Origin of the sequence: Micromonospora sp. DT43, assembly GCF_049841645.1 — a bacterium.
Taxonomy (GTDB): domain Bacteria; phylum Actinomycetota; class Actinomycetes; order Mycobacteriales; family Micromonosporaceae; genus Micromonospora.
On record NZ_JBNCKR010000009.1, the window covers coordinates 114197 to 170817 of the forward strand.

Sequence of the window (56621 nt, forward strand, 5' to 3'; positions counted from 1 at the left end):
GCAACCTCGGCCTCATCCGCGCGGTGGAGAAGTTCGACTACACCAAGGGCTACAAGTTCTCCACGTACGCCACCTGGTGGATCCGACAGGCCATCACCCGGGCCATGGCCGACCAGGCCCGCACCATCCGCATCCCCGTGCACATGGTCGAGGTCATCAACAAACTCGGCCGCATACAGCGCGAGCTGCTCCAGGACCTGGGCCGTGAGCCCACGCCGGAGGAGCTGGCCAAGGAGATGGACATCACACCGGAGAAGGTGCTGGAGATCCAGCAGTACGCCCGGGAGCCCATCTCGCTGGACCAGACCATCGGCGACGAGGGCGACAGCCAGCTCGGTGACTTCATCGAGGATTCCGAAGCCGTGGTGGCCGTCGACGCGGTCTCGTTCTCGCTCCTGCAGGACCAGCTCCAGCAGGTGCTGCAGACGCTCTCCGAGCGTGAGGCGGGTGTGGTACGTCTGCGTTTCGGCCTGACCGACGGTCAGCCGCGGACGCTTGACGAGATCGGTCAGGTCTACGGGGTGACCCGGGAGCGGATCCGGCAGATCGAGTCCAAGACGATGTCCAAGCTGCGTCACCCGTCCCGGTCGCAGGTTCTCCGGGATTACCTGGACTGAGCCGGTTTCGTCAACCGAACGTGTCGTTTTGGCCACCTGGTGTGCAACACCAGATGGAGATCGTCCGGATGCACGAATGTGATCGTTGACGTGGCACCCTTGGTGCACGGCACACTGTCCCTGCCAGGTGTGACCTCGGTCCCCCGCGGGCACACAGGGAAGGCAGCGCCTAGCAAGGGTGTTGCACGATAGGTGAGCAACGACCGAAGAGATTGTTCATCGGTGACGACCAGAGGAGGAAGGCGATGAACTCGACCCTCACGCCGCCGCCCGAAACGGTGGCACCCCCAGCCGCCGATGAACGGTGCGACCGCTGCAATGCTGCCGGTAAGCTCCGGATCACTCTGGTGGGTGGGAGCGAGCTGGTGTTCTGCGGGCACCACGCGAACAAGTACGCGGAGGATCTCGTGAAGATCACCGAGCGGTTCGCAACGGAGCCCGATTTCAGCTGGCGTGGCGCCGACCTGATGGCGAACTGAGTCCGTAGACCGACATAGCCGACCGGAGGCACCCCGAGGGTGCCTCCGGTCGGCTTTTTCCTGCCCAAGCGCCCAACCGCCCCGCGCCTCGGCACCGCCCGGCCCCCCGTGATCCACTCAGTTTCAGGGAAGTCGCGCTTTCCACCTCGGTCGAACACCGCGATTTCAAGGAAGTCGAGGGGGCAGCAGCCGGGCTTAGAGGGTCTGCACCGTCGCGATGCGTTCCTCGAGCTGCTCGATGGTGGCCTGGGCGCTCGGCGGGCCGCCGCAGAGCCGGCGCAGCTCGGCGTGGATCTTGCCATGGGGTTGGCCCGTGCGATGGTGCCGGGCGGCCACCAGAGCGTTCAGTTGCCGTCGGAGCGCCACGCGACGCTGGGCGGCACTCATGGGTGCCGGAGGCGCCGCCGTGGGCGCAGCGGCCGGCTGAGCGGCCCCGTCGGCCGTACGACGGCGCTGGGCGGCGAGCTGCGCCGCCTGGCGCTTGGTCAGCAGCAGCGAGACCTGGTCGGCGGTGAGCAGGCCGGGCAGGCCGAGGTACTCCTCCTCCTCCGGGGTGCCGGCCTGGGCGGCGGTCCCGAACGACGCGCCGTCGAAGATCACCTGGTCCAGTTCGGCGGTGGCCGAGAGCGCCGCGAAGCGCTTCTCCAGCTCCCCGCTGGCCTGGTCGTCGCGCTGCGCCCGTTCCAGCAGGTCGTCGTCGAGGCCGTCGGAGTCCTTGGGTTTGCCGAGGACGTGGTCCCGCTCGTTCTCCATCTCGCTGGCCAGCCCGAGCAGGTGCGGCACGCTGGGCAGGAAGACCGACGCCGTTTCGCCGGAGCGGCGGGCCCGCACGAACCGACCGATGGCCTGGGCGAAGTAGAGGGGGGTGCTGGCGCTTGTGGCGTAGACGCCGACGGCGAGCCGGGGGATGTCCACCCCCTCGGACACCATCCGCACCGCGACCAGCCACCGCTGGTCGGACGCCGCGAACGTCGCGATCCGCGCGGAAGCGCCCTGGTCGTCGGAGAGCACCACGGCGGCCTTCTCGCCTGTCACCTGCTCGATGAGCTTGGCGTACGAGCGGGCGGTCTGCTGGTCGGTGGCGATGATCAGACCACCGGCGTCGGGCATGCCGGCGTTGCGCAGCACGGTGAGGCGGGCGTCGGCGGCGCGCAGCACCTGCGGCATCCAGTCCCCCGCCGGGTCCAGGGCGGTACGCCACGCCTGCGCCACCAGGTCCTGGGTCATCGGCTCGCCGAGGCGGGCCGCCAACTCGTCCCCCGCGTTGGTGCGCCAGCGGGTCTCCCCGGAGTACGCCAGGAAGAGCACCGGCCGGACCACGCCGTCGCGCAGCGCGTCGGCGTAGCCGTACACCGAGTCGGCGTGGGAGCGCAGCAGCCCGTCACCGCCCCGCTCGTAGGTGACGAACGGGATGGGGTTGTCGTCGGAGCGGAACGGCGTACCGGTGAGCATCAGCCGGCGTACGGCGGGTTCGAAGGCGTTCTTCACGCCGTCGCCCCAGGAACGGGAGTCGCCGGCGTGGTGGATCTCATCGAGGATGACCAGGGTGCGACGGGTCATGGTGCGCCGCCGGTGCACCTGCGGGGCCATCCCCACCTGGGCGTAGGTGACCACCGCGCCGTGGAAGTCGGCAGCCGAGTGCACGTCGGCGTTGCGGAACGCGGCGTCGAGCTGGATGCCCACCCGCGCCGCGGCCTCGGCCCACTGGTTCTTCAGGTGCTCGGTGGGCGCGACCACGGTGACCGCCTCGACGGTGCCGTCGCCGAGCAGCTCGGCAGCGATCCGCAGGGCGAAGGTGGTCTTGCCGGCGCCCGGCGTCGCGACGGCTGTGAAGTCCTCGGTACGCCGACGCAGGTACTCCACCAGGGCCTTGCGCTGCCAGGCACGTAGTGCCGGGAACGTCTCGAGCACCGGCGTCCGGGCTGCCACGCGAAAGCTCCTCTCCGACCGCACGAGGGCGGACACCGGGCGAGGGCCACGAGTACCGCCGCCCATGAAAACGCCTCCGCGCAGAAGCTGCCGCGAAGGCCGACTCAGCATAACCAGCGCGGGCCCGTCGGCCCAGGCGACACCACGCCTGTCACATTCACCACCCGCGCAGGACGAGCCTCACCACTCCGGGTCGCCGGTCGGCGGTGGCCGCAGCGTGGCCACCGGCGCGGACCAGCGGCGGCGCAGCGCGATCAGGCGCAGCCCGAAGACCCCGACCGCGGCGGCGGTGAGCGGCGCCGGCCCGGTCTGCCCGGTGACGTACAGCAACGCCACCGCGACCGATCCGGCCAGGGCTGCCACCGCGTAGATCTCCCGGCGCAGCACCACCGGGATCTCGGCGGTCAACAGGTCCCGGCCGAGCCCGCCGCCGATCGCCGTGAGCATGCCGATCAGACAGGCGCCGACCGCCGGCACCCGGGCGTCGAACGCCTTGAGCGTGCCGGTGACGGTGAACAGACCGAGGCCCGCGGCGTCGAGCACCAGCACCGTGGTGCGCAGTCGGGCGAGCTGCGGGTGCAGCCAGAAGACGGCGAGCGCGGTGATCGCCGCGGTGGTGGCGTACCGCCAGTCGGCGAAGGCGAGCGGCGGTACCTCGTCGATGACCAGGTCACGGAAGATCCCGCCGCCGAGCGCGGCCACGAAGCCGACGAACGCGACGCCGAACAGGTCGAGTCGTTTGGCCACCGCCGCCGAGGCGCCGGAGGCGGCGAAGACCGCCACCCCGGTCAGGTCGGCGAGGAGCAGGGCGGTGGAGGTGGTCACCGCCGCAGGCTACGTCGCCGGCCGGAGCGCCGGCCGGGGTTCACTCGCGGTACGAGTCGTAGATCTCCTTGCACTTGGGGCAGACCGGCGAGCCCGGCTTGGCCGCCTTGGTGACCGGGAAGGTCTCCCCGCAGAGCGCGACGACGAAGGTGCCCATGACGGCACTCTCGGCGATCTTCTCCTTGCGGACGTAGTGGAACATCTCGGGACCGGTGTCGGCGTCCTTCAGTTCCGGACGCTCGAGAACCTCTGTGCTCACGTCTGCACCTCCAACCGCCAAGTTTGGCAGGTCATCACGGCCGGGTCCACTTGAGCCCGGTCCGGTTCCGACCCGTACCGTGCCGGTGTGACTGACTTTCGCATCAGCTTCGGCACCGAGGTGGCCGAAGCCCTGCGCGACGGCCGGCCCGTCGTCGCGCTGGAGAGCACCATCGTCTCGCACGGCCTGCCCCGTCCGCAGAACCTGCGGGTGGCCCGCGAGATCGAGCAGGCGGTCCGGGACGCCGGGGCGGTGCCGGCGACCATCGGGATGATCGGCGGCGAGCTGGTGGTCGGCCTGGACGACGCGCAGCTGACCCGGCTGGCCACCGTCGACGGCGTGACGAAGCTCTCGGTCCGCGACCTGGCCGTGGCGGCCGCGACCGGCGCCGACGGCGCCACCACCGTGGCGGCGACAAGCGCGGTGGCCGCCGCCGCCGGGATCGGAGTGTTCGCGACCGGCGGCCTGGGCGGCGTGCACCGGGAGGCGGCGCACACCTTCGACGAGTCGGCCGACCTGGTCACCCTGGCCCAGACTCCGATCACTGTGGTCTGCGCGGGGGTCAAGTCGATCCTCGACGTGGGCGCGACGCTGGAGCGCCTGGAGACCCTCGGGGTCGCCGTCATCGGCTACCGCACCCGCCGGTTCCCCGGCTTCTACCTCACCGACGCGGGCTTCGACCTGGACTGGTCGGTGGACTCCCCGGAGCAGGTCGCCGCCGTGCTGGCCGCCCGCGACGAGCACGCCGTGCACACCGGCGGCCTGCTCGTCGCCAACCCGTTGCCTGTCGACGAGCAGCTCGACCCGGAGCTGCACGACCGGACCCTCGCCGAAGGGCTGGCCCGGCTGGAGCGGGACGGGGTGACCGGCAAGGCCGTGACGCCGTACCTCCTGGCGCACTTCCACTCGGCCACCGAGGGCGCCAGCCTGGCGGTGAACGTCCGGATCATCCTGCGCAACGCCGACCTGGCCGCGCGCATCGCGGTCGCCGCGGTCGCCCGCGCCTCCGCCGTCCCGGCATGACCCCTGGGGCCCGCGTGGTCGTCGTCGGGGACGTGATCACCGACGTGGTCGCGGTGCTGTCCGGGCCGCTCGCGGCCGGGTCGGACACCGGCGCCGAGATCAGTCTCGGCGGGGGTGGGCAGGCGGCCAACACCGCCGCCTGGATCGCCGCGCAGGGAATGGCCGTCACACTCGTCGGCGCGGTCGGCGACGACGACGCCGGGCGCGACCGGGTGGCCGAGCTGGACCGCGCGGGCGTGGATTGCACCCTCGAGCGGGTGGTGGGCGCCCGGACCGGCACGGTGATCGTGCTGGCGGCCGACGGCGAGCGGACCATGGTCACGTCGCGGGGCGCGAACCTCGCGTTGCGCGCCGAGCACGTGGAGAAGGCCCTCACGGCGGTGCCCGACGCGGGGCATCTGCACCTGTCCGCGTACACCCTGTTGGACGCCGGGTCGCGCGGCGCGGGGTTGCGGGCGCTGGCCGCCGCCCGCGAGCGCGGGCTCACCACGAGCGTCGACGCGGCGTCCGCGGCGCCGCTGCGGCGGGTCGGCGCGCGGACCTTTCTCGGTTGGGTACGCGATGTCGACCTGCTGCTGGTCAACGCGGACGAGGCCACGGTGCTGGCCGGCGGTCTGGACCCGGCGGCGCAGGGGCGGGCGCTGTCGGCGACGGCTCGGCGGGTCGTGGTGAAACGCGGCGCGGCGGGAGCGGTCTGGGTGGACCGCACCTCGCCGGTCTGCGTGGCTCCGGCCCGGCGGGTGGCGGTGGTGGACGTCACGGGTGCGGGCGACGCCTTCGCGGCCGGTCTGCTCACCGCGTGGCTCGCCGGTGCCACCCCGACCGCGGCACTGAACCGCGCCACCGACCTGGGCGCGCTGGCCGTCTCCACAGCAGGCGCGCGGCCGCAGCCGTAACTGTCGACGGCGGGCGTAACGGCCGGCCGACGGTCACCGCACGGCCGATCGAGCCCTGACCCACGCGACGCGGGTCAGGGCTCGACGTCGATGACCTTGTGCGGGCGCTCCTCGGCGGTGAGGCTCATCGGCGGGGTCTCGTCCTGTCGCCGGGGGTGGAACCGATTGGCCAGCCGGTGCTCCTCCTTGGGCGGCCGGTCGTTCGCTAGCAGCACGGCCAGCCACGGAATGAGCACCATGCCGAGGGCACACAGCGGCAGCCAGACCCAGAGCAGTGGGGCGTTCGCGCCGACCAGGATCGCGCCGACGATGATGCAGGCCACCCGGATGCCCATCATGAGGACATAGCGGCGCTGACGGCTGGTGAGCTGATCATTCTGGCTGCGCGAGGCATCGGTGATCAGAATCGGCTGGTACGCCTGACGCTTCACCATGGACCTCCTCGAGGGGATTACGCCCCATCCTGTCACCACGGAGGCGTGATCAGCGAAAATTGACCTGGCCCGGTACGTGTTACGTGCGTGGTACGCTGCGCGACGTGGGCAGCAGGTTCAGCTTCACCGACGAGGCGTTGGCCAACCTGAGGGTCTACGACGTCACGCCCGGGGAAGTCTGGGAGGCGCTGCACAGCGCCCGACGGGTCATCCGCCACCTGGGTGACGACGTGATGGTGGTCTACGCCGCCGGCCGACGCGGCCGCCGCCTGGCGGTGCTGCTCGCCGAGGCCGATGGCACCGACAACGACTGGGACATCCTCTCCGCCCGCGAGCTGAGCGACGTCGAGTCGAAGCGCTACGACGAGGCCGTGCGGAGAGATCGCCGATGAGGAGGCCGTGACGATGCACCGTAACGACGCGACCAAGCAGTTCCACAGCGGCGACGACCGGCTCGCCGACCTGATCGACGACAGCCCTTCGGTCGATCTGCCCACCCCCGACACCGACGTGCCGATGGTGAGCCGATCGGTGCGGCTGCCACTGGAGACGTACGAGCGGGTGCGCGCCGCCGCCGACGCCCGGGGCATCGGGGTCACCACGCTGATGCGGCAGTGGATCGAGGCCGGCCTCGCCGACCTGGACGACTCCGCGACCGTCTCCCTCGCCGACGTCCGGCGGGCGCTCGCCTCGCTGGCCCACCCGACCGCCGCCTGAGCGCGCGGGTCAGCCGCCGGCTGTCTTCGCCTTGGCTGCCGCCTTCATCTGCTGCTTGTACTCCCGCACCCGGCGCAGCGAGTCGGCGTCGGTGACGTCCGCCACCGACCGGTAGGCGCCGGGGTCGCCGTACCCGCCGGCCGCCGTCCGCCAGTCCTGCGGGGTCACCCCGAACCGCTTGCCGAGCAGGGCCACGAAGATCTGCGCCTTCTGCTTGCCGAAGCCGGGCAGCCCTGCGACCCGCCGCAGCAGCTCCGGCCCGTCGGCGACGTCGGCCCAGAGCAGCGCGGCGTCCCCGTCATAGCGCTCCACGAGCACCTGACAGACCTCCTGCACCCGGGCCGCCATCGCCTTCGGGAACCGGTGCAACGCGGGCGGCTGGGCGAAGAGCGCGACAAGCGCCTCCGGGTCGTGGCCGGCCAGCTCCGCCGCGTCCAGGTCGTGGCCGAGCCGCTGGGTGAGCACGTACGGCGAGGAGAACGCCTTCTCCATCGGCACCTGCTGGTCCAGGGTCATGCCGAGAAGCAGGGCCAGTGGGCTGCGCTCCAGCAGCCGGTTGGCCTCCGGATCGATGGGCAGCACGAGCGTCATACCCGCCATCTTGCCTGGCCCGCGGATCCGGGCCGGCACCGACGCTCCGGCGGTCGTCCGGCGGGTGCTGCCGACGCGGGACGACACGAAAGGCAGGATGAGGGCGTGGACGAACACGACATGCTGCTCTCCCCCGCCGGCGTCGACGCGCTGCGCGCCGCGCTGGCCCGGACCGGGTTCACCAGCCACGGCATCGCCGAGCGGCTGGGCGCGCAGGCCACCGCCGCGGTCGCCCGCAACGACTACCGGGCCGCACTGCGCGCGACCGAGGACGGCGACCCGCTCGGCACCCTGATCCGGGTGTTCATCTGCGACCAGACCGAGCCGGAGGCCGCGGTGGCCGCCGCGCTGGCGCCCCTCCCGCTGGAGGAGGCCCTGGCCGGCGGGCTGGTCGAGCGGTACGGCGACGGCCTGCGCGCCGGCGTCGACCTGGAGCCGTACGGCGACGACTGGTGGGTGCTCGCCGACGTGCCGGCCAGCGCCCGGCCGGGTCGCCCGCTGCACGCCGAGCACGTGCTGGGCATCGGCGGCGCCACCCAGACCCTGATCGGCGCGACGGTGCGCCGGCCGGTGGGCAGCGCTCTGGATCTGGGCACCGGCTCCGGCGTCCAGGCCCTGCACCTGGCCACCCACGCGGACACGGTGACCGCCACCGACCTCTCCGAGCGGGCCCTGCGCTTCGCCGCGACCACCGCCGCCCTCAACGGCCAGGACTGGGAGCTGCTGCGCGGCGACCTGGTCGCCCCGGTGGCCGGGCGCCGCTTCGACCTGGTGGTGAGCAACCCGCCGTTCGTGGTCGGCCCGGGTACCACCACGCACGTCTACCGCGACTCGGGGCGGGTGGGTGACGCGATCGCCGCCGAACTGGCCGCCGCCGCTCCCGGCCTGCTCACCGAGGGCGGCACCATGCAGTACCTGGCGAACTGGGTGCACGTCGCCGGCGAGGAGTGGGACGAGCGGGTGGCCGGCTGGTTCGCCGGGACCGGCCTGGACGCCTGGGTGATCCAACGCGAGGTGGCCGACCCGATGGCGTACGTCGACCTGTGGCTCAACGACGTCGGCGAGGGCGCCGACCCGCAGCGGGCCGCCGTCTGGCTGGACTGGTTCGACGCGCACAAGATCGAGGGAGTCGGCTTCGGCATCGTGTCGCTGCGCCGAGGTGGGCACGCCGATCCGGTGGTCCGCGTCGAGGACCTGCGTCAGCAGGTCCAGCCGCCACTGGGCGACCACATCGGCGCCTGGTTCGACCGCCAGGACTTCCTGCGGGTACGCGACACCGAAGGGCTGCTCGCCGAGCGCTACCGGGCCGCCGACGGCCTCCAGCTGCGCCAGGAGGCCACCATGGGCGACGAGGGCTGGGCGGTGGACCGGCAGGTGCTCGCGATGCCGCACGGCCTGCGCTGGACCGAGGAGATCGACCCGCTGGTGCTGGCGCTTGTCGGTGGTGCCGATGGCCGGCTGCCGCTGCGCGACCAGCTCGCCCTGCTCGCGGCGGCCCACGACGTCGCACCCGTGGAGATGGCCGAGGCCGCCGGCCCCATCGTCGCGCACCTGGTGGAGCGCGGCTTCATCGAGCCGGTGACCGCGTGATGCGAGCAGACGTGCGGCGCGGCACCGCGGCGAGCGGCCTCACGGCGAGCGGCCTCACGGCGGGCTGCTGATGCGGGCCGTGGTGCAGACCGTCGGGCGGGCCAGCGTGACCGTGGATGGTGAGGTGGTCGGCGCGATCGGAAACGGCCTGCTGGTGCTGCTCGGGGTGACCCACACCGACACCGCGGAGACCGCTCGGACGATGGCCCGCAAGGTGCACGAGCTGCGCATCCTGGAAGGCGAGCGCTCCGCGGCCGACACCGGCGCACCGATCCTGGTGGTCAGCCAGTTCACCCTGTACGGCGACGCCCGCAAGGGTCGCCGCCCGAGCTGGACCGCAGCCGCCCCCGCCGAGGCAGCCGAACCCCTGGTGACAGCGGTGGTCGACGCCCTCCGCGAACGAGGCGCCAAGGTCGAGACCGGCCGCTTCCGAGCCCACATGCTGGTGGAGAGCACCAACATAGGCCCCCAAACCCTCCTCCTGGACCTCTAACCCCACCCCACCCCCACCCCGAACAGCTCTCCCGCGTTGATCATGAGGTTGGCGGGCATTCTGAAGATCGAAGGGCCGGTCAACCTCATGATCGACGGGTAGGGGCCTGGGGCGCAGGGCCGGGTGGGGCACCCGGGGGTCAGGAGAAGAGGCCTCGGCGGGACAGGGAGCCGCGGAGCCAGGTGTCCAGTTCGGCGGGCCAGTCGGTGTGGTCGGCGGTGGCGTACTCGACAGTGAACCGGCCGAAGGCGTCCCGGCCCTCGGTGAAGACGCCGCCGCGCTTGTCGACCTCCAGCACCACCTGCATCTGTCGCGCGTCGGCGATGAAGGTGACCTCCAACTGGTTGATCGACCGGGCGTACTGCGGTGCCGGGCTGAACTCGATCTCCTGATAGAACGGCAACGTCTGCCGTACGCCGTAGAGGTGCCCACGCTCCACGTCGGCGCGCGCGAAGCGGAAGCCCAGTCGCAGCAGCGCCTCCAGCAGCCGCTCCTGCGCGGGCAGCGGGTGCACTGTCACGGCGTCCAGGTCGCTGGTGTCGACGGCGCGGGCGACCTCCAACTCGGTCCGCAGGCCCATCGTCATTCCGTGCAGGTGCTGTCCGTACAGCTCGGTGACGGGTGTCTCCCAGGGCACGTCGAAGCGGAACGGGAGGTCGTGGCGCTGCCCCGGCTCCAACCGGAACGCGCCGGTGATCCGCTGGCGGTGGAACTCCTGCGTGGTGTCGTAGTCGCTGTCGCCGCTCTCCACCTCGACCCGGGTGACCAGGCCGAGCGTGACGTGCTCGATGTCGACCTGGTGGTCGCCGCCGAGCACCTGGATGCGGCCCTCCAACTGCCCGCCGGGGCGGCAGTTCGGGTTGGCGAGCACCGTCTCGACCGACGGGCCACCGACCCCCATCGCCTTCATGAGCCGCTTGAAGACCACACCGTCCTCCATCGTCGGACCACGCCGACCCGGGGCGGCCGACCTGCCCGCAACGTAGCCGGGCGGCGCACGCAACCGCCCGGACGACACACCGCGGCAACGATCCGGCCGGATTCCTGTCGGGTGCCCGATCGCCTCACTCCCGTTTCACGCCCTGCCCGCCAAGCTGTGTTTCACACCGGCACCACTGGGCCGGAGACACGGCACAGACGTGGACACGGGGAGAGACAGAGATGGTCCTGCAGATGACGGAACACCGGACGCGCCCGGCCACCAGCACCGAGAGCAACGGGCCCGCAGAGGCCCTCACCGACCTGGACGCCACCGACGAGCGCGGCATCTCCACCGACCTGGTCCGGGCGTACCTGAACGGGATCGGCCGGACGAAGCTGCTCACCGCGGCGCAGGAGGTCGACCTGGCCCGCCGGATCGAGGCCGGCCTGTTCGCCGACGAGAAGCTCGCCACCTGCACCCCGGTCTCCGAGGAACTGCGGGCCGACCTGGAGCTGATCGTCGCCGAGGGCCGCGCCGCCAAGGACCACCTGCTGGAGGCGAACCTGCGGCTGGTGGTCAGCATCGCCAAGCGCTACACCGGACGCGGGATGGCCTTCCTCGACCTGATCCAGGAGGGCAACCTCGGCCTCATCCGGGCGGTGGAGAAGTTCGACTACGCCAAGGGTTACAAGTTCTCCACGTACGCCACCTGGTGGATTCGGCAGGCCATCACCCGGGCCATGGCCGACCAGGCCCGCACCATCCGCATCCCCGTGCACATGGTCGAGCAGGTCAACCGGATGGTCCGGGCCCGCCGCGAACTGGCCGTGACGCTGGGTCGCGAGCCCACGGTCGCCGAGGTCGCCCGCGCCCTGGACATTCCCGAGTTCCAGGTCATCGAGCTGATCTCGTACGACCGCGAGCCGGTCAGCCTGGACCAGGCCGTCGGCGACGACGGCGAGAGCGCGCTCGGTGACTTCGTGGCCTCGGTGGACCCGCGCACCGACCCGGGCGAGGGCGCCGCGCAGGGCGAACTGCGCAACGAGGTGAGCATCGTGCTGGCCACGCTGTCGCAGCGGGAGCAGGCGGTCATCCGGCTCCGGTTCGGGCTGGACGACGGCCGGCAGCGCACCCTGGACGAGGTCGGCCGGGAGTTCGGCCTGTCGCGTGAGCGCATCCGGCAGATCGAGAAGGTGACGCTGCTGAAGCTGCGCGCTCCGGAGCGGGCGCAGCGCCTGGAGGCGTACGCCTGCTGACGCACCCGCTCCGACAGGAAGGCCCCGGCGGTTCGCCGGGGCCTTCCCCACTGTCGGGGTGTTTGACTGTGGCACCGATCCATAGCCGCGAGGAGAGCTACCGTGAACTGGACGTTGGAAGTGGTGATCGTGCCGGTCTCCGATGTGGAACGGGCGAAGACGTTCTACGCCGACCAGCTCGGCTTCGTCGTCGACCACGACACGGTGATCAGTGACGAGGCGCGCATCGTCCAGCTGACGCCGCCCGGCTCCGGCTGCTCGATCGTCATCGGCACGGGTGTGGTCCCGGAGATGCCGCCCGGCTCGCTCCGGGGCCTCCAGCTGGTGGTGCCCGACCTGAAACGGGCCCACGCCGAGCTTGTCGAACGTGGCGTGCAGGTAGGCGACATCCAGGTGGTGGGCCAGAACCCGCGCCCGGTGCCGGACCCGCTGGACAATGTCGGCTTCGTCTTCTTCGCCGACCCGGACGGCAACACCTGGGGTGTCCAGCAGATCTCCAGCCGCACCTGACCGGCCGCGTTCAGAGGCGCCGGGGGCCGGTGTCCGGGCGGGCGGCCACGCCGCCCACCCGCACCTCGGCGTGCAGGACCGAGATGCCGTCCGGACGGGCGAGCACCGGGTTGAGGGTCAACGAGCGCACCCGGGGCTGGTCGTCGGCGAGCTGACCGATCCGCAGCAGCAGGTCGGCCAGGGCCGCCCGGTCCACCGGTGCGGCACCCCGGTGCCCCCGCAACAGCGGTGCCGCCCGGGGTTCGTCGACCAGCTCGGCGGCGTCGGTGTGGGTCAGCGGCACCGCCCGCCAGGCCCGGTCGCCCAGCAGCTCGGTGGCGACCCCGCCGAGGCCGAAGCCGACCACCGGCCCGAACGCCGGATCCTCCACCAGCTCCACCACGCAGGCCACGCCGGGCGGGACCATCGGCTGCACCAGCACGTCCGCGCCGAAGCCGGCGGCCATCTCGGCGTACGCGCGGCGGACGCTCGCCTCGTCGGGCAGGTCGAGGCGGACCGCGCCCAGGTCGAGCCGGTGTCGCAGCCCCGCGGCGGCGGCCTTGAGGGCCACCGGGAAACCCACCCGGGCCGCCGCGTCGACAGCCGCGTCGACCGAATCCACGGGCACCGACGCGACGGTCTCGATGCCGTACGCGGCCAGCAGCGCCTGCGCGTCGGTGCTGTCGGCGCGCAGCGCGGCCGCCGCGGCGTCCCGGTCGATCCCGGGCAGTTCGGGCGCGACTCCGGGAGGACGGCGCAGCCACTCGGCGTACCGGTGTGCCCGGGCGAGGGCCCGGACGGCCTCCTCCACGCCGCCGTACGCGGGCACCCCGGCCGGCAACCGCCCGACCAGGAACGTCGCAACGGTGGGCTTGCCCAGGGCGAGGGCGGCCGGTAGTGCGGCGGTGACGTCGGCGTCCACCTCGGTGCGTTGGCCGGGCAGCGGTGGGGCGAAGACCACGACGAGGGCGTCCACCCGGTCGTCGCCGGCCGTCTCGGCGAGGGCGGCGGCGAACTCGTCGGCGCCGGCGCTCGGCGCGACATCGCGCGGATAGCCCTCGGCGACGGTCAGGCCCTGCCCGACACAGGCAGTGGCGGCCAGGCCGGTCAGCGCCGAGGAGTTGCCGACTACGCCGACCCGGCCGCCGGTCGGCAGCGGCTGGTTGGCCAGCAACACCCCCACGTCGAGCAGCTCGGGCACGGTGTCCACCCGGATCACCCCGGACTGGGCGAAGAGCGCGGCCACCGCCACCTCGTCCGGCCCGGCGGTGTCACCGACCCCCACCGGGCGGGCCTGCGAGGCGAGCGCCACTACCGGTTTCGCGCGGCCGATCCGCCGGGCCAGCCGGGCGAACTTGCGCGGATTGCCGAACGTCTCCAGATACAACATGATCACGTCGGTGCCGGGATCGTCCTGCCAGTACTGCAGCAGGTCGTTGCCGGAGACGTCGGCCCGGTTGCCTGCCGACACGAAGCTGGAAAGCCCGAGGCCGCGCCGATCCGCCTCGGCCAGTAGCGCCACCCCGAACGCGCCGGACTGGCTGAAGATGCCGACCCGACCGGCCGGCGGCAGCGCCGGGGCGAGGGTGGCGTTGAGGCGTACCGTCGGGTCGGTGTTGGCCACGCCCAGGCAGTTCGGGCCGACCACGCGCATCCCGGCGGCGTGCGCCGCACGGACCAGCGCACGTTGCGTGGCCGCGCCCTCCGGCCCGGCCTCGGCGAAGCCGGCCGAGATCACGACCAGGCCGTGCACCCCGGCGGCGGCCGCGTCGGCGACCACACCGATCGCCGCCTCCGGCGCGACCGCCACCACCGCCAGGTCCACCGCCACCCCGGCGTCGAGAGCGCTGGGGTACGCGGGCAGCCCCGCCACCGTCGACGCGCTCGGATGCACAGGCACCACAGCGCCCGTGAACCCGCCGTCGCGCAGGTGACCGAGGACCGCCGCGCCGACGCCCTGGCCGGTGGCGCTCGCGCCGTAGACGGCGATGCCGCGCGGGGCGAGCAGCCGGGCGATCGAGCGGGCCTCGGTGCGGTGCTCCCGGCCGCGCTGCACCTCGAGGGTCGTCTCCGTCGCGGCGATCGGGAAGCTCAGGTGCACCACACCGTCGGCGTACGCGCGCTGCACCTGGTAGCCGAAGTCGGAGAAGACCCGCAACATCGTCCCATTGGCCGGCAGCACCTCGGCGACGAAGCTCATGATGCCGTTGCGCCGCGCGGCGTCGGCCAGGTGCTCCATCAGCACCGAGCCGATGCCCCGGCCCTGGAAGGCGTCCTCGACCACGAAGGCGACCTCCGCCTCCGGCGCCTGCGGGCCGAGCCGCTCGTACCTGCCGACCGCGACGAGCAGGTCACCGGCCAGCACCACGAACGCCTCCCGGTCGTGGTGGTCGACAGTGACGAACCGGATCAGATCCCGTTCCGGGATGCGCGGGTACGGCGAGAAGTAGCGCAGGTAGCGGGTGCGCTCGGAGAACCGGCTGTGCATCGCCACGATCGCCGGCGCGTCGGCCGGGTCGATCGGTCGCAACTGGACGGTGCTGCCGTCGCTGAGCAGCACGTCCACCGGGTGGTCCACTGTCGTCACCGGAAACGGCCCGGCTCAGTCCCGGGGATCGTGCGGGTCGAGCCCGAGCAGCGGGAAGACCGCCTTGCGGGTCGCCGCGATCGCCCGGTCCACCGCGTTCGGCTCGCCCGTCGGCTGCCACGGCTCGAACGACGGGTCCGCGTCGTCGGTCATCCGCAGCGGAATCTCCCGGCCCGGCCGACGGGTCGCGGCCAGCTCCCGCCAGGCAGACGGGGTGAGCGTCGCCGGATCGATCGGGTCGCCGGTCGCCACGGCCAGCAGGTGGCTCCAGGCTCGGGGCACCACCTCGACAAGCGCGTACCCGCCGCCGCCGGTGGCGACCCAGCGGCCCTCGCACAGCTCGTCGGCGAGCGCCCGCAACGCCAGGTAGGTGGCGCGCTGCCCGTCCACAGTCAGGTTCAGGTCGGCGAGCGGATCCAGCCGGTGGCCGTCCGCGCCGCACTGGCTCACCAGCACCTGCGGCCGGAACGCGCGCAGCACCGACGGCACGATCGCGTGGAACGCCCGCTGCCAGCCGGTGTCGTCGACACCCGGTGGCAGCGGCATGTTGACCGCGCTGCCCTGCGCGCCTGGCCCACCCGTCTCGTCCGGGAAGCCGGTGCCGGGAAAGAGCGCGAGAGGCGTCTCGTGCAGGCTTACCGTGAGCACCCGCGGGTCGTCCCAGAAGATGTCCTGCACGCCGTCGCCGTGGTGCACGTCCACGTCGACGTACGCGATCCGCTCCGCGCCCAGGTCGAGCAGGCGTGCGATGGCCACCGCGGGGTCGTTGTAGACACAGAAGCCGGAGGCGCGGGCGGGCATCGCGTGGTGCAGGCCGCCGGCCACGTTCACCGCTCGCCGGGCGTCACCACGCCACACCGCCTCCGCGGCAGCCACCGTCGCTCCGGCGATCAGGGCGCTGGACTCGTGCATCCCCTCGAAGATCGGGTTGTCGGAGGTGCCCAACCCGTACCCGGCGAAGAGCGGGTCACGGGGGGCGGCCCGCACCGCGGCCAGGTAGGCCGGGTGGTGCACGCGGGTCAGCAGGGCGTCGTCGGCGGGCTCCGGCTTGACCACGCGGACCCCGGGACGGTCCAGGATGCCCAGCTCCCGGGCGAGCGCGACGGTCAGCTCCACCCGGACCGGGTCCAGCGGATGGTCACCCATGTTGTAGGCGAGCAGCGAGGGGTCCCACACCACCACCGTGTCGTCGGACATGAGCTCATCGTCGCACGAGGACCGTCGTCAACCCACCGCACGCGCTGGTCAGCGGCCGGGTGTCGGCCCGGAGGCGACCGGCCGGGCCGGGTCGGCGACCCAGTTGCTCCACGAACCCACGTAGAGCGCGGCGTCCGTGCGGCCGGCCAGGTGCAGCGCGAGGACGGCCTGCGCGGCGGTCACCCCGGAGCCGCAGTACGCCCCGACCGCCCGCGCCCCGGTGACACCGACGGCGGCGAACCGCTCGCGCAGCACGTCGGCGGCCGGAAAGCGCCCGTCCGGGCCCACGTACTCACCTGCGGGCAGGTTCGCCGCGCCGGGCACGTGACCGGCGACCGGGTCGATCGGCTCGACCTCACCGGCGTAGCGGAGCGCCGCCCGCACGTCGAGCAGCACGGCATCGTCGGCGCTCGCCAGCGCGGCGGCCTGCCCGGCGTCCAGCACCGGAAGATCACCGGGGCGTACCTCGACGTCGCCGTCGGCCGGAGCGGACGCGGTGGTGGAGACCTGTCGTCCGGCGGCGACCCAGGCCGGGAAGCCGCCGTGCAGCAGGCGCACCGGCCGGTGCCCGGCCCAGCGCAACGTCCACCAGGCGCGCGCGGCGGCCAGGCCGTCACCGCCGTCGTACACCACAACTGGGTGACCGGCGCGGACGCCTGCCGCCCGCAGCGCGGCCCGCAGCGCGTCCGGGTCGGGCAGCGGGTGCCGGCCGCCGGCCCCGGGCGGCCCGCACAGCGCGGTGTCCAGGTCGACGAAGACCGCGCCGGGCAGGTGACCGGCCAGGTAGTCGTCATGGCCGGGCGGGCCGGTGAGCCGCCAGCGGACGTCGAGCAGGGTGGGGGGATCGGCGTGGTCGAGTTCGACGGCGAGCCCGTCGACCTCGACGAGCAGCTCCTCGGTACCGGACATGGCGACCATCCAACACCATCCGGGACGGCAGCACGCGGTTCGGCGGCGGTCGTCGGCCACGCCGCGGGGTAGCATCGTGCACCGGAGGGCCGCTGACGTTATGAAGTCTCACGACCTGGTCGACACGACCGAGATGTACCTGCGCACCATCCTCGAGTTGGAGGAGGAGGGGGTGCCGCCGCTGCGTGCCCGGATCGCCGAACGGCTGCAGCAGAGCGGCCCCACAGTGAGCCAGACCGTCGCCCGGATGGAGCGCGACGGCCTGCTCACCGTCGAGGGCGACAGGCACCTGACGCTCACCGCGCTCGGCCGCGGCAGCGCCGTCTCGGTGATGCGCAAGCACCGCCTCGCCGAGCTGCTGCTCGTCAACGTCATCGGGATGCCCTACGAGGAGGCCCACGAGGAGGCCTGCCGCTGGGAGCACGTGATGAGCGACGCCGTGGAGAAGCGGGTGTACGACCTGCTCAACCGGCCGACCCGTTCCCCGTACGGCAATCCGATCCCGGGGCTTCAGGAGCTGGGCTCGCCCGAGGCGGAGACCACCGAGGCCGCCGAGGGCGAGCGCAACCTGGCCTTCCCCGGCCTCTCCGGGTCGGTCGTGGTGCGGCGGATCTGCGAGAGCGTGCAGAAGGACGCCGACGTGCTGCGTCAGCTGCACGCCGCCGGTGTCGACCCGGGCGCCACCGTGACAGTGGCCCAGGAGCGCGACGGGGTGTCGATCGACCGTTCCGGCGACCGGGTGCGGCTGCCCCGCGAGGTCGCCTCCCGGGTCTTCGTCGCCGCCAACTGACGCACCGCGCACCCGGGCGTCACAGCGCCCGGGTGTCCACCTTCCGGGCCAGCGCGACCAGGTCCGTGGCCATCTTCTCGGCGGCCGCGCGCTCGGCGTCGCGGGCACCGGTCCAGGCCAGCGTGGCGAGGCGTCCGTCGGTGGCCAGCCAGCCGACCTCGGCGACCGGCCCGTGCCCGCCGGTCGCGGCGACGGTACGCCGGTACGCCTGCTGACCCAGCCCGGTGACCTTCGCCGCCTTGCCGGGCACCACGTCCGCGCCGAAGGTGGCCTTGTCGATAGTGGTCTCGGACACGCTGAGCATCAGCTCCGGCAGCGCCGCGCTCTCGGCCCGGATGACACACGTGTGTGTGTCGCCCCGCTCGCTGGCCGCCGCCACGTCGAAGCGCACCTTGACGAGCTGCTCGATCACCGCGAAGTCCAGCAGCCGGCAGGCGCCCCCGGAGGAGGCCGCCGACACGTCCAGGGCGACCGGCGCCGGCGGCGGCACCGCCACCGGCTCGGCCTCGGCGGCACAACCGCTCACCAGCAGGCCCGCCAGCCCGGCGACCACGATCCGCCCGCGCACGCTCCACCCTCTCGCCGACCGACGGCGGAAGGCGCCCGCCGGATGTCCGTCGGAAACCGTACGGGGTGTCCGGGTCGGGCGGAAGTCCTCGTTTACACCTTTCCCGTCGGTGGATCGTCCACGTACGGGCAGTGGCGGCAGCCGCGTCCACAGCACGTGCCACGGCGGGCCAGGAAACCGGCGCTGAGCACGAACAGCCCCGTCGCCGGGTCGAGGTAGCCGGCCTCCCCTGCGGCCAGCGCGGCGGCGTGCGCGGCGAGGATCCGGGTCCGCTCGGGGTGGTCCGGCGGCAGCCGGGACGGGTGCGGCTCGGTGAGCGGCCGATCCGCCAGGGGTCGTCGCTCTCCACTCACCCGCAGAAGTCTAGGGAGGACCCCTGCCGACGGAAATGCGGTGCCGGCCGGAGTGACGCCCCGATAGAGTCCGCGGGCCGCCGGCCGGTGGCACTTACCCGCACGGACAGGCGGCGACAGTGAGTCAGCAGGTGGAGCAGTCTCCGGCGGTCGCGACGGGGACGACCCCGTCGCTGTGGCGCAGCCGGAACTTCCTCCTGCTCTGGGGTGGTCAGACCGTCAGCGAGCTGGGCACCCGGATCGCGAACGTGGCGGTGCCGCTACTCGCCGCCGACACCCTGCACGCCAGCGTGTTCCAGATCTCCCTGCTGACCGTCCTGGCCTGGCTGCCGTACCTGCTGTTCTCCCTGCCGGCGGGCATCGTCGCCGACCGGCTCGACAAGCGGCGGCTGATGATCGCGTGCGACCTGGGTCGGGCCGCGCTCCTGCTGTCGGTGCCGGTGGCCGCCCTTGTCGGCCACCTCGCCCTTCCCTTCCTGTACGCGGTGGTCGGGCTCGGCGGCGTGCTCACCGTGCTGTTCACCGTGGCGTACAAGACCCTGCTGCCCCGACTGGTGCCGGCGGACCTGCTGGTGGACGGCAACGCCAAGCTGACCATCAGCCAGGACGCCGCCGAACTGGTCGGCCCGACGGTGAGCGGCGCCTTGATCGGGCTGGTCGGCGCCGCCCGCACCTTCCTGGCCAACGGATTCGCCTTCCTGGTCAGCGCGCTGACGCTGATCCTGATCCGGCAGCCACCGGTACGCCGCGAGCCCGCTCCCCGCGTACCCCTGCGGGTGGAGCTGACCGACGGGCTCGGCTTCATCCGGCGACAGCCGATCCTGGTCAGCATCCTGGCCTGCACGACGTGGTCGAACTTCTGGGTGATGGCGTCCGCCTCGATCGAGGTGACCTTCCTGGTGCGGGAGCTGCACGCCGCGCCGGTGCAGGTGGGTCTGGTCTTCTCGGTCAGCGCCGTCGGTGGGCTGGTGGTGGGGGTGCTGGCCGCCCGCCTGTCGGCCTGGCTCGGCTCGGCCCGGGTGATCTGGGTGGCGATGACCGCGCCGGGCCCGTTCTATCTGCTGATGCCGTTGGCCCGACCCGGCTGGGGACTGCTGCTCTACGGGTTCGGGCTGGCCGCGTTCTCGGCCAACGTGGTGCTGTTCAACGTGGCGGCGATGTCGTACCGGCAGCGGATCACCCCGTCGGCGATCCTCGGCCGGGTCAACGCCGCGTTCCTCTGGATCTGTTTCGGGGTGGTCCCGCTCGGCGCGCTGACCGGCGGCGCGCTCGGCACGGCGCTGGGGCTGCGCGGGGCGCTCTGGGTGTGCGTGCTGGGCACCTGGGCGGCGTGCCTGTTCGTGGTCTGCTCGCCGCTGCGCCGAATGCGGGACATGCCGCCGCCGGTTTCGTCGTAGGGTCCGACGATGGCCACCTTTGCCGCGCCGGACGGGACGGCGCTCGCATACCGGACCCTCGGGGGCGGAGACCCGCTGGTCTGCCTGCCGGGCGGCCCGATGCGCGACTCCGCGTACCTCGGTGATCTCGGTGGCCTGGGCGCGCTGCGGACGCTTGTCGTTCTCGATCAGCGGGGCACCGGCCGGTCGGCGGCGCCGGCGAACGTCGCCACCTATCGCTGCGACCGACTGGTCGACGACGTGGAGGCACTGCGCCGGCACCTGGGCCTCGACCGGCTGGACCTGCTCGGGCACTCCGCCGGCGCCAACGTGGCGGTACAGTACGCGGCCCGGCACCCCGACCGGGTGGGCCGGCTCGCGCTTGTCACCCCGAGCACCCGAGCGGTCGGGTTGCCGGCGACGGCCGCGCTGCGTCAGGAGGTCACCCGCGCCCGCGTGGCCGAGCAGTGGTTTCCGGCGGCGGCGGAGGCCCTGGACTCCATGGTGGCCGGGTGGGCCAGCCCGGAAGCCTGGCAGGCGATCGCGCCGTTCTTCTACGGCCGGTGGGACGAGGCGGCCCAGGCGCACCAGGCTGCCGAGCCCGGCCAGCGCAACGAGGAGGCGGCGCGGATCTTCGGCAGCGAGGACGCCTTCGACCCGCCGGCCACCCGTGCCGCGCTCGCTGCGCACCGAGGCGCGGTGCTGCTGCTCGCCGGTGAGGTCGACCTCGGCGCGCCGCCCGGCCTCGTGGCCCAGTTCGGCGAGTTGATTCCCGGCGCCGAGGTGGTCGTGCAGGCGGGCGCGGGCCACTACCCGTGGCTCGACGACGCCGAGGCGTTCCGCACAACGCTCGCGGCGTTCCTCGCCGGCCCGGCCGGTGCTTGAGTCTCCACCGGGGGGAGACAGCAGGGTGGGGGCATGGACGGGGAAACGCGGTACACGATCGGCGACCTGGCCCGGCGGAGCGGCCTGAGCGTCAAGACCATCAGGTACTACGCCGACAGTGGGCTCGTGCCGCCCACCGATCGGAGCCCGGCCGGCTACCGGCGGTACGGCCCGGACGCCGTCGCCCGACTGGAACTGGTCCGGACGCTGCGCGACCTGGGCGTGGACCTGGCGTCCATCCGGCGGGTGGTGGACCAGGAGGTGCCCCTGCACGAGGTGGCCGCGGCGCACGCCGAGGCGCTGGCCGTGCAGATTCGGGTGCTGCGGCTGCGCCGGGCGGTGCTCACGGTGGCGGCGCGACGCGGGTCGGGCCCGGCGGAGGTGGACGACCTGCACCGACTGGCCCAACTCAGCGCCCGGGAACGGAAGCAACTGGTGGACGACTTCCTGGACAGCGTCTTCACGGGCGACCCGCCGACGTACCCGGGGGTGATCGTCTCGATGACGCCGGAGCTGCCCGACGACCCGACCACCGAGCAGGTGCAGGCGTGGCTGGAGCTGGCCGAGCTGTGCCGGGACGCCACCTTCCGGGCGAGCATGCGGCGGCTGGCGCGGCAGCACGCCGCCGACCACGACGTACCCGGGCCGCCCCGCCCGGACGCCGTCGCGATCGTCCGGGACGGGGTGGTCGACGCCCTGGCCGCCGGTCTGGATCCGACCGGCCCGGAGGCCGAGCCGGTGGTCGCGGCCGTCACCAGCCGGTACGCGCGACTGCACAACCTCCCCGACGACGCCGACCTGCGCCGTCGGCTGCTGGACCGGCTGACCCTGGCGAACGACAGCCGCCGGGACCGCTACCTCGACCTGCTGTCGGTGCTCAACGGTTGGGCGACGGGTGGCGGGGTGACGCCGGCGGTGGACTGGTTCAGTCGCGCGCTGCGCTCCCGGCTGCCGGCGAGGGCCTGATCTCAGCCGAACCAGGTCATCGCCTGACCGTGGCCCCGAGCCCAGGCCAGCGGCTTGCCGTCGAGCGCGAGGACGTTGTGCAGCGCCGCGTCCGGCGGGTCGGGCAGCCCGTCGTAGGGCAGCACCTCCGGGGCCTCGTTGGCGATCCAGTGCCCCGGCAGCTCACGCACCAGCCGGACGAACGCCTCCCGGCGCGCGACGGGCACCTGGTAGAGCACCGACGTGTGGAAGACGACAAGCGTCGCGTCCGCCGGCGCCCGCGCGGCAAGCGCCGCCAGGTCGTCCACCAGGTCACCGCGGACCAGCAGCGGCGGGTCGGCCGCGGCGATCGCCGCCGCGGCGCGCAGCCGGGCCCGCCGGTGCGCGTGCTCCGGCCAGATCAGGGCGTCCAGCCAGGACACGTCGCCGGGGTCGGTCACGTCGAGCGGGTTCAGGTCCAGGCCGGCCCGCCACACCACCTGGGGTACGCGCGCCGGCGGCACCACCCCGCTGGCCGCGCACTCCAGGATCGGCGTGCCTTCGCCGACCTCGTGCTCGCCGTAGCGGTAGGCGTACCGGTCGGGATAGAGGCAGAGGCCCGCCGACGCGCCGACCTCCAGCAGGGCGAGGGGCTGCGGCAACCCGGCGAGCACTGGCAGCAGGACCGCGCACCGGCCGGCCTCGTTCGTCTGGGTTGCCCTTCTTCGCAACTCCGTCTCGATGACCGGCCAGTGCGCCACCGTGTAGTCGTGAAAGGCGACCGGGTCGTCGACCGGCCCGCCCAGCCAGCGCACGACGCCGAACAGCAGGTTGGGTTGTCGCTTGCCGGGCGGGAGCGTGTCGAGCAGGGCGAGCAGGTCGCCGTCGTGGGCGACGGCCTGGGACAGCCGCTCGTACGTCGGTGAGACGCCGTGCGCCTCGCGGTTACCGAACTCGACGTACGCCTCGCTGGTTGTCATGCCCCGATGCTCGCAACATCGCGCCGGCTTTTCAGCCCCGCGGCCCCGGTGCCACCGGCGGCCTTCATCACGTTGACTCCTATACCGGAGAGTCATACTTATGACCCTCAGGTATACCGCCCAACGGCGACAGGCCTTCGGGCCGGGACGACGGACAGCATCAGGAAGCCGACTCCGATGAGACCCTCCCAGGCCGGCGCCTGACTGCCACCGTCGACGGACCCGCCACCTTCCAGCGCCGCGAGAACACCGCTGACCACCAGGTACGGAAGCATCGGCACCAGGAAGCCACCCGCCACCCAGGCGAAGAAGATCAGCGGTCGCGCGGGGAATCCGCCTGCCCCAGTCCTGGGCCAGCGCCAGCCCGACGGTGCAGCGCGACAGCGATCCAGACGACCTTGACGAGCAGGTACAGGGACATGGCCGACGCCGCCGAGTAGCCAGCGACCTTGCGGGCGGCGCTCCACCCCGCGCCGATGTCCCGCTCGGGCGGCACGGCCGCCACCGTCACGCCGACCTGTGCATCCGTCACTGGCCCCGCCCTCCGCCGCTACGCCCCATCCGGCTCCGGCTTTGACTCCGACCCGGCGATCCTCTCCCGGGTGTCGGCCGTCGGGATCCCGCCGTGGTGGGAGCTTCGTGCCGCATCGTCCCCCGGCCGAGGGAACGGCTCACGGCGCGAGCGTGGCAGGTGATCCCCGCCGCGCGTCCCCCGCTGGGCGACCGCCTCGCCGATGGGGCATCATCGGAGCACCGGCGACTGGCGGCACGGGGATGGTTGGAACCATCGGGGAGCCTCTCGCGGACGTCGACCGCCTGGGCGCCCGCGTCGAGGGGCAATCATGACCACGACCAGCGAATCTCTAGAGACGCACACCACACCCGGCGAGGCTCGGCTCCTGCCGGGCGCACCCGTCGCCGACGCCATTTTCGCCGAGGTCGCGGCCGCGGCCACGCGCCTCCGCGGCCGCGGGATCACACCGAGCCTCGCCACCATCCTGGTGGGCGACGACGACGCCAGCGCCGGCTACATCGGCATCAAGCAACGTCAGGCTGCCGCGCTCGGCTTCGACTCCCCGCACGTGCACCTGCCCGCCACCGCCACCCAGGCCGATCTGCACCGGGCCATTGCCACGTTCAACACGGATCCGGCCGTGCACGGACTGCTCGTGCAGTACCCCGTTCCGGGGCATCTGGACTACGACGCGGCGTTGCAGACCATCGACCCGGACAAGGACGTCGACGGCATGCATCCGCTGAACATGGGACGTCTCGCCGTCGGCCTGCCCGGCCCGTTGCCGTGCACCCCCGCAGGCATCGAAGCCCTCCTGGCGCACCACGAGATCCCCGTCGCCGGCCGCGAGGTAGTCATCCTCGGTCGCGGCGCCACCCTGGGCCGACCCCTGGCGATGCTGCTCGCCCAGAAGCGCCCGACGGCCAACGCCGCCGTCACAGTCGTACACACCGGCGTGCCCGACTGGGCCCGCTACACCCGCCGCGCCGACATCCTCGTCGCCGCCGCCGGCGTACCCGGGATCGTCAAGCCCGAGCACGTCAAGCCGGGCGCCGTCGTCATCGGCGCCGGCGTCCGCTACGCCGGGCGGCGGCTCCTGCCGGACGTGGACGAGGCGTGCGCCGAGGTCGCCGGCGCCATCACGCCCCGGGTCGGCGGGGTCGGCCCGACCACGGTGGCGATGCTGTTCCGCAACGCCGTCCGCGCCGCCGAGCGCGCGAGCCAGTAGCCGCTGCGGCCTCGGTGGGTGATCGCGGGTTCGCTGAAGTCGGGGTGTCCGGGCGGGCGCGATACCCCGGCTTTCTGAAACCCGAGTGACCATGTGGACGGCGGAAACGGCGCTGCCCCGGCTCTCCTGGCAGGAGGGCCGGGGCAGCGCTGATGCGTACGTCAGCTGCAGCCGCTTGTGGAGCCGCAGCCCTCGCAGACGTAGCAGCTACCGGCGGGGCGCATCTTCGTACCGCAGGTGAAGCAGAGCGGCGCGTCCGCGGCCTTGCCGATCACGGCCTCCAGCAGTTCGGTGCTGGAACCCACGCTCGGGGCCGGCTTGGCGGCGGCCACGTCGGCCATCTCCTGGGCCGGCTGGGCGACGGCCTCGGTCTTGGCCGGAGCCTCGACCGGCGCGGACGACGCCATCGCGGTGAGCTCGGCACCGGTGACGGCGGTGGCCTCCGCGTCGGCCTCGGCCCGCAGCTGGGCGGCCCGCTCGCCGGCGGTGAAGATGCCCAGCTCGGCGCGGCGCTCGTAGGGCAGGAAGTCCAGCGCCAGGCGACGGAAGATGTAGTCCATCACCGAGGCCGCCATGCGCACGTCCGGGTCGTCGGTCATACCGGCCGGCTCGAAGCGCATGTTCGTGAACTTGCTGACGAACGTCTCCAGCGGCACGCCGTACTGCAGGCCGATGCTGATGGCCACCGAGAAGGCGTCCATCACACCGGCAAGCGTCGAGCCCTGCTTGGACATCTTGAGGAACACCTCGCCGAGGCCGTCGTCCGGGTAGGACGACGCGGTCAGGTAACCCTCGGCGCCACCGACGGAGAAGCTGACCGTCTCGGACGGGCGCTTCTTCGGCAGGCGCTTGCGCACCGGCCGGTACTCGATGACCTTCTCGACCGCGGCCGGTGCGGCCGGTGCCGTCTCGACGGCGGCCGGCTCGGTGGCCTTGTTGGACTTGGCCACCGAGAGCGGCTGGCCGACCTTGCAGTTGTCCCGGTAGATCGCCAGCGCCTTCAGGCCGAGCTTCCAGCCCTCGAAGTAGATCTTCTCGACGTCCTCGACGGTGGCCGCCTCCGGCATGTTCACCGTCTTGGAGATGGCGCCGGAGACGAACGGCTGGATGGCCGCCATCATCCGCACGTGACCCATCGGGGCGATGGTCCGCTCCCCCATGGCGCAGTCGAACACCGGGTAGTGCTCCGGCTTGAGGCCGGGAGCGTCCACCACGTGACCGTGGTCGGCGATGTGCTCGACGATGGCCTCGACCTGCTCCTCGGGGTAGCCGAGGCTGCGCAGGGCGCGCGGCACGGTCTGGTTGACGATCTGCATCGAACCGCCGCCGACCAGCTTCTTGAACTTGACCAGCGCCAGGTCCGGCTCCACGCCGGTCGTGTCGCAGTCCATCATGAAGCCGATCGTGCCGGTCGGGGCGAGGACGCTCGCCTGCGCGTTACGCCAGCCGAACTTGTCGCCGATCTTGTTGCCCTGGGTCCACTGCTTCGTCGCCTCACGGACGATCGCGGTGGCCACCGGGCTGGTCGGCTTGATCTCGTCGTTGGCGGCGGCGTGCTTGCGCATGACCCGCTTGTGCGGCTCGGCGTTACGGGCGTAGCCGTCGTACGGGCCGACGACGCCGGCCAGCTCGGCCGAGCGGCGGTACGCGGTGCCGGTCATCAGCGACGTGATCGACGCGGCGACCGAGCGGCCCTGGTCCGAGTCGTACGGCAGGCCGGTGGCCATCAGCAGGGCGCCCAGGTTGGCGTAGCCGATGCCGAGCTGCCGGTAGGCGCGGGAGGTCTCACCGATCTTGTCGGTCGGGAAGTCCGCGAAGCAGATCGAGATGTCCATCGCGGTGATGACGAACTCGACGGACTTGACGAACTTCTCCACCTCGAAGCCACCGTCGGCGCGGAGGAACTTCATCAGGTTGAGCGAGGCCAGGTTGCACGAGGAGTTGTCCAGGTGCAGGTACTCCGAGCAGGGGTTCGACGCGGTGATCCGCCCGGTCTCCGGGCAGGTGTGCCAGTCGTTGATCGTGTCGTCGTACTGCAGGCCCGGGTCGGCGCACTCCCAGGCGGCCTGGGCGATGGAACGGAACAGCTTCTTCGCCTCGACCGTCTCGATGGTCGAGCCGTCGAGCCGACCCCGCAGGTCGAAGCCGCCGTCGTTCTCCACAGCCGTCATGAACTCGTCGGAGACCCGGACCGAGTTGTTGGCGTTCTGGTACTGCACGCTGACGATGTCGGAGCCGCCGAGGTCCATGTCGAACCCGGCGTCACGCAGCGCGCGGATCTTGTCCTCCTCGCGCGCCTTGGTGACCACGAACTCCTGGATGTCCGGGTGGTCGACGTCGAGGATGACCATCTTGGCCGCCCGGCGGGTCGCGCCACCGGACTTGATGGTGCCGGCCGAGGCGTCCGCGCCGCGCATGAAGCTGACCGGGCCGGAGGCGTTGCCCCCGGAGGAGAGCAGCTCGCGGGACGAGCGGATCCGCGACAGGTTGACGCCGGAGCCGGAGCCGCCCTTGAAGATCAGCCCCTCCTCCTTGTACCAGTCGAGGATGGAGTCCATCGAGTCGTCGACGGCGAGGATGAAGCAGGCGCTTACCTGCTGCGGCGACGGCGTGCCGACGTTGAACCAGACCGGCGAGTTGAAGCTGAACACCTGGTGCAGCAGCATCCAGGTCAGCTCGTGGGCGAAGACCTCGGCGTCGGCCGGGCTGGCGAAGTAGCCGTACTCCTCACCCGCGGTGCGGTAGGTGGTGACCACCCGGTCGATCAACTGCTTGAGCGACCACTCACGCTCCGGGGTCCCCACCGCGCCCCGGAAGTACTTGGTGGTCACGATATTGGCCGCGTTGACGCTCCACGACTCCGGGAACTCCACGCCCCGCTGCTCGAAGTTGATCGAGCCGTCCCGCCAGTTCGTCATCACGACGTCGCGGCGCTCCCACGACACCTCGTCGTACGGGTGGACCCCCTCGGTCGTCCACACCCGCTCGATCTTCAGCCCCGCGCCTGTCTTGTTCCGTGAACGGCTAGTAGTCACGCCGTTGCCCCCCTCGTCTGCGCGGTCACCCACCGCGCGTCCCAATCTCTTGAAAAACCGTGAAGTCTCAGCTGGTACGGCCGGCGGCCTCAACCGCGTCGGCCCGGCCCTGCTCCCGGGCTCGCGCCACGGCCCGCAACGTCTCGATCTCGCGCTCGAAGTCGGCGAGCGAGTCGAAGGAGCGGTAGACACTGGCGAACCGCAGGTAGGCGATCTCGTCCAGGTCGCGCAGTGGGCCCAGGATCGCCAGGCCCACCTCGTGACTGGGGATCTCGGCGGCCCCCTTGGCCCGGACGGTCTCCTCCACCCGCTGCGCGAGCAGCGCGAGTGAGTCGTCGTCCACCGGCCGGCCCTGGCACGCCTTGCGCACCCCGCCGATGATCTTTGTGCGGCTGAACGGCTCGGTCACCCCGCTGCGCTTGACGACCGCGAGGACCGCCTCCTCGACGGTGGTGAACCGCTTGCCGCACTCCGGGCAGGAGCGTCGCCGCCGGATGAGCTGGCCGTCGTCGGCCTCCCGCGAGTCGACCACCCGGGAGTCGGCGTGCCGGCAGTACGGACACCGCATCGCCCAACCTCCACATTCTGATCAACCGCGGACACACCGGGCACTCCCGGACACGACTCACCACGGCGCTGCCACCCTTGGGCGGCGCTCGCCGTGATCGACGTTACGGAAGTGCGGTCGGTAGTCGAACCCAACCTGTAGGCAACTTACGCCCGTGTCACTACTACATCTAGGGGTTGACCGTATGTCGCTGACGAACCCCGGTCAAGTTGACCGGCGTGTCCGGCGCGTCACGGACCATCCGGCCATCCGCACCCCGCCGCTCCACCGCAGAACCAACGCCGAGGACCCCACCGGGTTACCGGCCGCACGGCCGGAGCACCCCGGAAAATGGCCAGACTTCGAACACGCGTGCTATCCGACGTACCATTTATCAGAACATCCGTACGAGCGGAGGGGTTTTTCACCCCGACACGCCGGTGAGAGGTCGTACAGATGTTTGAAAATGACCGATCTCACCTATACGGTCAGGAACAACCGGGCGCGATGGATCTTCACCACACCCGGCGACGCACGACTCATGGCACCACCGCACGCACCACGAGCCGACGAGGCACCCAGCGCCGACCAGGGAGGACGGACGTGACCGAGGACCGGGCCAGCCGGCCGAAGAGCCCGCAGCAGATCACCGAGGCGGGCCCGCCGGCCACCCGACGCCGCACCGCCGCGCGCAGCCGGACGGGTCAGCCGGCAGTGCGCCCGGTCACGCCGGTGGTCAGCGCCTTCCCCGACCCGGCGACTGTCGACCTGACCGCCCGCCAGCGCCGCATCCTGGAGTTCATCCGCACGTGGGTGGAGCGGCACGGCTACCCGCCGAGCGTCCGCGAGATCGGCGAGGCGGTCGGCCTGGTGTCACCGTCGAGCGTCGCCTACCAGCTCAAGGAGCTGGAGAAGAAGGGCTTCCTGCGCCGCGACCCCAACCGTCCCCGCGCGGTGGACGTCCGGGCCCCCAGCGAGGCCATCGACGACGAGTTGTCCCGCGCCCAACGGCCCACCCCGGCGTACGTGCCGATGCTCGGCCGGATCGCCGCCGGTGGACCGATCCTCGCCGAGCAGGCGGTGGAGGACATCTTCCCCCTCCCCCGCGAGCTGGTCGGTGAGGGCGAGGTGTTCATGCTCCAGGTCAAGGGCGACTCGATGCTCGACGCGGCGATCTGCGACGGCGACTGGGTGGTCGTCCGGCAGCAGCCGACGGCCGACTCGGGTGAGATCGTGGCCGCCATGCTCGACGGCGAGGCCACCGTCAAGACCTACCGGCGCCGCGACGGGCACGTCTGGCTGATGCCGCAGAACCCCGCCTTCGACCCGATCCCCGGCGACGACGCCACCATCATGGGCCGGGTGGTGGCGGTGCTCCGCAGAATCTGACCGGCCGGCGAAGCGGGTGGGGGCCTAGGGCGCTCACCCGCTCGGCCGGACCGATGAAGCGCCGATCGTGTCAGTAGCGGTCGCCGCGCGGGCCACGGCCACCACCGGGGTACTGCCCGTACGGGTCTCCGGGCACGTCGCCGTCCCGCCGACGGCCGGGTCGCTGGCCCCGGGGATCCGGCTCCTGCCCGCCGCGCCGTGGCGGCTCCGCCCGACCTCCGCCGGGCTGGCCACCACCGCCGTACACCCCGTTGCCGGGCCGACCGCCGGCACCCGCCGGACGGCCCCCGCCGCCCGCACCCGCCGGACGGCCTCCGCCGCCGCCGTACACACCGCCACCGGCCGGAGCGGCACCACCGCGACCGCCCGGACGGGCGGGACCGTAACCGCCGCCCTCACCGCCGGGTGGGCGTGCACCGCCGCCGTAGACGCCGCCTCCGGCGGGAGCGGCACCACCCCGGCCGGGGCCACCGCCGCCGTAGACGCCGCCACCGGCCGCCGCGCCGCCGTAGACGCCGGGGGCCGGACGGCCTCCGGCCGCCGGTACGGCGCCGTCCCGGGGGGCGCCACGCCTGTCGTCGGGATCGACATTCGAGCCCGGCCCGTCGCCCGGTTCCGCCGTCGGTGGCCGGCGACGGGCTCGCAGGATGCCGACGATGCCGGCGCCGACGAGCAGCAGACCGAGGACACCGACCGCGCCCACGAGGTAGGTGATGTCGTCGAAACTGAGCCCGTCGAACCAGGACTTGTCCGCGACCGGCTTGGCGCCCCCGGGAGCGGCCACGGCCGCCGCCACGCTTGTCGACGGCGTGTAGCTCAGAATGTCGACCGGCTCGTCCGCGGTGAACTGCCCGCCGTCGGAGACGGTGACGAAGGTCTTCCCGTCCGAGGTGTAGGAGATCGCCTCACCGAACGGATCGGTAAGTGGCGTCACCCGCGGCTTACCAGTGGTGAGCGCCCCGACGATGTCGCCGCCGGTCACGTCGTACTCGAAGGCGTCCGCGTACGTCCGGACGACCACACGGCTGCCGTCCGGCGACCGGGCGGCCCCGGTGACCGCGGCCCGCCCGTAGACGCTGAGCGGGTTCTCGGTGGTGGTCTTCGGCAGCTTGATCTCGCCGACCTTCTTCATCGGCACCGGCGCGGTGTCGCCGTTCTTCAGCTTCGCCGTGGGGGTGAAGATCTCCGAGTTGCCGCTCGCCACCTTGGTGATGATCAGGGGGAGGCCGTCGGCCCCCACCAGCAACGCCTCCGCGTCGTGCGGCTTGTTCTCGGGGTAGGAGAGCCGGTGCAGCACAGGCTGCTTGCTGCCGTTGATCGGCATGGTCCAGACCGCGATCCGCGACCGCCGCTCCTTGCTGGTGGTGTTGTCGCCGATGTCACCGATCCACAGGGTGTCGCCCTTGGGCGAGACCGCGAGGTCCTCGGTGTCGAACGGCCCCTGGCCCGAGTACCGGACCGGATCCTTGGCGATCTTGCACTTGCTGTCGAGGAAGAAGACCCGCTTGCGCGCCTCAACCTCGGTGCCGTCGTTGATGACGATGTAGCCGCTCTTGGTCGCCACCAGGCCGGACAGCTCCCGCAGCCGCTCGTCGGCGACGGTGCAGCGCTTCTTGCCGGGGGTGGCGGCGGGCGGCGGCTGGGATGATCCGGGAGCGGGAGCGGCCACGGCCGCTCCGGCCAGCGCCACGGTTGCCCCGAGCAGGCCGAGGGCAACCGTGACCGAGGAAACAACGCGGCGCATTCGGCCAGTGTCGCATGCCGCGCGTTTCCGGTGGATGACGCCGGGGCCGCTCAGGGCCGACTGCCGACCGCCTGGCCCTCCCGCGCGACGTCGAACGGCGCCAGCTCGGCGGCGAGCGCCGCACTGACCCGCACGTGCAGCAGGGTGCCCTCCGGCAGGTGCGACGTGCTGAGCACCTCACCGGTGCGGTGCACGCGAGACACCAGGTCGCCCCGGTCGTACGGCAGGACGGCCCGGACCTCGACAGCCGGTTGCGGCAGCCGCTCCTCGATCGCCGCCCGCAGGGCGTCGATCCCCCGCCCCGAGTACGCCGAGACGAAGATCGCCTCCGGCCAGAGGCGCTTGAGCCGCAGCAGCGCGTCCTCGTCGGCCGCGTCGGTCTTGTTGACCACCAGCAGCTCGGGCAGCCGGTCCGCGCCCACCTCGGCGAGCACCTCGTGCACCGCCCGCACCTGCTCCTCCGGATCCGGGTGGGTGCCGTCGACGACGTGCACCACCAGATCCGCCTCCGCTACCTCCTCGAGCGTCGAGCGGAACGCCTCGACGATCTGGTGCGGGAGGTGCCGGACGAAGCCCACCGTGTCGGAGAGCGTGTAGAGCCGCCCGTCCGAGGTGGTGGCCTTGCGGGTGGTCGGGTCGAGCGTCGCGAAGAGCGCGTTCTCCACCAGCACGCCTGCGCCGGTCAGCCGGTTCAGCAGGCTGGACTTGCCGGCGTTGGTGTAGCCGGCGATGGCCACGGCGGGCACGGAGTTGCGGGTGCGACGGGCGCGCTTGGTGACGCGTACCGTGCGCATGCTCTTGATCTCGCGGCGCAGCCGGGAGATGCGGTGGCGGATACGCCGCCTGTCGGTCTCCAGCTTGGTCTCACCGGGACCACGCACGCCCACGCCACCGCCGGCGCCGCCGCCACGGCCGGAACCACCGGTCTGGCGGGAGAGCGTCTCACCCCAACCGCGCAGCCGGGGCAGCAGGTATTGGAGCTGAGCCAGCTCGACCTGCGCCTTGCCTTCCTTGCTCTTGGCGTGCTGGGCGAAGATGTCGAGGATCAGCGCCGTGCGGTCGACAACCTTGACCTTGGTGCGCTGCTCCAGGTTGCGCAGCTGCGACGGGGACAGCTCACCGTCGCAGATGACCGTGTCGGCGCCGGTGGAGAGCACCACCGCGCCCAGATCGTCGACCTTGCCGCGGCCGATGTAGGTGGCCGGGTCGGGTCGCGTACGTCGCTGGATCAGCCCTTCGAGCACCTGCGAGCCCGCGGTCTCGGCCAGCGCGGCCAGCTCGGTGAGGGAATTCTCCGCGTCGGTCACCGTGCCCTCGGTCCAGACGCCCACCAGGACGACCCGCTCCAGCCGCAGCTGGCGGTATTCCACCTCGGTGACGTCGGAGAGCTCGGTTGACAGGCCCGGAACGCGTCGCAGGGACTGTCGCTCCGACAGCTCCATCTCGCCGGTGGTGACGTCGTCGAACTCGTCCTCGACGGGGACGAAGCTCTCCTGGTCTCGCAAGCGGTTCTCCTGTCCGAAATGATGAGTAGAACGTAATCCTGACATGACACAACGCCGAACGCACCTGCTATATGCCCGTGCTGGACGTCGCCAAAAGTGGGGGCGAATACCGGTCGACCTCGGCAACCCGGTAGAAATGCTCAGGCGGCGGCCGACCGGCCGCACAGCCGTGACGGAGGGATCCCGTGGCCATCACCCGACTGCCGAGCGCCGGATTTTCGATCACCATCCGGATCGCGGTTACCGCGGACGCGTCCTCGATCGGCCGGCTCACCACCTCCGTCGGCGAGGCCGGGGCGATCGTCACGGCGCTGGACGTGGTGGACTCGGACCCGACCCACGTGATCGTTGACCTGACCTGCGACACCGCCGACGCCGGCCACGCCGACCAGGTGGTCGAGGCGCTGACCGCGCTAGACGGCGTGGACGTGCGCAAGGTGTCGGACCGCACGTTCCTGCTGCACCTCGGCGGCAAGATCGAGGTGACCTCCAAGGTCGCGCTGCGCAACCGTGACGAGCTGTCCCGGGCGTACACCCCGGGGGTGGCCCGGGTCTGCATGGCGATCGCCGAGAACCCGGCGGACGCCCGGCGGCTGACGATCAAGCGCAACACCGTCGCGGTGGTAAGCGACGGCTCGGCGGTGCTCGGCCTGGGCAACCTCGGCCCGGCCGCTTCGCTGCCGGTGATGGAGGGCAAGGCCGCGCTGTTCAAGCGCTTCGGCGGCGTGGACGCCTGGCCGGTCGTGCTGGACACGCAGGACACCGACGAGATCGTGCAGATCGTCAAGGCGATCGCGCCCGCGTACGGCGGGATCAACCTGGAGGACATCGCCGCGCCGCGCTGCTTCGAGATCGAGGCCCGGCTGCGCGAGGCGCTGGACATCCCGGTCTTCCACGACGACCAGCACGGCACCGCGATCTGCGTGCTGGCCGCCCTGACCAACGCGCTGCGCGTCGTGGGCAAGCAGCTCGCGGACGTGCGGGTGGTCGTCTCCGGCGCCGGCGCGGCCGGCACCGCGATCATGAAGCTGCTGCTGCGCCAGGGCGTCGGAGACATCATCGCGTACGACCGCCAGGGCGCCCTGCACCGCGGGCTGACCGACCTCAACTCGGCGTGGCAGTGGCTGGCGGAGAACACCAACAAGGAGAACTACTCCGGCGACCTGCCCGGCGCGATCCGGGGCGCCGACGTGTTCATCGGGGTCAGCGCCCCGAACCTGCTCACCGGGGACGACATCGCGCAGATGGCGAAGGACTCGATCGTCTTCGCGCTCGCCAACCCCGACCCGGAGGTCGACCCGCGGGAGGCACGCAAGTACGCCGCGGTGGTCGCCACCGGCCGCTCGGACCAGCCGAACCAGATCAACAACGTGCTCGCCTTCCCTGGCGTCTTCCGCGGGATGCTGGACGCGCACGCCGAGGAGTTCACCGAGGAGATGGCGATCGCCGCCGCCCGGGCCATCGCCGACGTCGTCGGCGAAGAGAAGATCAATCCGACGGTGATCGTGCCGAGCGTCTTCGACTCGCGGGTGGCCCCGGCGGTCGCCGCCGCCGTCCGCGCCGCCGCGCACAACCCCAGCCCGCTGCCGGCGGCCGACCCCGGCCCGTCCGACCTCCCCGAGATCGCGGCAAACGCGAGCGCAACCCCGTAAAGCGCCCCCACCGCCCCCACCGCCCCCACCCTCTTCGTCGATCATGAAGTTATTGCCATGACACGCCGAGCTGGCTGGCAATAACTTCATGATCGACGCGCCGGACACCCGGGTGGCGGACACCCGGGTGGCGGGGCCTACAGCACGGTGGGGAGGTTGATCTCGCCTGTCGCCACCAGGACGGCGGGGCCGGACAGCCAGCAGGAGCTCTCGGTGATCGTCACCGTCAGGCGGCCACCCGGGACGTCGACGGCGACCACTCCGGTGTCCCGGCCGGCGTCGCGCAGGGCCACCGCGCCCACCGCGCACGCGCCGGTGCCGCAGGACAGGGTCTCGGCACTGCCACGCTCGTACACACGCATCAGGGAGTGCGCGTCGGTGGCGTCGACCGGGTCGCCCGCCACGATGAACTCCACGTTCACGCCGGCCGGGAAGACCTCCTGATCGAACCCGGGCGCGACGGTCAGATCCAGCGCCGCCAGCTCCACGCCCGCCGGCAGGACGCAGACCAGGTGCGGGTTGCCGATGTCCACGGCGGTGCCGGGCAGGGTCAGCCCGCCCAGGGTGGCGGTCGAGGCGTCGTACACCCGGGGTCGTCGCATCTCCACGGACACGGCGTCACCCTCGACCAGCGCGCGCACGACGCCGGCCCGGGTGGCCACCGGCAACGCCGCGCCGGCGGGCGTGGCCAGCTCGTTGTCGAGCAGGTACCGGACGAAGACCCGCGCGCCGTTGCCACACATCTCGGCGAACGAACCGTCGGCGTTCCAGTAGTCCATGAACCACTCGGCCTCGCCGGCCAGGTCGGCGCCGTCGGGGTGCTTGGCCGCGCGGACGACCCGCAGCACGCCGTCCGCGCCGATGCCCCGCCGCCGGTCACAGAGCGCGGCGACCAGCCCCGGGGTCAGATCGAGCTGACCGTCCGGGTCGGGCAGGAGGACGAAGTCGTTGCCGGTGCCGTGGCCCTTGGTGAACTCCACGCCCCCATTATCGCGTCTCGGCGGGCGCCAGACGCAGGGCGGCCCCGATCAGGTCCGGCGCGGCCGAGTCCAGCCAGTGGATCCGCGGGTCGCGCCGGAACCAGGACCGCTGCCGGCGGACGAAACGCCTGGTGGCCCGGACCGTCTCATCGTGCGCCTGCGCCTCGGTCAGCTCACCGGCGAGCATCCGCAGCACCTGTTGGTAGCCCAGCGCGCGGCTCGCCGTCCGCCCCTCGGGCAGCCCTCGACCCACCAGCTCGCGGGTCTCCGGCACCAGACCGTCGGCCCACATCCGGTCCACCCGCAGCGCGATCCGCTCGTCCAGCACGCTGGTGTCCAGGTCGACACCGAGCTGCACCGACGGGTAGTACGGCGTCGGCTGCGGTAGCGACGCCGCGAACGGCGCACCGGTCAGCTCGATAACCTCCAGGGCCCGCACGATCCGCCGGCCGTTGCCGGGCAGGATGCCCTCGGCGGCGACGGGGTCGGCGGCGCGCAGCCGCGCGTACAGCGGCGCGGGGCCCACCTCGGCCAACTCCCGTTCCAGCCGCTCCCGCAGCGCCGCGTCGGTGCCGGGGAAATCGAAGCGTTCCAGCACCGCCCGCACGTACAGCCCCGAGCCACCCACCAGCAACGGCACCCGACCTCGGGACAGGATGTCGTCCACGGCCGCGCGGGCCAGCCGCTGGTACTCGGCGACGCTGGCCGGCTCGGTGACCTCCCAGATGTCCAACAGGTGGTGCGGCACGCCGTCCCGCTCGGCGGGGGTCAGCTTGGCGGTGCCGATGTCCATGCCCCGGTAGAGCTGCATCGAGTCGGCGTTGACCACCTCCCCGTCCAGGGCCTGCGCGAGCGCGATGCTCAACGCCGACTTGCCCGCCGCCGTCGGCCCGACCACCGCCACGACCGTGCCGGCCGGAACCGCCCCGTCGCCGGTCACGCCCGCTCCCAGGACGCCACGAAGTAGGCCACGCCGTAGGGGGCCGAGTCGTGCAGCAGCTCGCCGCGCCACCCGCCGCCACTCGACCGGGCCACCTCGGCGAGCACCTGCCACGACGCCCGGCCGGCAACCCTCAACCGCGCCGACAGATCCGTGTCCAGGTCGCGCAGGGCGTCCAGGTCCGCCTCGCCCAGGGCCGCGGCGACCCGCTTGTCGTACGGGAGGGCACGCTTGTCGTCGTACCCGGGGGCCTTCTCCCCCCGGCAGGCGGACCCGTCGCCGAGCACCAGCAGCGCCACCCGGTCACCGGCCGCGGCGACCTGCTCGGCGAGCGCGGCCACCTCGACCGGCCCGGCGTCGGCGGTCACCTGCACGGCGCTCACCGGCGCGGCGGCCACGGCGAGCCGCGCGGCGTGCCGGGCCAGCAGCCACGCGCCGACCGTCAGGCTCAACGGCAGCACGGCGCCCCGGTCCGGCTGACCGGGGACCAGGGGCACGTCCAGGTCGACGCCCCAGGGCTGCAGGGAGCCGGTGGCCGGAGGTCGGATCGAGCCGGTCGACGGGCCGACACCGAGCAGCACCACCGCGTCCGGATCGGCGGCCAGCAGCCGGCGTACGGCGAGGTCACACGCGGCCCGCAGGTCGTCCAACTCCCCCGCGGCGGCACCGGCGACCTCGGGCACGAGCAGGGGCGGATGCGGGCAGACAGCGGCGGCGACCAGTGGCACCCTTCCACCGTAGCGGGAATGCCCGGTGCGTCTCCGCGCCGATCCGGTCAAACAGGCTCTAGGACACCGTATGGTCACGGTCGGCGATAGGCGCTCGACGCGGACCGGGTCGGACCTGTGACAATGCCGGAAGTAACTTGGCTGCGCCGTGGCGGCGACGGGGGACGGCTCCCTCGACGCCGGGAGAACGAGGATGGGCACATGAGCGACTGGACTGCCTTCGGACGGGTGGACGCGGACGGCACCGTTTACGTCAAGACCTCCGAGGGCGAGCGGGTGGTCGGATCCTGGCAGGCGGGAGCACCGGAGGAGGGCCTCGCGCACTTCGCACGCCGCTTCGCCGACCTGGTCACCGAAGTGGACCTGACCGAAGCGCGGCTCAACTCGGGCGCGGCGGACGCCGGGCACTCGCTGAGCACGATCAAGCGGATCCGCGCCACGCTTCCCGAGGCCCACGTGGTCGGCGACATCGACGCCCTGACCGCTCGGCTGGACAAGCTGGCGACCCTCGCCGAGGAGAAGGCCACCGAGGCGCGTGCCGCCCGGGACGCCGCCCGCGTTGAGGCCCTGGCCCGCAAGACCGCCCTGGTGGAGGAGGCCGAGAAGCTCGCCGCCGAATCCACCGGGTGGAAGACGGCGGGTGACCGGCTCAAGGAGATCCTCGACGAGTGGAAGACCATTCGCGGGGTCGACAAGAAGGCCGACGGTGAACTGTGGAAGCGGTTCGCCGCCGCACGGGACGGCTTCACCAGGCGTCGGGGCGCCCACTTCGCCTCTCTGGACGCGACGCGCAAGCAGGCGCAGACCGTCAAGGAGGAGTTGGTCGCCGAGGCCGAGACCATCAAGGACTCCACCGAGTGGGCGGCCACGGCCAACCAGCTCAAGGAGCTGATGACGCAGTGGAAGGCCGCCCCGCGTGCCTCCAAGGAGGCCGAGCAGAAGCTCTGGGAACGGTTCCGGGCCGCACAGGACGCCTTCTTCAGCCGGCGCAGCGAGGTCTTCTCCGCCCGGGACAACGAGCAGCGCGGCAACCTGGAGCGTAAGCAGGCCCTGCTGGCCGAGGCCGAGGCCCTGGACATCGACGCCGACCCGAAGGGCGCCCAGGCCAAGCTGCGGGAGATCCAGGCCCAGTGGCACGAGGCCGGCCGGGTGCCCCGCGAGGCCGCTGCCGGGCTGGAGCGCCGGCTGCGTGTCATCGACGACAAGGTCCGCGACGTGATGGACTCGGCGTGGCGCCGCACCACCAAGGAGGACAACCCGCTGCTCGCCCAGATGCGGTCCCAGGTGGCGGAGGCCGAGGAGCGGCTGGCCCGGGCGCAGAGCGCCGGGGACGCCCGGCGGATCAAGGAGGCCGAGCAGGCCCTCGCCTCCAAGCGGCAGTTCCTCCAGCTCGCCGAGCAGGCCGGCTGACCTGACGCTGTCCGAGAGCCCCCGGTCCCGTGCGGACCGGGGGCTCTCGCGCGTCCGGAATGAGCGCGGCACGGGCCGAGCGCGGGGTGGGCGGTTGACGCATTGAGGCGGGCTGATGAGAATGGGCGACGGAGTCAGGTAGGGCCACCGGGACGAGGGCGACGACGGCGGGGTTCCGCTGTCGAGGATCGGCCGGTGCGCTTCCGCGAGTGTCCCCGTCCGCGTGACATGGACCGTCGCGCACTGTCCGCGTACCCGAAAAGGGCCGTGACGTGCCGACGGCAGCTCGCCCGCGCGGCCCCTGGCCGACGTCGGGCCTGTGAAGTGGAGCTCGAATGTTCCGTCCCAAAGCTCTCGGCGGTGCGCTGACCGCGCTCGCCACCGTCGCGGCCGGCGTGTTCTTCGCCGCCGCCGTCAGCACCACCCCGGCCTCCGCCGCGGGCACCGGCACCGGTTACCTGCACACGAACGGCAGTCAGATCGTGGACAGCACCGGCGCCACGGTGAGGTTGACCGGCATCAACTGGTTCGGCATGGAGACCGACAACAAGACCTTCCACGGGCTCTGGTCGAGCAATCCGTGGCGGGGGCAGCTCGACACGATGGCCCGGCTGGGTTACAACACGCTGCGGGTGCCGTACTCGAACGACGCGCTGAAGCCGGGCGCGACCGCCACCGGGATCAACGACTTCGTCAACCCGGACCTGATCGGGCTCTCGCCGTTGCAGATCCTGGACAAGGTGATCGCCTACGCCGGCAGCAAGGGGATGCGGATCATCCTGGACCGGCACCGGCCGACGTCGGCCGGGCAGTCTCCGCTCTGGTACACGCCGACGGTCTCCGAGGCGACCTGGATCAACGACTGGAAGATGCTCGCCCAGCGGTACGCGGGCAATCCCACGGTGATCGGCGCGGACCTGCACAACGAGCCGCACGCCGAGGGCACCAACCCGGCGGCCACCGGCGCGTGCTGGGGCTGCGGCGACACCACGCGGGACTGGCGGCTCGCCGCCGAGCGGGCCGGCAACGCGATCCTCGGTGTCCAGCCCAACTGGTTGATCTTCGTGGAGGGCGTGAGCTGCCCCAGCGGTGGCCTCTCAAACGTGTGGGACAACGACCCGAGCAACGACGAGGACTGCGGCTGGTGGGGCGGCAACCTGTCGAAGGCCGGCCAGTTCCCGGTACGGCTGAACGTGGCCAACCGGCTGGTCTACTCGCCGCACGAGTACGCCACGTCGGTCTACCGGCAGACCTGGTTCGACGCCCCGGACTACCCGGCCAACATGCCGGCCATCTGGGACAAGTACTTCGGTTACCTCTACAAGCAGAACATCGCCCCGATCATGATGGGTGAGTTCGGCAGCACCCTGGCCGACCCGAAGGACCGGGTGTGGCTGGAGAAGTTGATGGCGTACACCGGTACCGGGGTGACCGGGATGTCGTTCACCTACTGGTCGTGGAACCCGAACTCGGGTGACACCGGCGGCATCGCGCTCGACGACTGGACGAACGTCAACACCACCAAGCAGGCGATCCTCCAGCCGTACCTGATCGCGCCGTCCGGTGGCGGACCCACCGGCGGGCCCACCGGCGGGCCGACGGGTGGGCCTACGGGCGGACCGACAGGCGGGCCGACGACCCCGCCCCCGGGCGCCTGCACGGTCACCTACCGGCAGGTGAACGCCTGGCAGGGCGGCTTCCAGGGTGAGGTGACGGTGAAGAACACCGGTACGGCCGCGGTGAACCCGTGGTCGGTGACCTGGACCTGGCCGTCCGGCGTGACGCTGGGCAGTGGCTGGAACGCCACTGTCACCCAGTCGGGTACGACGGTCACGGCTGCCGCGCCCAGTCACGCGCCATCCCTGGCGGCGGGCGCCTCGGTCACCGTGGGCTTCACCGCCAACGGCACGGCCAGCACCCCGGCGAGCGTGAAGCTCAACGGCGCCGGCTGCTGAGCCACCGGAGTGGCCGGCGCTCACGTCGTGGGCGCCGGCCACTCCGGGCATTTACATCCAGGGGGTTCTATGTTCCCATCGGGAAAGCGCTTGCCTCCGCAGTGGTCGGCGCGAGCGCGGGAGCCGCTTTCCCCGAACTGCACCGGCGGGCCCGAGACCCACGGGTCCCGGCCCACCTCGCCGCCCACGGGCATGGGCGTCGCGGCGGTCCGTCCGCCTCATCGAGAGGAAGCAGCATGCGCACACCACAGCGTCGGATGACGCTGCTCGCCACCACCGCCGCCGCCACCGCGGCCCTGGTCACCGGCGGGCTCCTGACCGCCGTCTCCGCCCAGGCGGCCGCCGGCTGCCGGGTCGCCTACTCGGTCGCCAGCCAGTGGCCGGGCGGGTTCACCGGCAACGTCACTGTCACCAACCTCGGCGACCCGGTCTCCGGGTGGACGCTGCGCTGGTCGTACGGGGCCGGCCAGCAGGTCAGCCAGGCGTGGGGCGCCACCGCCACCCAGAGCGGCGCCCAGGTCTCCGCCACGAACGTCGACTACAACGGCAACCTGGCCACCAACGGCAGCGCCTCGTTCGGGTTCAACGCGAGCTGGAACAACTCGAGCAATCCGGACCCGACAGGCTTCACCCTGAACGACGTCGCCTGCACCGGCGGCACCACCACCCCGACCACGCCGGCCACCCCGACCACGCCGGGCACCCCGAACACGTCGGGCACGCCGGGTGCCCCGACGACCCCACCGATCCCGAGCGATCCGCCGCCCAGCGTCCCGCCACCGACAGGTCTCGTCGGATGGGCCACCCAGAACGGCGGCACCACAGGCGGCGGCGGCGCACCGGCCACCACCGTCAGCAACGCCTCGGCGCTGACCAGCGCCCTGAACGCGACAGGCGCAGCGGTGATCCGGGTGTCCGGCACGATCTCCTGCTCGGGCATGCTGCGGGTGCGGTCCAACAAGACCATCCTCGGCAACTCCGGCGCGACGATCGTCGGCTGCGGACTCAACGTCAGCGGTGACCGCAACGTCATCGTCCGGAACCTGACCTTCCGGGACTGGAACGACGACGCGATAAACGTGCAGGAGTCGGCCACCAACGTCTGGATCGACCACAACACCTTCAGCAACGGGTACGACGGCGCCGTCGACATCAAGCGCGGGTCGGACTTCGTCACGGTGTCGTGGAACCGGGTCTTCAACCACGACAAGACCATGCTGCTCGGCCACAGCGACGACAACGGCGCACAGGACACCGGCCACCTGCGGGTGACCTACCACCACAACTGGTTCGACGGCAGCAGGCAGCGCAACCCCCGGGTGCGCTTCGGCAACCCGGTGCACGTCTACAACAACTACTACCGGGCCAACGGCGGCTACGGCGTGGCCTCCACCGAGAACGCCGGCGTGCTCGTCGAGGGCAACTACTTCGAGAACGTCAACGACACGTACCACCTTGGCGAGGCCGACTCCGGGCCGGGCCGCCTGGTCGCCCGCAACAACCACTTCGTCAACTCGCCCGCCGGACAGACCGGCGGCAGCGTCGCCAGCATCCCGTACTCGTACCAACTGGACACCGCGAGCACCGTCAAGTCCATCGTGACGGGCGGCGCCGGCGCCGGTCGCATCACTGTCTGACCGTGGGCCGGTCGGGGTCCGCCGTGGCGGCGGACCCCGGTCGGGGTCAGTGCGCGGCGCAGCCGGTCGTCGGCGCGGGGGCGACCGCCGGTGCGCCGATCGTGGGCAGGCCGAGCAACACACCGGGGGTACGCGGGGAGCGGCCCGCCTCGGCGGCGTCGCCCGCCCTGGTCCGCCGGTGCGACAGTGGCGCTCCGTCGGCGTTCAGGTGGTGCGGCGCGGCGTACGTGATGGTGGTGTGCACGATGTCGCCTGGCCGGATCGACCCGGCGAAGCTGCCGGCGTCGAAGTGCACGAGCCGGCCGTCACGCGCCCGGCCGGACAGCCGCCCGGTCCGCTCGTCCTTACGGCCCTCGCCGACCGCGACAAGCACCTCGACGGTCTCCCCCACCAGGCGCTTGTTCTCCGCCCAGGAGATCTCCTCGACGCAGGCGATCAGCCGCTCGTAGCGCTCCTGCACGACCTGCTTTGGCAGCTGGCCGTCCATGGTGGCGGCGGGGGTGCCGGGGCGCTTCGAGTACTGGAAGGTGAAGGCCGAGGAGAACCGGGACTCGCGCACCACGTCCAGGGTGCGCTGGAAGTCGGCCTCCGTCTCGCCGGGGAAGCCGACGATGATGTCGGTGGTGATCGCCGCGTCCGGCATCGCCGCCCGGACCTTCTCGATGATCCCCAGGTAGCGCTCGGAACGGTACGACCGGCGCATCGCCTTCAGCACGTCGTCGGAGCCGGACTGCAACGGCATGTGCAGCGAGTGGCACACGTTCGGCGTCTCGGCCATCGCGGCGATCACGTCGTCGGTGAAGTCCTTCGGGTGCGGGCTCGTGAACCGGACCCGCTCCAACCCGTCGATCTCGCCGCAGGCGCGCAGCAGCTTGCCGAACGCGTACCGGTCACCGAACTCGACGCCGTAGGAGTTGACGTTCTGCCCGAGCAGCGTCACCTCCAGCACGCCCTCGTCGACCAGGGCGCGCACCTCGGAGAGGACGTCGCCGGGACGGCGGTCCTTCTCCTTGCCGCGCAGAGAGGGCACGATGCAGAACGTGCAGGTGTTGTTGCAGCCCACCGAGATCGAGACCCAGCCGGCGTACGTGGACTCGCGGCGGGTCGGCAGCGTGGACGGGAAGACGTCAAGCGACTCCAGGATCTCCACCTCGGCGGCCGCGTTGTGCCGGGCCCGTTCCAGCAGCACCGGCAGCGCGCCGATGTTGTGCGTGCCGAAGACCACGTCCACCCAGGGCGCCCTGCGCACGATCTCGCCACGGTCCTTCTGCGCCAGGCAACCACCGACGGCGATCTGCATCCCCGGGTGCTTGTCCTTCACGGGGCGCAGATGACCGAGGTTGCCGTAGAGGCGGTTGTCGGCGTTCTCCCGTACCGCGCAGGTGTTGAAGACGACGATGTCCGGGGTGTCGTCGGCCTGGGGCGCGCGTACGTAGCCGGCCTGTTCGAGCAGGCCGGAGATGCGCTCGGAATCGTGCACGTTCATCTGGCAGCCGTAGGTGCGCACCTGGTAGGTGCGCGGGCTGCCCGCCGCTGCGGTAGTCATGACCAGGACAGCGTATCCGGGTCGGCCGGATCGCCCCGAACCGAGGAGCACCCGACATGTGTCGAAGCATCAAGACGCTGCGTGAGCCGTTCACCCCGCAGGTGACCGACACGGACATCGAGGCGGCGGCGTTGCAGTACGTCCGGAAGATCTCGGGCTTCCGGGCGCCCGCCGCGCACAACGCCGCCGCGTTCGAGGCCGCGGTGGCCGCCGTGACGGAGGCCACCCGCACCCTGCTCGACCAGTTGGTCGTGCGGGGTGGCGGGTCGGGCTCCGCCGCCGCGGGTCAGGCCGCCGCGAGCACCGGCGCGACGGTGTCGGGCGCCCACCGCGAGCGGTGACACTGCGACCAGCCCCGGCAGCCCGGGTCCCCCACCGAGCAGAGCCGCCGCCGGCTGAGCACCTCGCCGTCGTCGGTGTCCCGGACGTCGAAGTGCACCGGGCGGACCGTCCCGTCCGGTGCGACGAGCAGGTGCCGGCCGGCGTCGAGCGTGTCGTCGCGCAGCAGACAGTCGCGGCCCAGCAGCCGGGCCAGCGCGGCGATGCTGGCGTGCTCGGGGAGCCGGTCCGGCACCCCGTAGCAGTCGACCACCGTCGAGAACTCGCCCGGCGCCTGCCAGACGTCACACACCACCGCGTACGCCGGCAGTCGGGCCGGGTCCGCCACCGCGAGCGGCATCACCACCCGGCCGAGCGCCTCGGCCAGCGCCGGGTAGACCTCCACGGGTCGTACCCGATCGATTCTCCAGTTCCACAGCTCGGTCATTCCGCCTCCTCGCTGCGTTCGTCCCACCGGCCTCCGGATCGGGCCTTACTCACGATGGTGGGGGGCATTTGACCCCAGCCGGGGGCAAGTTACCGGTCTGTGACCATTCCGGGCAAAATTTCCCTGAGCGGCATTGCTCGGAGTAGCGGGAAGGTGACAGTTTATCGGGTATCGTGCGCTCGCCGTGCCATCGGGGCCGCGTGTCCTCGCGCCGCCGTATTCGCCCGCGCCGCCGTGTCCGTCAGCGCAGGACCACCAGGTGCTCCCCGCGGGGCAGCAGCTCGCCCACCACTGGCGCGCCCGGCAGCTCACCGGCGACCAGCAGACCGCCGGAGGTCTGCGCGTCGGCCAACAGCAACCGCTCACCCTCGTCCGCCGCGCCGAAATCCGTCCACGGGGTGACCCAGTCCAGGTTGCGACGGCTGCCGCCGCTGACGTACCCGTCGCGCAGCGCCTCCCGCGCACCGGCGAGGTACGGCACCCGGGCGGTGTCGATGGCCACCGTGAGCCGGCTGGCGCGGGCCAGCTTCGAGGCGTGCCCGAGCAGGCCGAAGCCCGTCACGTCGGTGCCGCAGCGGATACCGGCGGCGACCGCCGCGCGCGCCGCGTCGCGGTTGAGCGCGCTCATCGTGGCGACCGCCTCCGGGAAGCTCTCGCCGGTGGCCTTGTGCCGGGTGTTGAGCACGCCCACGCCCAGCGGCTTGGTCAGCGACAGCGGCACCCCGGCCCGACCGGCGTCCAGCGTGATCAGCTCCTCCGGGCAGACGGTGCCGGTGACCGCGAGACCGTACTTCGGACCGTCGTCGTCGACGCTGTGCCCGCCGGCCAGGTGACAGCCCGCCTCCCGGGCCACGTCCTGGCCGCCGCGCAGCACCTCGCGCGCCAACTCCAGCGGCAGCACGTCGCGCGGCCAGCAGAGCAGGTTGAGCGCCACCAGCGGGATGCCACCCATCGCGTACACGTCGGAGAGCGCGTTTGCCGCCGCGATGCGCCCCCAGTCGTACGCGTCGTCGACGACAGGTGTGAAGAAGTCCGCGGTGCTGACCAGGCCCGTACGCTCGTCCAGGCGGACCACCGCGGCGTCGTCGCCGTGGTCCAGGCCGACAAGCAGCTCCGCCGTTCCGGTGGCCGGGCCCAGACCGGCGACCATGGCCTCCAGCTCGCCCGGCGGAATCTTGCAGGCGCAGCCACCGCCGCGGGCGTACTTCGTCAGGCGTACCGGTTCGGTCATGTCCTTATCGTCGCGGGCATCAGGTGTCGCCGCCACCGTTGCGGCCCGCGCGATGACCGAAATCGGACCCTCGACACCGATCGTGACCGGTGTTACCGCTCCGTGACCAACTGAGTTGCGTTCCGCCACAGCCCGCCGCCTACAGTTGCCCAACCGGGGGTCAACCGACCCCGATCCGGGCAGACGACAGGGGACGGTGGACGACGTGACGACGGGCGAACCGCTCATCGTGCTGGACGCGGTCAACAAGTGGTTCGGGCCGCTGCACGTGCTGGACGACGTCTCGCTGTCGGTGGGTCGGGGCGAGGTGGTCGTGGTGATCGGCCCGTCCGGCTCCGGCAAGTCGACGCTGTGCCGCGCCATCAACCGACTGGAACCGATCAACTCCGGCACCATCACCTTCGACGGCCAGGCGCTGCCGGCCGAGGGCAAGGCCCTCGCGAGGCTGCGCAGCGAGGTGGGGATGGTCTTCCAGTCCTTCAACCTCTTCGCCCACAAGACCATCCTGGAGAACGTCACCCTCGGGCCGGTCAAGGTCCGTAGGGAGAAGCCCGCCGCGGCTCGCGAGCGCGGCCTGGCCCTGCTCGACCGGGTCGGCATCGCCAACCAGGCGGACAAGTTCCCGGCCCAGCTCTCCGGTGGCCAGCAGCAGCGTGCGGCGATCGCCCGTGCCCTGGCCATGCAGCCCAAGGCGATGCTCTTCGACGAGCCGACAAGCGCCCTCGACCCGGAGATGGTCGGCGAGGTGCTGGACGTGATGACCTCGCTGGCCCGCGACGGCATGACCATGGTCGTGGTCACCCACGAGATGGGCTTCGCGCGGCACGCCGCCAACCGGGTCATCTTCATGGCCGACGGCAAGCTGGTCGAGGACGCCTCCCCTGCGGAGTTCTTCGCCAACCCGCGCAGCGAACGGGCCAAGGACTTCCTCTCCAAGATCCTCACGCACTAGGCGTCCGTAGTGGAGCTACCACCGCACCTCGGTGGGCTCCGTCGAAGAAGGAGAAGAGTATGCGTATGAAGCGCGTGGCGGCGGTCGCCATGATGGCATCCCTCGCCCTGTCCGCCGCGGCCTGCGGCAAGGAGGGTGAGCCGACGCCGAGCGCCGGTGGAAACGCCTCCGGTGGCGCTCAGGGAGACACCTGCAAGAGCTCCGGCGCGACCTTCACCCCGAAGACGGACGCGGCCGTCGCCGGCAGCCCGGCCTTCGAGAAGATCAAGGCGGCCGGCAAGGTCTCCGTCGGCGTCAAGTTCGACCAGCCGAACCTCGGCTACAAGGACGCCCAGGGCAACCGGTGCGGTTTCGACATCGAGATCGCCCAGTACGTGGCCAGCACGCTCGGCGTCGACCCTTCGAAGATCGAGTACAAGGAGATCGCGTCGGCCAACCGGGAGACCGCGATCAAGGGTGGTGAGGTCGACTACTACGTCGGCACCTACTCGATCACCGACAAGCGCAAGAACGACATCTCCTTCGCCGGCCCGTACTTCGTCGCCGGCCAGGACCTGCTGGTCCGCAAGGACGAGACGTCGATCACCGGCAAGGACACCATCAAGGGCAAGAAGGTCTGCTCGGCCACCGGCTCGACCCCGATCCAGAAGGTCCGCGACGAGGGTCTGACCGAGGCGAACAACATCGTCGAGTTCAAGACCTACTCGGAGTGCGTCTCGCAGCTGCTGGACAAGAAGGTCGACGCCGTCACCACCGACGACGCCATCCTCAAGGGCTACGCGGCGCAGAACCCGGACGAGCTCAAGGTCGTCGGCCAGCCGTTCAGCACCGAGAAGTACGGCATCGGCCTGCCGAAGGACGACAAGGCGCTGCGCGACTACGTGAACGACCAGATCGAGGCCGCCTTCACGAACGGCACGTGGCAGAAGATCTACGACGGCACGCTCGGCAAGTCCGGCTCGGCGGGCACCCCGCCGAAGCTCGAACGGTACTGACCGACCGGCTCGACACGAGTTGCGGCGCCGGACGGGGCTCGTCCCCGTCCGGCGCCCGCCCCAGGGACTGAGAGCGAGGCATGGGCGAGTTCTTCCGCGTACTGACGGACAACGGGCAACTGTTCGTCGACGGGTTCACCAACACCGTCAAACTCTTCCTGATCGCCGCGGTCGGCAGCCTCGTCCTCGGCACGCTGCTCGGCGCGATGCGGGTCTCCCCCGTGCCGGCCCTGCGGGCGTTCGGCGCCACGTACGTCAACCTGGTGCGCAACACCCCCCTGACGCTCGTCTTCGCGTTCCTCGTCTTCGCGGTGCCGAAGCTCGACGTCAACATCGACTACTTTCCCAGCGCCGCCATCGCGCTCACCGTCTACACCTCGGCGTTCGTCTGCGAGGTGATCCGCTCCGGCGTGAACACGGTCGCGGCCGGGCAGGCCGAGGCGGCCCGCGCGCTGGGCATGACCTTCGGTCAGGTGCTCACGCTCATCGTGCTGCCGCAGGCCCTGCGGGCGATGGTCCCGCCGATGATGAGCGTGTTCATCGCGATGCTGAAGAACACCACGATCGCCGCCGGGTTCTCGGTGCTGGAGGCCGGTGCGATCCCGTCGTACATGGCCGAGCGGGGTGAGCCGCAGTTCGCCGTCCTGCTCTGGATCACCATCGGCTTCCTGATCCTGATCCTGCCGCTGGTCGCCCTGCAGCGGTTCCTGGAGCGCAAGTGGAGGGTGGCGCGGTGAGCGCGAGGAGTGAGCTTGCGAGCCCCGCAGTCGCGAACGGAAGGTGGCTGAGTTGAGCCAGGCGTCGATCCTCTACGACCTGCCCGGCCCGCGCGCCAAACGGCGCAACGCGATCCTGGGCGTCGCCTCCACCGTCGGCATCATCGCGCTGCTCGCCTACATCGGCTACAAGTTCGCCGACACCGGCCAGTTCGAGGCCCGCAAGTGGGAGCAGTTCCAGTACGCCTCGGTGCAACGGGAACTCCTCGTCGGCCTGGGGGCGACGCTGAAGGCCGCCGGCATCGCCGCGGTCCTGGCGCTGCTCTTCGGCGCGGTCTTCGCCAGCGGTCGACTGAGCGACAAGTGGATCCTGCGAGCCCCGGCGACGTTCGTGGTGGAGCTGTTCCGGGCCATCCCGCTGCTGATCCTGATCTTCTTCGGCTACTACGTCCCACTGCAGTACGGCTGGTCGATCGACAAGCTGTGGGCACTGGTCATCGGGCTGACGCTCTACAACGGCTCGGTGCTCGCGGAGATCTTCCGGGCCGGCATCAACGCCGTGCCGTACGGGCAGACCGAGGGCGCGTACGCGATCGGCATGCGCAAGAACCAGGTGCTGCGGCTGATCCTGCTGCCGCAGGCTGTCCGGTCGATGCTCCCGGCGATCGTCAGTCAGCTCGTCGTGCTGCTCAAGGACACGGCGCTGGGGTTCATCATCACGTACCCCGAGCTGTTGTTCGTGGGTAAGCAGATCGGCGGTCGGTTGCCGTTCGGGCTGCCGTACGTGCCGGCGTACCTGATCGTGGCGGCGGTCTACATCACCATCTGCGGCGCCCTGTCGGCCCTGGCGTGGTGGTTGCAGAAGCGGATGGGGCGCATCCCGCACACGGCGGCCAAGGTGCTGCCCGCCCAGGACGCCGGCTTGGACTCCGCCCGGATGATCTGACCGGGCCGTCCGGCCGGTGATCGACACGAGTTCGCTGATATCGGGGTATCACCGGCGACGGGATACCCCGATATCGCTGAAGGCGTGTCGATCAAGGGCCCGCCGGGTCAGCGGGCGATCTCGGTGACCCGGGACTCGCGGACCACTGTGACGCGGATCTGTCCCGGGTAGGTCAGCTCCTCCTCGATCTGCTTCGCCACGTCGCGGGCCAGCACGGCCGCCCCGATGTCGTCCACGTCGTCCGGCTTGACCATCACCCGGATCTCCCGGCCGGCCTGCATCGCGAACACCTTGTCGACACCGAGTTTTCCGGCCGCGATCTCCTCGATCCGCTCCAGCCGCTTGACGTACGCCTCCAGGCTCTCCCGACGCGCGCCCGGCCGACCGCCGGAACAGGCGTCGGAGGCCTGCGTGAGCACGGCCTCGATGGTCTGCGGCGGCACCTCGTTGTGGTGCGCCTCGATGGCGTGCACCACGTCCTCGTGCTCGCCGTACTTGCGGGCCAGGTCGGCGCCGATGATGGCGTGGCTGCCCTCGACCTCGTGGGTGAGAGCCTTGCCGATGTCGTGCAGGAACGCCGACCGCTTGATGGTGGGCACGTCCAGCCGCAGCTCGGCGGCCATGATGCCGGCGATGTGCGCGGTCTCGACCAGGTGCTTGAGCACGTTCTGCCCGTACGAGGTGCGGTAGCGCAGCCGACCGAGCAGGGTCACCAGCTCCGGGTGGATCTCGGTGATGCCGACCTCGACGAGGGCGTCCTCGGCGGCGCGGAGGCAGAGCTGCTCCACCTCCTGACGGGCCAGGTCGTAGACCTCCTCGATCCGGTGCGGGTGGATCCGCCCATCGAGCACCAGCTTCTCCAGCGTGAGCCGGCCGACCTCCCGGCGCACCGGATCGAAGCAGGACAGCAGCACCGCCTCGGGGGTGTCGTCGATGATCAGGTTGACCCCGGTCACCGACTCGAAGGCGCGGATGTTGCGCCCCTCCCGGCCGATGATGCGGCCCTTCATCTCGTCGCCGGGCAGGTGCAGGACGCTCACCACGCTCTCGGCGGTCTGCTCGCTCGCCACCCGCTGGATCGCGTCCACCACGATGTGTCGGGCCCGCTGCTCGGCGGTGTTGCGCGCGTCGGACTCGATGTCGCGCACCAGCAGCGCGGCCTCCCGCTTGGCGGACGTCTCGATCGCGTCGATCAACTCCAGTCGGGCCGAGTCGGCGGTGAGACCGGCCACCCGCTCCAGCTCCCGACGGCGCAACTCCTCGGCCTCGGCCAGCTCGGTCTCGCGTTGGGCGAGCGCGGACTCCCGGGCCGCGAGGGCGGCGCTCGCGGCGGTGAGCTGCCGCTCCCGCTCGGCGAACCGCTCCACCTCCTCGGTGTGCAGCCGCTCCCGCTCGTCCATCCGGGCCGCCCGGCGCTCCACCTCCGCGGCCTGCTCCCGGGTCGTGGCGGCGAGCACCGCGACCTCCCGCTCGCCGCTGCGCCGCGCGGTAGTACGGAGCTGCTCGGCGTCCGCCTCGGCCTGTTTGTGCGCCCGTTCCAGCACGGTGTCCGCCTCGGCGCGGGCGTCGTCGAGCACCCGCCGGGCCTCGGCCCGGGCCGCCTTCGCCTCGGCCTTCGCCGCCGCCGCCTCGGCACGAGCCGCGGAGGCGGCGGACTTCGCCACGTCGATCGTGCTGTTCGCCTGGTCGGCGGCGTTACGCAGCGCGGCCAGGGACTGCTCCTGACGATCCTTCTCCGCGATGAAGGCGGGATCCTCCGGGGCCGGCGCCGTGCCCATCCGGCGCAGTGTCCGAATGCCGACCAGCACCGCCCCGACCACGACCACCGCGAGCATCAGGACGGCCGCGAGGAGCACGACGTCGAGGGCGTTCATGCCGGGACCCCGTGAGGTCTACCGGTGAACCTGTGCCGCCGCCCCGCCATGGCCGCCTCCCCTGAACGTCGAGACCGCAGCGACTGTGCCCGAGGCACACTCCTGCGGCTGTGGACGCCCGACCGGAGCGGCTGGCCGTGGATAGCTCTCTCCGCCGGCGGTGCCCTCGGGCATCGTCGGCGACCGGGTGCAGTTGTCGCGGAGCGCCGGACCGGCCAGTCCGGAACTGCCGCCAAAGGCCGCGGAGTCGGCCAAAGTGATGCTGTTCTGTTACGAGATCTATGTTGTGCGCTTAGCCTGCGCTGGTCGGGCAATGTGAGCCTGTATGGCGAGGCTAGGTCGCCGAGGGCGGTCTGGTCAAGGACTCATGATCAAACCCCCCGAACGGAGCGAAGTTGTAGCGTCACCCAAAGCTGATGTCGTTGCGGACAACGGGGGACAAACGCGGCGAGCTGACGGGCGTCGATCCGGATGTCGTACCTGTTCAGCGACGAGGACACCATCCGCCGAGCCGACTGTGTGACACCAACGACCTGGCTTCGACAACGACGGCGGGACGGACGGGTGGCGATCGTGGAGAGCCCCCCGGCCCGGCGTCAGCGGCTCGATGGGCACCCGCCGCCGTCGCGCCACTCAGTCGAGCGGACGGTTGTCGCGCTCCAGATCGCCCTCGGCGTCGGCGAGCGCGTCGGCGTCGATCTGCTCGGCGAACTCGGCCGCCTCGGCGCTCTGCGCGGCGAGCGCGTCCTTCACCGCGCGGATGGCCACGCCGGGCGGATAGCCCTTGCGGGCCAGCATCCCGACCAGACGGCGGAAGACCGCGTCGGGCTCACCCCGGGCGGTACGCAGTTTGCGGTCCACCAGGGCGCGGGCGGTCGCCGCCTCGGTCTCCTCGTCCAGCTCGCCCAGCGCCTCGGTGGCCACCTCACCGTCGACGCCCTTGCGGCGCAGCTCATTGGCGAGCGCCCGACGGGCCAGGCCGCGACCGGTGTGCCGGCTGGACACCCAGGCGCGGGCGAACGCGGCGTCGTCGATGATGCCGACCTCGTCGTAGCGGTCGAGCACCTCGGCCGAGACCTCGTCGGAGATGCCCCGCTTGGCCAACGCATCGGCCAGTTCGGCCCGGGTGCGGGGCCGGACGGCGAGCTGGCGCAGGCAGATCTCGCGAGCCACCTCCGACTCGTCACGAGGCGGGGACTGCGGCTCGTCGCTCTGCTGTTCGGCCCGGCGACCCCGGCGAGGGCGGGGAGGATCGGTGGCGTCGCCCGTACGGGGTGGGCTGGCATCCCAGCCCCGTCCCGTACGGGCGCGTCGTCCTGCCACTGGTCAGCGACCGATCAGAAGTCGACAGGCGGCAGCTCCGGGCCACCGGCGGCGTCACCCGCGCCGACCCCGACGCCGAGCTTCTCCAGGATCTTCTTCTCGATCTCGGCGGCCACGTCCGGGTTTTCCTTCAGGAACTCCCGGGCCTTCTCCTTGCCCTGGCCGAGCTGGTCGCCGTCGTACGTGTACCACGCTCCGGACTTGCGGATGATCGCCTGCTCCACGCCGACGTCGATGAGCGAGCCCTCACGCGAGATGCCCTTGCCGTACATGATGTCGAACTCGGCCTGCTTGAACGGCGCGGCGACCTTGTTCTTCACGACCTTGACCCGGGTGCGGTTACCGACCACGTCGGTGCCGTCCTTGAGGCTCTCGATGCGTCGCACGTCGAGCCGGACCGAGGCGTAGAACTTCAGCGCCCGACCACCGGTGGTGGTCTCCGGGCTGCCGAACATGACGCCGATCTTTTCCCGCAGCTGGTTGATGAAGATCGCCGTGGTGCCGGTGTTGCTGAGCACACCGGTGATCTTTCGGAGTGCCTGGCTCATCAGCCGGGCCTGGAGGCCCACGTGGCTGTCGCCCATCTCGCCCTCGATCTCGGCGCGCGGCACGAGGGCCGCCACCGAGTCGATCACGATGATGTCCAGAGCGCCGGAGCGGATCAGCATGTCCGCGATTTCCAGCGCCTGCTCGCCCGTGTCCGGCTGCGAGACCAGCATCGCGTCGGTGTCGACGCCCAGGGCCTTCGCGTACTCCGGGTCGAGCGCGTGCTCGGCGTCGATGAAGGCGGCGATGCCGCCGTTGCGCTGGGCGTTGGCCACCGCGTGCAGAGCCACAGTCGTCTTACCGCTGGACTCCGGGCCGTAGATCTCGACCACCCGGCCACGGGGCAGACCACCAATGCCCAGCGCCACGTCGAGCGCGATGGACCCGGTCGGAATGATCGCGGTCTGGACGACCGGCCGGTCACCCAGCCGCATCACCGAGCCCTTGCCGAATTGCTTGTCGATCTGAGCGAGAGCAAGGTCGAGCGCCTTCTCCCGGTCAGGACCTGCTGCCATCGTTGCCACCCCTGCCTTCGCCGGCGTCTTTCCTGCTGAGCTTCTCGTCACGCGAGACACGCTAGGCGCTGGGTCCGACAGAAAACCAGCCGACGGGCCGCGAGCTGTGGACGAGCACCCCGCTGTGGACAATAGCCGAACAGGTGTACGACTCGACAAGCGACACGCGGAACCGGCGAAAAGGCTGCTCAGCGTAGTCGGGCGGGCACGCGGTCGGGGTACGCGGCGCAGACCGCCCGCCACACCACGTGCGTCTGCTCTCCCGACGACAGCGCCTGCTCGATGGTCCGCCCATGGAGCTGGGACAGCACCTGGTCGCGGGCGATGCTTGCCGCGTAGCCCGGCCCGAACGCCTCCTCCAGCCGCGCCCAGAAGTCCGTCAGCCGCACGTGATCAACCCTCCTCGCCCGGTGCCCCCGTCGGCACCGGGCGCAACGCTAGCGCCACCAGGGGCACTGTCGCGACCGCCGCGAGCAGGGTGAGCACCGGATAACCGGCGAGCTGCATGACAAACCCGCTGAGCACCGCTGCGCTGGCCCCCGCCAACCCCATGATCAGGTCGGAGAACCCCTGGACGCTGGGCCGCACACCGGCCGACACCGACTCGGAGAGCAGCGTCGAGCCGGCCACCATCGTCCCCGACCAGCCCAGCCCGAGCAGAACCAGACCGACCGAGAGCCGGGGCGTGTGGTGCCCGGCCGTGCCGGCGACCGCGCAGGCGGCCAGCAGCAGCCCGACCCCGCCGAGGATCACCGCCCGCCGGCCGAGCCGGTCGGTGAGCCAGCCCACCACCGGGGAGAACGCGTACATGCCGGCGATGTGCAGGCTCAACACGATCCCGACCAGCCGCAGCACGTCGGCGTCGGCGTGCGACTCACCGAGCCGGACCGGGGTCATCGCCATCACCGCCACCATCACCAGGTGCCCGATCGCCACGGCGGCGATGCCGAGTCGGGCGGCGGGCTGTCCGCGTACCACAGACCAGGCCAGCCGCATCCCGGCGCCGCGCGGCGCGCGCACCTTGACCGGCGCGGCGTCCGGCGTCGCGCCGCCACCTGCCGCCGGCGCCTCGGCCGCCACGGCGGTCGCCGTCGCGTCGGTGGCCGGCGCGTCGGCCGCCGCGAGCCGCCGCGCCGTGAGCAGCGGGTCGGGCCGGAGCAACCCGAGGAGTACGACGGCAGCCAGCACGAACGCGGTAGCGCTGAACGCGAACGGGCCGGCCAGCGGGGGCAGCCCCCAGCCGGTGGTGACCCGGTCGGCCAGCGCGGCGAAGTTCGGCGCGGCCACCGCACCGATGGTGGTGGCCCAGACGATCAGGGAGAGCTGCCGCCCTCGGCGGGCCGGCTCGGCGAGGTCCACCGCCGTGTAACGGGCCTGGAGGTTCGCGGCGGTGCCCCCGCCGAAGAGCAGCATGCCGAGGAAGAGCAGCGGCACCGAGCGGGTGGCAGCCGCCAGCACCACCAGGACGCCACCGACGGCGCCCACCGTGTACGCCAGGACCAGGCCGGGACGACGGCCGTGCCGCGTCATGATCCGGGTGACCGGGACGGCGAGCAGCGCCGCACCGACCACTCCGGCGCTCTGCGCGACGCCCGCCACCGCGGTGCCGGCGACGCGGGCGGCGAGCAACGCGCCGACGGAGATGCCGATCGTCACACCGATGCCGCCGATGACCTGGGTGGTGAAGAGCAGCCGCAGGGTACGCCGCTGGATCGACGCGACGTCGGGCTGGGCGGCGGTACGCGGCGCGGTCAGGTCGGTCGCCATCGGCGCTCCTGTCGGAAGGGGACGACTCATCCTCGCGCACCCGCACCGACCAGCGGCAGTGGGTTTAGCCGACAGCCGAACAGACGACCGGATCGCCCTCACCCCGCGATCATGGTGTTCCCGGTGGGTTGGGGCCCGCCGGCGTAACGGGGAACTGTCCAAGATCTGGACGGCGCACGGCGTTTCGATCAGCCCGCCATCACCCGCTGGTGCAGCGCGGAGACCGCCGAACGTGCCGCCACGAACGCGCCGTGCTGCCAGGCCACCTCGTGGCTCAGCCAGTCTCCGGCGAAGTAGACACGTCCGGCCGGTTGGAGCAGCAGGTTGTATCCGGCCGTGTCGTAGCGGGGCGAGGTCCAGGCGCCCTCGATGTAGGGGGTCCGGTCCCAGGCGTGGGAGTACGAGGTGACCAGCTCGCTGCGGTACTTGTCGCCGTGGATCTTCACCCCCTGGCTGACCGCCCGCTCCCGGCGCTGCTCGGGGGTGAGCCCGCTGTACGCCCTGGCGTTCGCCCCGGTGTTGTAGTAGCCGACGACCAGGCCGCGCTTGCCGTGGAAGCCGTAGGACGGGTACCAGATGTGCGACAGGTCCAGGTCGGTCTCGGTGATGCCGCCGTAGATCCGCTGGTCGGTCTCCCACCAGCGGCTGCGGTACTCCAGGCCGATCTTGCCGGCGGCGGTGACCGGGAAGTCGGCCAGGGCGGCGGTCACCCCGGCGCCGAGGTTGTGCGGCACCCGGGCCATCAGGTGCGGCGGCAGCGCGGCCACGCAGTAGTCGGCGGTGATCTGCAACTGCCGGCCGCCCTGCCGGTAGGTCACCTCGACGCGGCTGCCCCGGTCGGTCACGCCTGTCACCTCGGCGTTGAGTCGGATCCGGTGCCCACCCACGGCCTTGGCGAGGGCGCGCGGGATCTGGTCCATGCCACCGACCGGCTGGAACATCAGCATGGCCTGGTCGTAGCCGAACTCGAAGGAGAAGTACCTGCCCACGTTGCTGGCGAAGACGTCGGAGAGCGCCGGCGGCGTGCCGAGCAGCGTCCCCACCTCGTTGCCGGCGCCGGGGTACGCGGAGAAGCCGCGACGGTTGGTCCC

Annotated in this window: 54 protein-coding genes, 1 pseudogene and 1 riboswitch (2 of these 56 running past the window's edge); of the genes and pseudogenes, 26 read left to right on the forward strand and 29 right to left on the reverse strand. The window is 71.8% G+C overall.

Features of this window, described 5'->3' with window-relative positions; translation table 11 throughout:
• Positions 1 to 617: the final stretch of an RNA polymerase sigma factor gene (locus ACLQ26_RS21555; protein ID WP_425746137.1), read on the forward strand. The gene continues 985 nt to the left of window position 1, outside the view; 617 of the gene's 1602 nt are visible here — the last part of the coding sequence; its start codon lies off the left edge, out of view; the stop codon is at positions 615 to 617.
• Positions 618 to 862: 245 nt separating this feature from the next.
• The gene (locus ACLQ26_RS21560; protein WP_007456919.1) at positions 863 to 1096 is read left to right on the forward strand and encodes a DUF7455 domain-containing protein; all 234 of its coding nucleotides are present in this window, start codon (positions 863 to 865) and stop codon (positions 1094 to 1096) included.
• 195 nt (positions 1097 to 1291) lie between these two features.
• On the opposite strand, the gene ACLQ26_RS21565 is transcribed toward ACLQ26_RS21560, so the two are convergent.
• From ACLQ26_RS21565 to ACLQ26_RS21575, 3 genes are all read right to left on the reverse strand, one after another.
• Positions 1292 to 3025, reverse strand: coding sequence for a DEAD/DEAH box helicase (locus ACLQ26_RS21565; protein ID WP_425746138.1), 1734 nt, complete (start codon positions 3023 to 3025; stop codon positions 1292 to 1294).
• Between the two features lie 180 nt (positions 3026 to 3205).
• On the reverse strand, positions 3206 to 3850 hold the full coding sequence (locus tag ACLQ26_RS21570) for a trimeric intracellular cation channel family protein (protein WP_425746139.1): 645 nt from the start codon (positions 3848 to 3850) through the stop codon (positions 3206 to 3208).
• Between the two features lie 40 nt (positions 3851 to 3890).
• Positions 3891 to 4109, reverse strand: a complete 219-nt coding sequence (locus ACLQ26_RS21575) for a DUF3039 domain-containing protein (RefSeq protein ID WP_007456912.1) — start codon at positions 4107 to 4109, stop codon at positions 3891 to 3893.
• 87 nt (positions 4110 to 4196) lie between these two features.
• On the opposite strand from ACLQ26_RS21575, the gene ACLQ26_RS21580 reads away from it, so the two are divergent.
• Entirely contained in the window at positions 4197 to 5132 is a 936-nt protein-coding gene (locus ACLQ26_RS21580; protein WP_425746140.1) for a pseudouridine-5'-phosphate glycosidase, read from the forward strand.
• Positions 5129 to 6028: a carbohydrate kinase family protein gene (locus ACLQ26_RS21585; protein WP_425746141.1), complete on the forward strand. Its 900-nt coding sequence runs from the start codon at positions 5129 to 5131 to the stop codon at positions 6026 to 6028. The genes ACLQ26_RS21580 and ACLQ26_RS21585 overlap by 4 nt, the downstream gene beginning before the upstream one ends.
• Before the next feature lie 74 nt (positions 6029 to 6102).
• Here the strand turns inward: ACLQ26_RS21585 and ACLQ26_RS21590 are convergent, their stop codons facing one another.
• Positions 6103 to 6462, reverse strand: coding sequence for a DUF3099 domain-containing protein (locus ACLQ26_RS21590; protein WP_266251071.1), 360 nt, complete (start codon positions 6460 to 6462; stop codon positions 6103 to 6105).
• Positions 6463 to 6566: 104 nt separating this feature from the next.
• Between ACLQ26_RS21590 and ACLQ26_RS21595 the strand changes: the two genes are divergently transcribed.
• Entirely contained in the window at positions 6567 to 6854 is a 288-nt protein-coding gene (locus ACLQ26_RS21595; RefSeq protein ID WP_007456905.1) for a hypothetical protein, read from the forward strand.
• A gap of 13 nt (positions 6855 to 6867) precedes the next feature.
• Positions 6868 to 7179 carry a hypothetical protein gene (locus ACLQ26_RS21600; RefSeq protein ID WP_363682905.1) on the forward strand — a complete coding sequence of 104 codons (312 nt, stop codon included), beginning with the start codon at positions 6868 to 6870 and terminating at the stop codon, positions 7177 to 7179.
• Positions 7180 to 7188: 9 nt separating this feature from the next.
• On the opposite strand, the gene ACLQ26_RS21605 is transcribed toward ACLQ26_RS21600, so the two are convergent.
• The gene (locus ACLQ26_RS21605; protein WP_425746256.1) at positions 7189 to 7779 is read right to left on the reverse strand and encodes an HhH-GPD-type base excision DNA repair protein; all 591 of its coding nucleotides are present in this window, start codon (positions 7777 to 7779) and stop codon (positions 7189 to 7191) included.
• 96 nt (positions 7780 to 7875) lie between these two features.
• On the opposite strand from ACLQ26_RS21605, the gene ACLQ26_RS21610 reads away from it, so the two are divergent.
• Positions 7876 to 9360, forward strand: coding sequence for a DUF7059 domain-containing protein (locus ACLQ26_RS21610; protein WP_425746142.1), 1485 nt, complete (start codon positions 7876 to 7878; stop codon positions 9358 to 9360).
• A gap of 70 nt (positions 9361 to 9430) precedes the next feature.
• On the forward strand, positions 9431 to 9853 hold the full coding sequence (dtd, locus tag ACLQ26_RS21615; protein WP_425746143.1) for a D-aminoacyl-tRNA deacylase: 423 nt from the start codon (positions 9431 to 9433) through the stop codon (positions 9851 to 9853).
• A 139-nt stretch (positions 9854 to 9992) separates the two neighbouring features.
• Here dtd and ACLQ26_RS21620 read toward each other — a convergent pair whose 3' ends face one another.
• Positions 9993 to 10781 carry a sporulation protein gene (locus tag ACLQ26_RS21620; protein ID WP_425746257.1) on the reverse strand — a complete coding sequence of 263 codons (789 nt, stop codon included), beginning with the start codon at positions 10779 to 10781 and terminating at the stop codon, positions 9993 to 9995.
• Positions 10782 to 11014: 233 nt separating this feature from the next.
• On the opposite strand from ACLQ26_RS21620, the gene sigB reads away from it, so the two are divergent.
• Both sigB and ACLQ26_RS21630 read left to right on the forward strand, forming a co-directional pair.
• Positions 11015 to 12031 (forward strand): RNA polymerase sigma factor SigB, encoded by a 1017-nt coding sequence (gene sigB / locus ACLQ26_RS21625; RefSeq protein WP_393294876.1) that lies wholly within the window; start codon positions 11015 to 11017, stop codon positions 12029 to 12031.
• Positions 12032 to 12133: 102 nt separating this feature from the next.
• A complete protein-coding gene (locus ACLQ26_RS21630; protein WP_425746144.1) occupies positions 12134 to 12541 on the forward strand; it encodes a VOC family protein in 408 nt (135 codons plus the stop codon).
• Positions 12542 to 12551: 10 nt separating this feature from the next.
• On the opposite strand, the gene ACLQ26_RS21635 is transcribed toward ACLQ26_RS21630, so the two are convergent.
• The 3 genes from ACLQ26_RS21635 to ACLQ26_RS21645 are packed head-to-tail and all read right to left on the reverse strand — an operon-like array spanning position 12552 to position 17213.
• Complete coding sequence (locus ACLQ26_RS21635) at positions 12552 to 15107, reverse strand: GNAT family N-acetyltransferase (RefSeq protein ID WP_425746145.1); 2556 nt, start codon at positions 15105 to 15107, stop codon at positions 12552 to 12554.
• 15 nt (positions 15108 to 15122) lie between these two features.
• Positions 15123 to 16304, reverse strand: a complete 1182-nt coding sequence (locus ACLQ26_RS21640) for an acetoin utilization protein AcuC (RefSeq protein ID WP_425746146.1) — start codon at positions 16302 to 16304, stop codon at positions 15123 to 15125.
• A 48-nt stretch (positions 16305 to 16352) separates the two neighbouring features.
• On the reverse strand, positions 16353 to 17213 hold the full coding sequence (locus tag ACLQ26_RS21645) for a sulfurtransferase (RefSeq protein ID WP_425746147.1): 861 nt from the start codon (positions 17211 to 17213) through the stop codon (positions 16353 to 16355).
• A 100-nt stretch (positions 17214 to 17313) separates the two neighbouring features.
• Between ACLQ26_RS21645 and ACLQ26_RS21650 the strand changes: the two genes are divergently transcribed.
• Positions 17314 to 18003 carry a metal-dependent transcriptional regulator gene (locus ACLQ26_RS21650; RefSeq protein ID WP_425746148.1) on the forward strand — a complete coding sequence of 230 codons (690 nt, stop codon included), beginning with the start codon at positions 17314 to 17316 and terminating at the stop codon, positions 18001 to 18003.
• Positions 18004 to 18022: 19 nt separating this feature from the next.
• Here the strand turns inward: ACLQ26_RS21650 and ACLQ26_RS21655 are convergent, their stop codons facing one another.
• Together ACLQ26_RS21655 and ACLQ26_RS21660 are read right to left on the reverse strand one after the other, a co-directional pair.
• The gene (locus tag ACLQ26_RS21655; RefSeq protein WP_425746149.1) at positions 18023 to 18571 is read right to left on the reverse strand and encodes a hypothetical protein; all 549 of its coding nucleotides are present in this window, start codon (positions 18569 to 18571) and stop codon (positions 18023 to 18025) included.
• Between the two features lie 92 nt (positions 18572 to 18663).
• Positions 18664 to 18924 (reverse strand): DUF5522 domain-containing protein, encoded by a 261-nt coding sequence (locus ACLQ26_RS21660; RefSeq protein ID WP_425746150.1) that lies wholly within the window; start codon positions 18922 to 18924, stop codon positions 18664 to 18666.
• A gap of 119 nt (positions 18925 to 19043) precedes the next feature.
• Between ACLQ26_RS21660 and ACLQ26_RS21665 the strand changes: the two genes are divergently transcribed.
• From ACLQ26_RS21665 to ACLQ26_RS21675, 3 genes are read left to right on the forward strand one after another with little or no spacing between them, the layout of a single operon-like run.
• Positions 19044 to 20321, forward strand: a complete 1278-nt coding sequence (locus ACLQ26_RS21665) for an MFS transporter (RefSeq protein WP_425746151.1) — start codon at positions 19044 to 19046, stop codon at positions 20319 to 20321.
• A gap of 9 nt (positions 20322 to 20330) precedes the next feature.
• Complete coding sequence (locus ACLQ26_RS21670) at positions 20331 to 21185, forward strand: alpha/beta fold hydrolase (RefSeq protein WP_425746152.1); 855 nt, start codon at positions 20331 to 20333, stop codon at positions 21183 to 21185.
• A gap of 33 nt (positions 21186 to 21218) precedes the next feature.
• On the forward strand, positions 21219 to 22151 hold the full coding sequence (locus ACLQ26_RS21675) for a MerR family transcriptional regulator (RefSeq protein ID WP_425746153.1): 933 nt from the start codon (positions 21219 to 21221) through the stop codon (positions 22149 to 22151).
• 2 nt (positions 22152 to 22153) lie between these two features.
• Here the strand turns inward: ACLQ26_RS21675 and ACLQ26_RS21680 are convergent, their stop codons facing one another.
• On the reverse strand, positions 22154 to 23089 hold the full coding sequence (locus tag ACLQ26_RS21680) for a DUF2332 domain-containing protein (RefSeq protein WP_425746154.1): 936 nt from the start codon (positions 23087 to 23089) through the stop codon (positions 22154 to 22156).
• Positions 23090 to 23402: 313 nt separating this feature from the next.
• Positions 23403 to 23621 carry a hypothetical protein gene (locus ACLQ26_RS21685; RefSeq protein ID WP_425746155.1) on the reverse strand — a complete coding sequence of 73 codons (219 nt, stop codon included), beginning with the start codon at positions 23619 to 23621 and terminating at the stop codon, positions 23403 to 23405.
• A 214-nt stretch (positions 23622 to 23835) separates the two neighbouring features.
• Positions 23836 to 23918, forward strand: a riboswitch (ZMP/ZTP riboswitch).
• A gap of 13 nt (positions 23919 to 23931) precedes the next feature.
• On the opposite strand from ACLQ26_RS21685, the gene ACLQ26_RS21690 reads away from it, so the two are divergent.
• A complete protein-coding gene (locus ACLQ26_RS21690; RefSeq protein ID WP_425746156.1) occupies positions 23932 to 24831 on the forward strand; it encodes a bifunctional 5,10-methylenetetrahydrofolate dehydrogenase/5,10-methenyltetrahydrofolate cyclohydrolase in 900 nt (299 codons plus the stop codon).
• A 161-nt stretch (positions 24832 to 24992) separates the two neighbouring features.
• Here the strand turns inward: ACLQ26_RS21690 and ACLQ26_RS21695 are convergent, their stop codons facing one another.
• Together ACLQ26_RS21695 and nrdR are read right to left on the reverse strand one after the other, a co-directional pair.
• On the reverse strand, positions 24993 to 27899 hold the full coding sequence (locus ACLQ26_RS21695; RefSeq protein WP_425746157.1) for a vitamin B12-dependent ribonucleotide reductase: 2907 nt from the start codon (positions 27897 to 27899) through the stop codon (positions 24993 to 24995).
• A 34-nt stretch (positions 27900 to 27933) separates the two neighbouring features.
• Positions 27934 to 28434 (reverse strand): transcriptional regulator NrdR, encoded by a 501-nt coding sequence (gene nrdR / locus ACLQ26_RS21700; protein WP_234587987.1) that lies wholly within the window; start codon positions 28432 to 28434, stop codon positions 27934 to 27936.
• Between the two features lie 582 nt (positions 28435 to 29016).
• Here nrdR and lexA point away from each other — a divergent pair.
• Positions 29017 to 29802 (forward strand): transcriptional repressor LexA, encoded by a 786-nt coding sequence (gene lexA, locus ACLQ26_RS21705; protein WP_425746158.1) that lies wholly within the window; start codon positions 29017 to 29019, stop codon positions 29800 to 29802.
• Positions 29803 to 29872: 70 nt separating this feature from the next.
• Here the strand turns inward: lexA and ACLQ26_RS21710 are convergent, their stop codons facing one another.
• On the reverse strand, positions 29873 to 31546 hold the full coding sequence (locus ACLQ26_RS21710; protein WP_425746159.1) for a hypothetical protein: 1674 nt from the start codon (positions 31544 to 31546) through the stop codon (positions 29873 to 29875).
• 50 nt (positions 31547 to 31596) lie between these two features.
• A complete protein-coding gene (gene hflX, locus ACLQ26_RS21715; protein ID WP_266251119.1) occupies positions 31597 to 33051 on the reverse strand; it encodes a GTPase HflX in 1455 nt (484 codons plus the stop codon).
• A 185-nt stretch (positions 33052 to 33236) separates the two neighbouring features.
• On the opposite strand from hflX, the gene ACLQ26_RS21720 reads away from it, so the two are divergent.
• Complete coding sequence (locus ACLQ26_RS21720; protein WP_393294838.1) at positions 33237 to 34703, forward strand: NAD-dependent malic enzyme; 1467 nt, start codon at positions 33237 to 33239, stop codon at positions 34701 to 34703.
• A gap of 137 nt (positions 34704 to 34840) precedes the next feature.
• Here ACLQ26_RS21720 and dapF read toward each other — a convergent pair whose 3' ends face one another.
• Genes dapF through ACLQ26_RS21735 form a run of 3 tightly spaced genes read right to left on the reverse strand, consistent with a single transcriptional unit; the run spans position 34841 to position 37351 of the window.
• Positions 34841 to 35683, reverse strand: a complete 843-nt coding sequence (dapF, locus tag ACLQ26_RS21725; protein ID WP_425746160.1) for a diaminopimelate epimerase — start codon at positions 35681 to 35683, stop codon at positions 34841 to 34843.
• A gap of 7 nt (positions 35684 to 35690) precedes the next feature.
• Positions 35691 to 36623, reverse strand: coding sequence for a tRNA (adenosine(37)-N6)-dimethylallyltransferase MiaA (gene miaA / locus ACLQ26_RS21730; RefSeq protein ID WP_425746161.1), 933 nt, complete (start codon positions 36621 to 36623; stop codon positions 35691 to 35693).
• A complete protein-coding gene (locus ACLQ26_RS21735; protein ID WP_425746162.1) occupies positions 36620 to 37351 on the reverse strand; it encodes a class III extradiol dioxygenase subunit B-like domain-containing protein in 732 nt (243 codons plus the stop codon). The genes miaA and ACLQ26_RS21735 overlap by 4 nt, the downstream gene beginning before the upstream one ends.
• Positions 37352 to 37552: 201 nt before the next feature.
• Here ACLQ26_RS21735 and ACLQ26_RS21740 point away from each other — a divergent pair, with 201 nt between their 5' ends.
• From ACLQ26_RS21740 to ACLQ26_RS21755, 4 genes and pseudogenes are all read left to right on the forward strand, one after another.
• Positions 37553 to 38761: a DUF349 domain-containing protein gene (locus ACLQ26_RS21740; RefSeq protein WP_425746163.1), complete on the forward strand. Its 1209-nt coding sequence runs from the start codon at positions 37553 to 37555 to the stop codon at positions 38759 to 38761.
• Between the two features lie 335 nt (positions 38762 to 39096).
• On the forward strand, positions 39097 to 40716 hold the full coding sequence (locus ACLQ26_RS21745) for a cellulase family glycosylhydrolase (protein ID WP_425746164.1): 1620 nt from the start codon (positions 39097 to 39099) through the stop codon (positions 40714 to 40716).
• 257 nt (positions 40717 to 40973) lie between these two features.
• Positions 40974 to 41354, forward strand: a pseudogene (locus ACLQ26_RS21750) (cellulose binding domain-containing protein); the annotation flags it as partial.
• 108 nt (positions 41355 to 41462) lie between these two features.
• Complete coding sequence (locus ACLQ26_RS21755; RefSeq protein ID WP_425746258.1) at positions 41463 to 42353, forward strand: pectate lyase family protein; 891 nt, start codon at positions 41463 to 41465, stop codon at positions 42351 to 42353.
• A gap of 46 nt (positions 42354 to 42399) precedes the next feature.
• Here the strand turns inward: ACLQ26_RS21755 and miaB are convergent, their stop codons facing one another.
• Positions 42400 to 43899, reverse strand: coding sequence for a tRNA (N6-isopentenyl adenosine(37)-C2)-methylthiotransferase MiaB (gene miaB / locus ACLQ26_RS21760; protein WP_425746165.1), 1500 nt, complete (start codon positions 43897 to 43899; stop codon positions 42400 to 42402).
• Between the two features lie 56 nt (positions 43900 to 43955).
• Between miaB and ACLQ26_RS21765 the strand changes: the two genes are divergently transcribed.
• Complete coding sequence (locus tag ACLQ26_RS21765; RefSeq protein ID WP_425746166.1) at positions 43956 to 44240, forward strand: DUF2277 family protein; 285 nt, start codon at positions 43956 to 43958, stop codon at positions 44238 to 44240.
• On the opposite strand, the gene ACLQ26_RS21770 is transcribed toward ACLQ26_RS21765, so the two are convergent.
• Entirely contained in the window at positions 44186 to 44665 is a 480-nt protein-coding gene (locus tag ACLQ26_RS21770; RefSeq protein ID WP_425746167.1) for a hypothetical protein, read from the reverse strand. The genes ACLQ26_RS21765 and ACLQ26_RS21770 overlap by 55 nt on opposite strands.
• Before the next feature lie 241 nt (positions 44666 to 44906).
• The gene (selD, locus tag ACLQ26_RS21775; protein ID WP_425746168.1) at positions 44907 to 45896 is read right to left on the reverse strand and encodes a selenide, water dikinase SelD; all 990 of its coding nucleotides are present in this window, start codon (positions 45894 to 45896) and stop codon (positions 44907 to 44909) included.
• A 196-nt stretch (positions 45897 to 46092) separates the two neighbouring features.
• Between selD and ACLQ26_RS21780 the strand changes: the two genes are divergently transcribed.
• The 4 genes from ACLQ26_RS21780 (at position 46093) to ACLQ26_RS21795 (ending at position 49505) form a co-directional block, all read left to right on the forward strand.
• Positions 46093 to 46848, forward strand: coding sequence for an amino acid ABC transporter ATP-binding protein (locus ACLQ26_RS21780; RefSeq protein ID WP_425746169.1), 756 nt, complete (start codon positions 46093 to 46095; stop codon positions 46846 to 46848).
• Positions 46849 to 46907: 59 nt separating this feature from the next.
• Positions 46908 to 47843, forward strand: a complete 936-nt coding sequence (locus ACLQ26_RS21785) for a glutamate ABC transporter substrate-binding protein (protein ID WP_425746170.1) — start codon at positions 46908 to 46910, stop codon at positions 47841 to 47843.
• A gap of 80 nt (positions 47844 to 47923) precedes the next feature.
• Entirely contained in the window at positions 47924 to 48580 is a 657-nt protein-coding gene (locus tag ACLQ26_RS21790; RefSeq protein ID WP_393133573.1) for an amino acid ABC transporter permease, read from the forward strand.
• A gap of 52 nt (positions 48581 to 48632) precedes the next feature.
• Positions 48633 to 49505, forward strand: coding sequence for an amino acid ABC transporter permease (locus ACLQ26_RS21795; protein ID WP_425746171.1), 873 nt, complete (start codon positions 48633 to 48635; stop codon positions 49503 to 49505).
• A gap of 107 nt (positions 49506 to 49612) precedes the next feature.
• On the opposite strand, the gene rny is transcribed toward ACLQ26_RS21795, so the two are convergent.
• The 6 genes from rny to ACLQ26_RS21825 form a co-directional block, all read right to left on the reverse strand.
• A complete protein-coding gene (rny, locus tag ACLQ26_RS21800) occupies positions 49613 to 51379 on the reverse strand; it encodes a ribonuclease Y (RefSeq protein ID WP_425746172.1) in 1767 nt (588 codons plus the stop codon).
• Between the two features lie 633 nt (positions 51380 to 52012).
• Complete coding sequence (locus ACLQ26_RS21805; RefSeq protein ID WP_425746173.1) at positions 52013 to 52702, reverse strand: regulatory protein RecX; 690 nt, start codon at positions 52700 to 52702, stop codon at positions 52013 to 52015.
• 14 nt (positions 52703 to 52716) lie between these two features.
• Positions 52717 to 53763 (reverse strand): recombinase RecA, encoded by a 1047-nt coding sequence (recA, locus tag ACLQ26_RS21810; protein ID WP_007456801.1) that lies wholly within the window; start codon positions 53761 to 53763, stop codon positions 52717 to 52719.
• Positions 53764 to 53951: 188 nt separating this feature from the next.
• Positions 53952 to 54152, reverse strand: a complete 201-nt coding sequence (locus ACLQ26_RS21815; protein WP_007456799.1) for a DUF3046 domain-containing protein — start codon at positions 54150 to 54152, stop codon at positions 53952 to 53954.
• A gap of 4 nt (positions 54153 to 54156) precedes the next feature.
• A complete protein-coding gene (locus ACLQ26_RS21820; protein WP_425746174.1) occupies positions 54157 to 55530 on the reverse strand; it encodes an MFS transporter in 1374 nt (457 codons plus the stop codon).
• Positions 55531 to 55718: 188 nt separating this feature from the next.
• A protein-coding gene (locus ACLQ26_RS21825; protein ID WP_425746175.1) for an FAD-dependent oxidoreductase crosses the window boundary here: on the reverse strand, positions 55719 to 56621 show its 3' portion. It continues 702 nt past the right edge of the window; 903 of the gene's 1605 nt are visible here — the last part of the coding sequence; the start codon falls outside the window, past its right edge; it ends in the stop codon at positions 55719 to 55721.

Coding starts and splice junctions, on each gene's coding strand:
- ACLQ26_RS21560 (WP_007456919.1), top strand. CDS start 863: ATGAACTCGACCCTCACGCCGCCGCCCGAAACGGTGGCACCCCCAGCC.
- ACLQ26_RS21585 (WP_425746141.1), top strand. CDS start 5,129: ATGACCCCTGGGGCCCGCGTGGTCGTCGTCGGGGACGTGATCACCGAC.
- ACLQ26_RS21590 (WP_266251071.1), bottom strand. CDS start 6,462: ATGGTGAAGCGTCAGGCGTACCAGCCGATTCTGATCACCGATGCCTCG.
- ACLQ26_RS21600 (WP_363682905.1), top strand. CDS start 6,868: ATGCACCGTAACGACGCGACCAAGCAGTTCCACAGCGGCGACGACCGG.
- ACLQ26_RS21605 (WP_425746256.1), bottom strand. CDS start 7,779: ATGGCGGGTATGACGCTCGTGCTGCCCATCGATCCGGAGGCCAACCGG.
- dtd (WP_425746143.1), top strand. CDS start 9,431: ATGCGGGCCGTGGTGCAGACCGTCGGGCGGGCCAGCGTGACCGTGGAT.
- sigB (WP_393294876.1), top strand. CDS start 11,015: ATGGTCCTGCAGATGACGGAACACCGGACGCGCCCGGCCACCAGCACC.
- ACLQ26_RS21640 (WP_425746146.1), bottom strand. CDS start 16,304: ATGTCCGACGACACGGTGGTGGTGTGGGACCCCTCGCTGCTCGCCTAC.
- ACLQ26_RS21645 (WP_425746147.1), bottom strand. CDS start 17,213: ATGTCCGGTACCGAGGAGCTGCTCGTCGAGGTCGACGGGCTCGCCGTC.
- ACLQ26_RS21650 (WP_425746148.1), top strand. CDS start 17,314: ATGAAGTCTCACGACCTGGTCGACACGACCGAGATGTACCTGCGCACC.
- ACLQ26_RS21670 (WP_425746152.1), top strand. CDS start 20,331: ATGGCCACCTTTGCCGCGCCGGACGGGACGGCGCTCGCATACCGGACC.
- ACLQ26_RS21675 (WP_425746153.1), top strand. CDS start 21,219: ATGGACGGGGAAACGCGGTACACGATCGGCGACCTGGCCCGGCGGAGC.
- ACLQ26_RS21680 (WP_425746154.1), bottom strand. CDS start 23,089: ATGACAACCAGCGAGGCGTACGTCGAGTTCGGTAACCGCGAGGCGCAC.
- ACLQ26_RS21690 (WP_425746156.1), top strand. CDS start 23,932: ATGACCACGACCAGCGAATCTCTAGAGACGCACACCACACCCGGCGAG.
- nrdR (WP_234587987.1), bottom strand. CDS start 28,434: ATGCGGTGTCCGTACTGCCGGCACGCCGACTCCCGGGTGGTCGACTCG.
- ACLQ26_RS21710 (WP_425746159.1), bottom strand. CDS start 31,546: ATGCGCCGCGTTGTTTCCTCGGTCACGGTTGCCCTCGGCCTGCTCGGG.
- ACLQ26_RS21740 (WP_425746163.1), top strand. CDS start 37,553: ATGAGCGACTGGACTGCCTTCGGACGGGTGGACGCGGACGGCACCGTT.
- ACLQ26_RS21745 (WP_425746164.1), top strand. CDS start 39,097: ATGTTCCGTCCCAAAGCTCTCGGCGGTGCGCTGACCGCGCTCGCCACC.
- miaB (WP_425746165.1), bottom strand. CDS start 43,899: ATGACTACCGCAGCGGCGGGCAGCCCGCGCACCTACCAGGTGCGCACC.
- ACLQ26_RS21765 (WP_425746166.1), top strand. CDS start 43,956: ATGTGTCGAAGCATCAAGACGCTGCGTGAGCCGTTCACCCCGCAGGTG.
- ACLQ26_RS21770 (WP_425746167.1), bottom strand. CDS start 44,665: ATGACCGAGCTGTGGAACTGGAGAATCGATCGGGTACGACCCGTGGAG.
- selD (WP_425746168.1), bottom strand. CDS start 45,896: ATGACCGAACCGGTACGCCTGACGAAGTACGCCCGCGGCGGTGGCTGC.
- ACLQ26_RS21785 (WP_425746170.1), top strand. CDS start 46,908: ATGCGTATGAAGCGCGTGGCGGCGGTCGCCATGATGGCATCCCTCGCC.
- ACLQ26_RS21790 (WP_393133573.1), top strand. CDS start 47,924: ATGGGCGAGTTCTTCCGCGTACTGACGGACAACGGGCAACTGTTCGTC.
- rny (WP_425746172.1), bottom strand. CDS start 51,379: ATGAACGCCCTCGACGTCGTGCTCCTCGCGGCCGTCCTGATGCTCGCG.
- recA (WP_007456801.1), bottom strand. CDS start 53,763: ATGGCAGCAGGTCCTGACCGGGAGAAGGCGCTCGACCTTGCTCTCGCT.
- ACLQ26_RS21820 (WP_425746174.1), bottom strand. CDS start 55,530: ATGGCGACCGACCTGACCGCGCCGCGTACCGCCGCCCAGCCCGACGTC.